We start from the raw sequence: 55,591 nt of genomic DNA, 5'->3' as shown, positions 1-55,591 counted from the left end.
CGAACAGCGTCAGTTCCATCAGCCAGTAGGCGTCATCGCTCGAGAGCGCGAAAGCGTAGGGTTGCGGCGCGTGCCAGAACCAGAGCGTCAGGACGTGAGCCGCCACGGCCGCGCTCAACGATCGGGCGCTGGCGGGCCGCCGCAGCGGAAAGGCGAGGGCCAGCAAGGGTGCCGCCACGGCTACGAGCAGCATGTGATGCACCACGCGCGCGGAAAAGAGCGCTGAGGACAGCGCACAGAGCGGCGAGATCAGCGTGACCGCGAGGACCGCAAGGCAGACGATCAGCCATCGCCGACGGCTGGCGACGTCGCCTCCGTGCCTCCGGATCGCAGCGAGCCCGACCATGAAGCCAAGCGAGAGGGCGGCAATCAAAACCGGATCGAGGTTCCAGGCCCGAAGAAGGTCGCCCGGAACGGGCGCGCTGCCGCAATAGGGATCGTATGCTCGCTCAAGCATGGCCCGGGGCACCGCCTCGTCTCGTGTTGCGTCATCCAGCCTCTCGGACCGACCACCAGCAAGACTAAGGCGTGGAAGCCGTTCGCCAATGGCCGTCTCGGCTCACGGTGGGAGATGACGCGTTCGTGACGCCCTGTCAGGTGCCGCAGAAGGTGCGATAGGGGGCGACCGGACCCGGGTCGGCCCAGCGCGCGGCTGCCGGCTGATCGTCGAAGGGCCTCATCAGAACGGAAAGAAAGGCTTCGAACGGGGCGAAATCGCCGTTCTCCACCGCCGCCGCGATCACCTCCTCGACGCGCTGGTTGCGCGGGATGAAGGCCGGATTCACCCGTCGGATCGATCCCGCGACCTGCTTGGGGTCAAGGTTCCGGGCCGCCAGCCTGTTGCGCCAGGCTTCCTCCCACTCACGGACGGAGGATGGGTCTGCGAACCCCACCTCAGACATGGCACCAGTCGTCCCCTCGGCGAGCGGCGCGAGGGCGCGGAAGGTCGCCGTAAAGTCGGCACCGCCGATCTTCATGCGATCAAGGAGATCCTCGGCGAGCGCCGTGTCGGCCTCGTCGCCGTCCGGAAGGCCGATCTTTTCGATGAGCCCCTGCCGATAGGTCTCGTTGAAGGCATCGGCATAGAGCGAAAGCGCGCCGGTGGCCTGCTCCATCGCCTCCGCCTCGACCGACGACAGCAGGGGCAGGAGGCATTCGGCGAGCCGTGCCAGGTTCCATTGCCCGATCGCCGGCTGGTTGCCGTATGCGTATCGCCCGCCGCGATCGATCGAGCTGAAGACCGTGGCCGGATCGTATCGATCGAGAAAGGCGCAAGGGCCGTAGTCGATCGTCTCGCCGGACACGGCCATGTTGTCGGTGTTCATGACGCCATGCACGAAGCCAAGCAGCATCCATCGCGCGATCAACGCGCCCTGTCGACGGGCAACCCCTTCCAGGAACCGGCGATAGCGATCCGGCGCATCGACGGCGTCCGGCTGGTGGCGGGCGATCGCGTGATCTGCGAGGGCGCGTAGGTTCTCGTCCTCGCCGCGTGCGGCGAAATACTGGAACGTGCCAACGCGGATATGGCTAGCGGCGACCCGCGTGAGCACGGCACCGGGAAATTCCGTTTTGCGGTAGACTGTCTCGCCGGTCGTCACGATCGCCAGCGAGCGCGTGGTCGGGACGCCGAGCGCATGCATCGCCTCGCTGACGAGATATTCACGCAGCACAGGACCCAGCGCGGCCAGCCCGTCGCCCTGCCGCGAATAGGGCGTGATGCCCGAGCCCTTCAGCTGCAGGTCACGACGCCGTCCGTTGCGATCGACGACCTCACCAAGCAGCAGCGCGCGCCCGTCGCCGAGGCGAGGCACGAACTGGCCGAACTGATGGCCGGCATAGACGAGGGCGATCGGCTCCGAGCCCGGCGCCGCGCCGGCGCCCGACAAAATGGCCGCGCCTTCCTCCGTTTCGAGGGATGCGGGATCGATCCCGAGTTCGGTGGCCAGTGCGTAATTCACCTTCACGATCTCTGGCCGTGCGAGAGGTTTGGGTGCGATCGAGGCGTGGAAGCCCTTGGGCAGGCGCGCATAGCTGTTGTCGAACGGTATCGCGATGCCCATCGGTTGGGATCTCCGGGTCGTGTTTCCGAACCCGAGATGGGGCCGGACGGCCGAACTTTCCACCGTTCGAGCATGGTCGCGGGCAAGCTTCCGCTGGCGTCTGGTATCATGAGCATTTATGACGTTCGTTGCGCGGGAATGGGCGCGGACGGGCGATCCTGTGGGAGGGTGTGTCAATGCTGATTGGGATCGACTGGGGCGGTACCAAGATCGAGGGCGTCGCGCTATCGCTAGAAGGCCAAGAGCTCGCGCGCTTTCGCGAGGACACGCCGCGCCACGACTACGACGGCTGCATCACCAAGATCCGCGACATCATCGACCGGCTGGAGGCGACCACGGGTCAGCGAGGCTCGGTCGGCATCGGCATTCCCGGTTCGATGGAGCCGAAGTCGCGCCTCGGAAAGGGCGCGAGTTCCACCTGGCTGCTCAATCGGCCTGTCGAGGCCGATCTACATGCGCGCCTCGGCCGTCCGCTCCGGGTCGAGAATGACGCAGACTGCCTCGCCGCCTCCGAGGCGGTGGACGGCGCGGGCGCCGGCTACAACGTTGTCTTTGCGGTCATCCTCGGCAGCGGTGCCGGCGCAGGCATCGCGGTCGGAGGCAAGGCCCATCACGGCCCCAACAACTCGGCCGGCGAATGGGGTCACAATCCGCTTCCGATGCCGCATGCGTCCGAACTGCCGGGCCAGCCTTGCTACTGCGGCAAGCACGGATGCCTCGAGACATGGGTGTCGGGTCGGGCGTTCGAGGCGGAATACACCCGCCACACCGGCACCGAACTGAAGGCGCGGGAGGTGATGGAGAAGGTGCGGGCCGGCGACCGGCTGGCCGGCCTCATCTGGGACCGCTACTGCGACCGGACGGCGCGGGGTCTTTCGGTGGTGGTCAACACGCTGGACCCGGACGTCTTCGTCATGGGCGGCGGCATGTCGAACATTCCGGAGCTTTACGACGAACTGCCGGGGCGTATCGCGAGGTACACGTTCTCGACCGTCTTCCACACGCCGATCGTCCCATCCCGCCACGGCGATTCCAGCGGCGTGCGTGGTGCCGCCTGGCTGTGGAAGGACGCCTGACGGCAGCGCGCCCCGCATTTCTTCTCCGATTCTCGAAAGGCCTATCATGCAGTCCAGCGAACTCGACCGCCGCTTCGACTTTGCGCTCGTGCTGATCCGGGAGGCCGGAGCGCTGGCGCTCGACTATTTCGCCCGTGTCGAGACCCTGACGATCGCGTCCAAGGGCCTGCAGGACGTCGTCAGCGAGGCCGACGTCGCCGTGGAGAAGCTGATCCGCGGTCGGTTGGCCGAGAGCTTCCCGGACGATGCATTCTTCGGTGAGGAAAGCGGACGCAGCGAGTTCGCGCCCGGCCAGGGCATTTGGGTGGTCGATCCGATCGACGGCACGCAGCCCTTCGTCTGCGGCATGTCGAGCTGGTGCATCTCGATCGCCTTCGTCGAGGGCGGCGTCAACCGCTTCGGTCTGGTCTTCGCACCGGTGCGCCAAGAACTCTTCGCCGGCGGCGCCGGGCGGGGCGCGACCCTGAACGGCAGGCCGATCCGAGTCCGGACGGCCGCCAGCGTGCGCGAGGGGCTGGTCGCAACGGGATACTCGACCCGGCGCCCGCCCTCCGACCTCCTGCCGGTCTTCCAGCGCCTTCTGGAATCCGGCGGCATGTTCTATCGCGACGGATCGGGGGCGCTTTCGCTCGCCTATGTCGCGGCGGGCCGACTGATCGGCTACGTCGAGTCCCACATCAACGCCTACGACTGCCTCGGCGCGATGGCGGTGATCGAAGGGGCCGGCGGTCAGGTCAGCGATTTCCTGTCCGGCGACAGCCTGTTTTCGGGCAATGCGCTGGTGGCCGCCTCACCGGAACTCTTCCCATCCTTGAGCGATCTCGCCCGCTACGGCTGAGCTTGCTTCGGCGCGGCAACTCGGCAACCTTCGGGGCCGAGGCGGCGCATTCAACGACGTTGCCCGATCGAGGAAACGAACTGCGATGAGCGCCTACGACTACGTCATCGCCGGGGGCGGCACGGCGGCCTGCGTCTCCGCGATGCGACTCGTGAAGGAGCACGGGGCCCGCGTCCTGATCCTGGAGCGCGGCCCGGCGAAGACGGCGCGGCTGATGCGAATGCCGGCCGGGTACATGAAGTACCTCGCCCGCGACGACTTTCTCGAAATGCACCAGACCGCCGCGCAGCCGCGTCTCGGCGGGCGGGCGCCGATCGTGCCGCAGGCGAAGGCGCTCGGCGGCGGCAGCGCAGTCAACGCCATGGTCTACATGCGCGGCCAGCGCGAGGACTACGATGGCTGGGACGCCCATCTCGAGGGCGGTTCCGGCTGGGCCTACGAGGACCTGCTGCCGCACTTCCGCGCGCTGGAGCGAAACACCAAGTTCAACGATCGCTATCACGGGATCGACGGCGGGCTTCTCGTCTCCGATCCCGGCGCGCTCTGCGACACGACGCAGGATTATCTCCTGACGGCGCAGGGAATGGGTATCCCGCTCAATCCGGACTTCAACGGCGCGCGCCAGGCGGGCGTCGGCGTGATGCAGCATACGATGGGCGTGCGGAACGGGCGGATGGAGCGTTGCGACGCCGTCACCGCCTTCATCGCCGACCTCCTGAACGACCGTCGCCTGACGATCGTCACGGGGGCGCAGGTGGACCGCGTCCTGTTCGAGGGCGAGCGCGCGGTCGGATTGTCCTACCGCGTGGGCGGACAGGCGAAGACGGTTCATGCAACGCGCGAGGTGCTCCTCGCCGCGGGCACCTACAACACCGCAAAACTCATGATGCTGTCGGGTCTCGGACCGGCAGATCATCTGCGCGAGCACGGGATCGATGTCCGCGCTGATCTACCGGGTCTCGGATCCAGCCTTCAGGACCATCACGAGGTCCCCGTGATCGCGACGACCAAGGGGCCGAGCGGCTATTTCGGTCAGGACAAGGGCTGGCCGATGGTGCGCAACGGCCTGCAATACCTGCTCTTCGCCTCCGGTCCGGTGACGACGACGGGCATCGAGTCCTGCCTGTTCTACGATCCGGACGGGGGCGAGCGGCCGACGATCCAGCTCTATTGCGCGCCCATCGTCTATCTCGACCGCGACGTGTCGAGCGCCAAGCCGAGCCACGGCGTCACGCTGACGTCCTGTCTCCTGCGACCCAAGGCACGAGGGAGCGTGCGACTGCGCTCGGGCGACCCCGACGCGATGCCGCTCGTCGACTCGAACTTCTTCGGCCATCCCGACGACCTGCGCCTGACGGTCGCCTCGCTGCGCTTCGCACGGCAGGTGCTGGCGTCGCGCCCGCTGTCGGACAGGATCCGGGACGAGCTTCTCCCCGGGCGCGACGTGACGGACGATGCTGGCCTCGAGGCCTTCTGCGGCAAGACGGTGAAGACGAATTACCACCCGGTGGGATCGGCTCCGATGGGTCCGGACGGCGATCCGAGGGCCGTACTCGACGCATCCCTGCGCGTGCGCGGCGTCGAGGGCTTGAGGGTGATCGACTGTTCGGCAATGCCGATGATCCCGTCCGGCAACACCAACGCGCCGGTCATGGCGCTGGCGAGCCGTGCTGTGGACCTCATCGCGGGGGACACGCAGGCGAGGGGCGCGGCGGCCTGACCGCCGCACCCAGCTCCGTCAGGCGGCGTTCGAGACCTTGAGGCTGCCGTTCTTGTAGCGCTTGGCCATGTCGGCGAGGTCGATCGCCTTGATGTTGCCGGCATGGCCGGCGGTGCCGAACTCCTCAAAGCGCTGGGCGGCGAGCTTGGTGATCGCCGCCATGCCGGGGCCTAGATACTTGCGCGGGTCGAACTCTTCCGGGTTCTCCGCGAAGACCTTGCGGATCGCGCCGGTCAGCGCGAGGCGGCAATCGGTGTCGATGTTGATCTTGCGCACGCCGTGGCGGATGCCGCGCTGGATCTCCTCGACCGGCACGCCCCAGGTCGGCTTGATCTGGCCACCGTACTTGTTGACGATCTCCTGAAGGTCCTCCGGCACCGACGACGAGCCGTGCATCACGAGATGCGTGTTCGGCAGCTTCTGGTGAATCGCCTCGATGACGTTCATCGCCAGCACGTCGCCGTCCGGCTTGCGCGAGAACTTGTAGGCGCCGTGCGATGTGCCCATGGCCACCGCCAGCGCGTCGACATGCGTGTCCTCGACGAAGCGGGCGGCTTCCTCGGGGTCGGTGAGCAACTGGTCGTGGTCGAGCGTTCCCTCGAAGCCGTGGCCGTCCTCCTGCTCGCCGCCGCCCGTCTCGAGGCTGCCGAGGACGCCGATCTCGCCTTCCACCGACGCGCCGCACCAGTGGGCCATGTCGGACACGCGGCGGGTGATTGCCGCGTTGTAGGCATAGTCGGCGAGCGACTTGCCGTCTTCCTTCAGCGAGCCGTCCATCATCACCGAGGTGAAACCGTGTTGGATGGCGGTGATGCAGGTCGCTTCGTTGTTGCCGTGGTCGAGATGCATGCAGATCGGGATGTCCGGGTGCATCTCCGACAGACCCTCGATCAGCCGCGCGAGGATGAGGTCGTTCGCATATGCGCGCGCGCCGCGGCTCGCCTGGAGGATCACCGGCGAGTCCGTCTTGGCGGCCGCGGCCAGGATCGCGAGGCCCTGCTCCATGTTGTTGATGTTGAACGCGGGCACGCCGTAGCTGTGCTCGGCGGCGTGGTCGAGAAGCTGGCGAAGCGTGATCAGGGCCAAGGGGGTTCTCCGGGCGGGGTCAGGACAGGGACGAGGCGACGTCGGACACGATGGAGAGATAGCCCTCCGCATTCCAGGCGGAACGGCCGATGAACAGGCCGTCGATATGCTCTTGGTTCGCCAGCTCGACGCAGTTGCCGGGATTGACGCTGCCGCCGTAGAGGACGGGCAGGGCGAAGCCCAGTTTCTCGCGGGTCAGCTCCTTGATGCGGGCATGCTGCTCGTTCGCAAAACTCGGTTCGGCCGGCGTCCCGCCTTCGCCGATCGACCAGACCGGCTCGTAGGCGATGATGACCTTGGCGGGCTGACTCCACTCGACGCGCGAGATCAAGGCCTCGGTCTGGCGACGCAGCGCCTCGGCCGTTCGGCCGGCGTCGTATTCCTCGCGCGTGTCACCGATGCAGACGAGGGCGACGAGGCCATGGCGCACGGCGGCTTCCGTCTTAAGCGAGACCGTCTCGTCGGTCTCGCCAAAATGCTCGCGCCGCTCGGAATGCCCGATCTCGACGAGGCGGCCGCCGCAGTCCTTGACCTGAACCGGAGACACCTCGCCGGTCCAGGCGCCGGCGTCCTTCCAGTGCACGTTCTGCGCGCCGACGATGATGTCGGTCTTGTCGAGTGCTTGGGCAACACGATGAAGAACCGTGAAGGGCGGGATCACGAAAAGCTGGGCGCGATCGTCGCTCGCCCACGGGGATCTTGCGACGGTCTCGCAGAAGGCGTCAGCCTCCGCGATCGTCTTGTTCATCTTCCAGCTGGTGCCGATCCAGGGACGCTTGGTCATGCGGGTCGCCTTCTCTCCCGTAAGCGACTGAAAAAACGAACGGGGCCGGTCGATGCTGCTCGGCCGGCCCCGTTCGGGTGTGTTCTGAGCTGTCAGGCGCCGACCTTGGCGCGGGCCTTCTCGGCGACCTTCTCGGGCGTCAGCCCGAAATGCTTGTAGAGATCGCCGCCGGGGGCCGAGGCGCCGAAGCCGGGCAGGCCGACGACGTCGTCCTCCTCCTCGACGAAGCGCGTCCAGCCGAACGGCGAAGCGGCCTCGACCGCGATGCGCGGCGCCGAGCCCAGCACCTCCTCGCGATAGGATTTCGGCTGCTTGGCGAAGAGCTCCCAGCAGGGGAGGGACACCACCGCCGCGCGAACGCCGCTCTCGGTGAGCAGCTTCTGCGCCGCGACCGCGATCTCGACTTCGGAGCCGGTGGCAAGGATCGTCACCTGACGCGCGCCGCCCTCGGCCTCGACAAGCACGTAGCCGCCCTTCGCCGACAGATTCTCACCCACCGATCCGGTGCGCAGCGCCTTCAGGTTCTGGCGCGACAGGACCAGCGTCGTCGGCGACTTCGTGTTGACCAGCGCGGCTTCCCAGCACTCCGCCGTCTCGACGCCGTCGGCCGGGCGCATGACCAGCATGTTCGGCATGGCGCGCAGCGAGGCGAGGTGCTCGATCGGCTGGTGCGTCGGGCCGTCTTCGCCCTGGCCGATCGAGTCATGCGTCATCACGTAGACGACCGGCTGGTGCATCAGTGCCGACAGGCGCATGGCCGGGCGGGCGTAATCGGAGAAGCAGAGGAAGGTGCCGCCGAAGGGCGTGAAGCCACCGTGCAGCGACAGGCCGTTCATGACGGCGGCCATGCCGTGCTCGCGCACGCCATAGTAGATGTAGTTGCCGGACGCGTCCGTCGCCGTCACCGGCTTCATCGCGCCGGCCTTGGTGAGGTTCGAGCCGGTAAGGTCGGCCGAGCCGCCGATGAGCTTGGCGGACTTCGCGACCAGGGCCTCGATCACCGTCTGGCTGGCCTTACGGGTGGCGACCGACGCTGCGTCGGAGGCGAACTTCGCCTTCACGTCGGCGAGGATCGCGGCGGCGTCGCCGTCGAAGCCGTCCGCCATGATGGTCTTCCACGCATCGGCATGGGCGGAAGCGGCGAGGCGCTTCTCCCAGGCATCGGCTTCCGCCGCGCCGCGCGTGCCGACGGCCTTCCAGAAGTCGGTGACGACGTCGGGCAGCACGAAGGGCTCGTGCGCCCACTCGAAATGCTCGCGGGCGAACGCGATGCCCTCGGCGCCGATCGGCGAACCGTGGACGCCGGACGTGCCGGCCTTCTTGCCGGCGCCGTAGCCGATCGTGGTGCGGCAGGCGATGAGCGTCGGCTTGTCCGAGCGGCGCGCGGCCTCGATCGCGGCGGCGACCGCCTCAGGGTCATGTCCGTCCACGGCCGACGTCGCCCAGCCCGACGCCTGCACGCGGGCGGCGAGATCGTCCGACGTCGTGATGTCGGTCGCGCCGTCGATCGTGATGCGGTTGTCGTCCCACAGGACGATGAGCTTGTTCAGCTTCAGGTGGCCGGCGAGCGAGATCGCCTCCTGGCTCACGCCCTCCATGAAGCAGCCGTCGCCGGCGATCGTGTAGGTGTAGTGCGAGACGAGTTCTTCACCGAAGCGCTCGCGCAGGATCTTCTCGCCCAGCGCCATGCCGACGGCTGTGGCGAGACCCTGGCCGAGCGGGCCGGTGGTGGTCTCGATGCCGGCGCCCTCGCCGAATTCGGGGTGACCGGCGGCCTTCGAGCCGAGCTGGCGGAAGCGCTTCAGCTCGTCGATCGTGAAGTCCTCGTAGCCCGTGAGGTGCAGCAGGCTGTAGAGCAGCATCGAGCCGTGGCCGGCCGACAGCACGAAGCGGTCGCGGTCGGGCCAGTGCGGACGCTTGGCGTCGAACTTCATGAACTGGCTGAACAAGACGGTCGCCGCGTCCGACATGCCGAGCGGCATGCCCGGGTGGCCGGAATTGGCCTTTTCCACCGCGTCCATCGACAGGAAGCGGATGCCGCTGGCCATCGCGCGGATCTGCTTGGCATCCAGGCTGGGGGCTTGTGTCGTGTCCACGGTGGTCGTCTCCCTCGATCTTGGTCGCGGCGCTTCAGTGGGCCCTGCGCGAAGCGACCCGGCCTGCCGGACTCGCGCGGTGCTGCGCCAGCAGAACCACGCCACGGCGCTTGAATCAATCCGCGCGACATGAAAAACGTTCATATGAACGCATGCCTGCCATATGAACAGCCATGGCTCATCGCCGTCGATACGTGAAGTCTGACCTGCGGAAGCGAACATGGAAACCTTAGCACCCGCCGATGTCGATGCGATGATGCAGGTCGCCCGCCGCTACTATGAGGGGCAGGCCACGCAGGCCGAGATTGCGGCCGAACTCGGCCTGTCTCGCATGAAAGTGAACCGCCTGCTGCGCCAGGCGCGCGATGCGGGGATCGTGGACGTTCGGATCCGCGTCCACCGTGCCGTGGAAGCCGATCTCGAGCGACGGCTGAGGGAGCGGTTCGGCGTCAAGGCGGCGCTGATCGCGGTCGACCGGCGGGAAGCCGACGCGCAGCGCGCCGAGGTGGCGCTGCTGGTCGCGGACTATCTCGAGCGCGAACTCTTCGAGGGTGCGGTCGTCGCCGTCGGCATGGGCCGCAACATCGCAGCCGTCGCCGAGACGCGCGGTCGCCCGTTCCTGGAGCATGCGACCTTCGTCTCCGCCACCGGCGGCGCGCATCAGGCGGGGGAGCCCTCCAACGCCGACCACATCTGCCGCAAGCTCGCACGTCGGTTCGGCGGCGTGCCCGAAACGCTCTACGCGCCGGCCTACGTGCCGGACGCGACGCTGCGCGCCGGCCTGATGGCGAACCCGACCGTGAAGCAGACGCTGGATCTCGGGCGGAGCGCCGCGTTCGCGCTCGTCGGCATCGGCGACCTCGGCGAGGAAAGCCACATGGCCCGGATGGGTTGGTTTCGCCGGGAGGAACTTCTCGGCGCGCGGGCGGCCGGGGTCGTCGGCGATCTGATGGGCTACGACTTCTACGACATCGACGGGCGCGAGCGGAACGAGATCCTCGGCGGACGGGTCGTCGGCCTGCGCCTCGCCGACATCCGGGCGATCCCGACGACGATCGCGGTGGCCGCGGAGCCGACCAAGGCCATGCCGATCCTCGCCGCCCTGCGGACTGGGGCCATCGACGTCATCGCGACCTCGCTCGCCAACGCACACGGCATTCTCGCCCTCGATCAGGCGACCAAGGGTGGTTGAAGGACCTTGATCGTTTGAACAAGGCTGCGATATTATGAACGAGAGGGCGCCCCGGCGTCGTCGGTCCGGATCCGCGGACCCGCTCCTCAACCATCAGGTGAGACCCATGAAGATCATTCTCGGCGGCGACAGCGCCGGCCAGCCCCTCGTCCAGGCTATCAAGGACCACCTTGCCGGCCGCTCCGGCCTGACGGTCGTCGACGCCAGCCAGGCGCCGGACGGGTCGGCGGAGAAGTATGCGACGACTTCCGAGCGCATCGCCCGGGCCGTCGTGGACGGCGAGTACGACCGCGCGATCCTGTGCTGCGGCACCGGCATCGGCGTCAACATCTCGGCCAACAAGGTGCCCGGCATCCGCGCCGCGCTGACGCACGACACCTATTCCGCCGAGCGTGCCGCCAAGAGCAACAACGCGCAGGTGATCACGATGGGCGCCCGCGTGATCGGCCCCGAGCTCGCCAAGGCGATCGTCGACAAGTACCTGGAATCCGAGTTCGATCCGGCTGGCTCGTCGGCCGCCAATGTCGATGCCATCGATGCGCTCGACCGGAAGTACAACGCGTCCTGAGCGCCCCGGACGGCGCCATGAAAAAGCCCGCCGCGTCCTTCGACGCGGCGGGCTTTTCTGTGCCGGAAGGCTCGATCAATTGAAGCGGTAGGACAGCTTCGCCGTGATCGTGTGGAAGTCGAAGTCGCCGCTCGAGCGGAAGTCGGTGAACTGGCCCGGAATGACCGCCGCGCCCGAACCGTCGAACGGTCCGCCGTTCAGGATGGTCGAGGAGCCGCCATCACCGAGGTTGGTGTAGAGGTACTCGGCGCCGAACGAGATGTTCTGCGTGACCTTCACTTCCATGCCACCGCCGACCGAGTAGCCCCAGTCGTCCTCGTCCGAGTTGATGACGGCCGGGAAGGCGGCCGTGACGGCCGGGCTGTTGGTCGAGAAGCCGTAGTCGATCTCGCCGTACGCGACACCGCCCGTGGCGTAGAGGAGCGCCATGTCGGTGACGAGGTAGCCGGCGCGCAGGCGACCGGTCGCGAGATAGTCGAGGCTGCGCTCGGCGGTGTAGAAGGCCGGCGTGTTCGAGAAGGCGCTGGAGCGCTGCGCGATGTCGAGGGCGTTGATGTCCACGAGGGCGCCGACCACGAAGCGGTCGATCTGGTAGTCGTAGCCGATGTGCGCGCCGCCGATGAAGCTCGACTCGAACTCCGACGAGAAGTTGTTGCCGAAGGCGTTGGTCAGAAAGGCAGCGCCGGCACCGCCGAAGTTCGGGACGATGGCGAGGTTGTCGCCGTTGTCCGGGTTGAAGGCGCCGCCGCCCTGGATACCGAGGTACAGGCCGGTCCAGTTGGAGACCGGGGCCATCACCGCCATCGGCGCTGCCGGCTCTTCGTAGACGACGTCGGCAGCGAAAGCCGGGGAGGCGAGGGCGGCCGAGGCGAGCAGCAGGGCAAGGCGCTTCATGGTTGATCTCCAGGGTGCCGCCGTCCGTCGATGCGGGGCGGCTGTTACTTTGGAATCGGAAGGTCGGTATCGCTCCGCCTCTCGTGTGAACAAGATAATGTCGAGCGAGCGAACGCAAGTCGACCTTGCCGGCTTGGCTCCGCGAGTGTTGCCTTCAGAGCACGCGCGGCGCGAGCCTGAAAGCGAGGGGTGGGAGCGTTTCGCGAGCGTTTTCAACGCCCTAATTTGCTCTTCTTCAGACCCTGATGGACGGCTCACCGCTGTGTGATGCCCGCTTTCGCCCTTCGGTAGGCTCCACGCAAGAAAACGGACGACGCCGCTGTTTCAGAGCTGTGCCAACTCTTTCAAATGCCCGCGTTTCCTGCGGCATCCTCTTAAGCATGTTCGGCAATATCCGGACGATTTTCCTTTGTTTTACCGTGGGGAAACCTCGCCACGAAGATAGTCCCCCGCAGCTGACAAAGCCTCGGGAAGGATAATGTCATGGATACCTACGTCACTCGAACGGGACGACCCTTGTTCGTCGACCTCGACGGAACGTTGATCCGTGGAGACCTACTGTGGGAAAGCCTGTTTCACTTCGCGCGCCAGCAGCCGCTCGGCTTTTGGCGCCTGTTCGGCTGGGCCTTTCAGGGCAAGGCTGTCCTGAAGGACGAGCTGGCGGCGCGCACCGAGATCGACGCGGCGACACTTCCCTATCGCGAGGAGGTGGTCGCCACGCTGCAGGCCGAGCGCGAGGCCGGCCGGCCGATTATTCTGGCCACCGCTTCCAATGAGCGTCTCGCCCACGCCGTGTCCGCCCATCTCGGTCTCTTCGACGAGGTGATGGCGAGCGACCGGACGACCAACCTTTCGGCTTCCCGCAAGCTTGAGCGTATCCGCGCTCGCTGCGACGGCGAAGCCTTCGACTATGTCGGCAATTCGCACGACGACGTCTGCCTGTTCGAAGCGGCCGAAAGCGCGACCGTGGTCCAGCCCGACCGCTCGGCCCGCCGCTGGCATGGTGCGGCGACGCGCCCCTCGCGTCTCATCACCGATACCGGTTCGCTCGCGCGCGGCATGCTGAAGGCCATGCGCCCGCACCAGTGGACGAAGAACGTCCTCGTGTTCGTGCCGATGGCGCTGAACCACGAATTCCTCGACGTGCCGATGGCGCTGAAGGCGCTTCTGGCCTTCATCTGCTTCTCGCTCGCGGCGTCCTCGGTCTACATCCTGAACGATCTTCTGGATCTGGCCGCCGACCGTCGCCACAAGACCAAGCGCAAGCGTCCTTTCGCGAGCGGCCTCGTGCCGATCCCGGTCGGGCTGGCCCTGGCGGCGGGCCTGTTCCTGTCGTCCTTCGCGATTGCGGCTGTCCTGCCATGGGAGTTCATGGCGACGCTCGCCTTCTACATGGTCGCGACCACCGCCTATTCCTTCGCGCTGAAGCGCATGCTCCTGATCGACGTCCTGACGCTCGCCGGACTCTATACGACGCGCATCATCGCCGGTGCCATGGCGATCGACTCCAACGAGTCCTTCTGGCTCCTCGCCTTCTCGATCTTCTTCTTCCTGTCGCTGGCGCTGGTGAAGCGCTTCGTCGAGATCATGGATTTCGGCGGCGGCGCGAACCGCTCCTCGACCGGTCGCGGCTATGTCGACGTCGACCTCGACACGGTGGGGCAGGCGGGCATGGCCTCCGGCTTTGCGGCGGTGATGGTTCTCGCTCTTTACATCGACAGCGCCGAGGTCCGCGAACTTTACTCGCACCCCTATCTTCTCTGGCCGCTCTGCCCGCTCGTCCTCTACATCATCGTGCGCATCTGGGTTCTCGCTCGCCGCAACCACATGCACGAGGATCCGGTCGTCTTCATCATGCACGACTGGCGCTCGCAGATCATGATGGTGCTCGGCGCCTGCATGTTCCTGGTGGCGGCCTATGCCTGAGCTCTACGAGAACTGGGGGCGGATGCCACCCCCGCCGGAGGGGCGACGGGCGATCGAGGCGCCGCAGGCGGCCGTGTTCCCGGTCGCGCCCAATGAAGCCGGGCTTCTGCCGCGCGGCAACGGCCGATCCTACGGCGATACGTGCCTCAACGAGACGGGCGTCCTCGTCGACATGCGCGTGCGCAACCGCATCCTCTCCCTCGACCTGCAGGAAGGGGTGATCGAGGCGGAAGCCGGTGTCCTCCTCCACGAGATCACCGAGCGGATCGCCCCGCACGGCTGGTTCCTTCCGGTGACGCCGGGCACCCAGTTCGTCACGCTCGGCGGGGCTCTCGCCAACGACGTCCACGGCAAGAACCATCACCGTCGCGGCAGCTTCGGGGCCTGGGTCGAAGCCTTCACGCTGATGCGCTCCGACCTTGGCACGCTCGTCTGCTCTCGCACGCAGAACGCCGACGTCTTCGCCGCCACGATCGGAGGGCTCGGGCTGACGGGCATCGTGACGCGGGTCCGCCTTCGGCTGCTCGCCGTGCCGTCCCTGACCATCTGTGAGACGACGCATCGACTGTCCTGCCTCGACGATTACTTCGCGCGGGCCGCGGAGGCCGACGAGCGTCACGAATACGCCGTCGCCTGGATCGACCAGCTGGCGCGGGGGGCCCGCTTCGGCCGCGGCCACCTGATCTGCGGCGACCATGCCGGCAAGGGCGATCACACGGGCCGGGCCCGGCGGCCGCTGTTTTCGGTGCCGTTCACGCCGCCGGTCAGTCCCCTGCGGGGAGTGGCGCTGAAGGCGTTCAACGAGCTGAACTTCCGCAAGCTTCGCCGGGCGGAGGTCACGCGCAACGTGCCCTTCGATGGGTTCTTCTATCCGCTCGACCGCATCGGCGGCTGGAACCGGCTCTACGGGCCGCAGGGCCTTCGCCAGCACCAGAGCGTCGTGCCGGAGGAAATGGGTCGGCAGGCGGTGCGGGCGCTGATGGAATGCGCGGTGGCCCACGGTCAGGGCTCGTTCCTCACCGTGCTCAAGCGGTTCGGCGACCTGCCGAGCCCGGGGCTCCTGAGCTTCCCGCGCCGCGGCTACACGCTGACGCTCGACTTCCCCAATCGCGGCGCCCCGACGCTCGCCCTGATGGACGAGCTCGACCGGATCACGATCGAGGCGGGCGGTGCGGTAAACCCCTACAAGGACGCCCGCATGTCACCGGAGGTCTTCGCCGCCTCCTTCCCGCGATGGCGCCGGCTGGAGGCGATGCGCGACCCCGCGATCGTCTCGGACTTCTGGCGCCGCACGGCGCTGCGGCTCGATGCAGGACGGCAGCACTTCGGCGCGGCCGCGTAGGCAAGGATTGATTGACGCTGGCGGGGGAAATGCCGGTTCACAACCGCGCGAGCCCGCCTCGTCTTTACCGCATGGCATACCGGCTCCGCCAAGGATCCGGCCCGAGATCCAACAGCCGGGAGGCAAGGCGTGAGCCGGTACATCCCCTTCATCCTCTTCACAGTGTTCACCAACGCGGCCGCGCAGATGCTCCTGAAATACGGGATGATGCAGCTCGGCCCCTTGAGCTTCGCGGGCGTCAACCCGATCCTCAAGATCCTCTCGATCGTCTTCAGCCCCTTCATCTTCCTGGGGCTCCTGACCTTCGTGATCTCGATGGCCTCGCACCTCTTCGTGCTGTCGAAGGTCGAGCTGACATACGCCTACCCCTTCCTCAGCCTCGCCTACGTCGTCGTCGCCTTCGCGGCCTGGTTCCTCTTCGGCGAGGAACTGAACGCGGCTCGCATCGGCGGCATCGCTCTCATCTGCGTCGGCACGATCCTGATCGCCCGCACGGGCTCTACGATCGCCGACGACGTGCCGGTGACCATCACCGCCAAGACCCATTCCACCGAAGGAGCCATTCGATGAAGCACGTGATCTTCGGCGGCGACGGTTTCGTCGGCCGCCATCTCGCCCAGCGCCTCGTCTCAGACGGCGAAGAGGTCGTGGTCGCCGACATCGCCAAGGCCGACCTGCCGCACTACGCCCGCGCCACGCATCTCGACGTCGACGTCACCGATGCGGCCGCCGTGAACCGGGTGCCGATCGCAGCGGCCGACATGGTCTACAACCTGTCGGCCAAGATGCTGTCGCCGCTTCAGGTGCGTGCCAAGCGCCACGAGTTCTTCTACCCCGTCAACTACGACGGCACGAAGCACATCATCGAGGCGATGGACCGCGCGGGCGCCGGCCGGCTCGTCCATTTCACCACCGACATGATCTACGGCCACACCGTCACGACGCCGATGACCGAGGATCATCCGGTCGCGCCGCTCGGCGAGTACGGCCAGTCGAAGCTCGACACCGAGGTCCTGGCGGCCGACTGGCGCCGGCGCGGCATGAACATCTCGCTGTTCCGCCCGCGTCTCATCATCGGGCCGGGGCGTCTCGGCATCCTCGAGAAGCTGTTCAAGCTGATCGACGCGAACCTGCCGGTGCCGATGATCGGCTCGGGTCGCAACCCCTATCAGTTCATCTCGGTCTTCGACTGCGCCGAGGCGGCGCGTCTCGCCTGGAAGGCGGGCGTTCCGAACGAGGCCTACAATCTCGGCTCGCTCAACCCGCCGCCGGTGAAGAAGCTTCTCGGCGACCTCGTGCGCCATGCCGGCTCGAAGTCGATCCTGATCCCGACGCCAGGCTTTGCGGTGAAGCGCACGCTCGATTTCCTCGACTGGCTGAACATGCCGCTGATGGACCCCGAGCAGTACCTCATCGCCGACGAGGAATGCGTGCTCGACGTCTCGAAGGGCAAGCGCGACCTCGGCTGGGTGCCGCAGTACCGCGACGAGGACATGCTAATCGCCGCCTATACAGAGTATCGCGCGAAGAAGGAGGGCCGCTCGGCCGCCCGCTCCGCCTATCCCCAGCCGGCCGAGTGAGGAGCCCGCGCCATGCTTGATCGTCCGACGACCACCGCCCCCGCGCTCGACGACGCCCCGCGCCTCGGGCCGCCCAAGCCCGACATGCTGACCCTCGACCAGGCGAAGGCCATGGACGTCGGCACCATGGCCGACGTGTTCAAGGAGCACATCAACCCCGGCCAGTTCCACTTCATGAAGCTGCTCGGCTTCCACAAGGTGAAGGTCGAGCGCGCCGAGGGCATGTTCTACATCGACCAGAACGGCCGGAAGATCCTCGACTTCTTCGGCGGCTTCGGCTCGCTCGCCTTCGGCCACAACCACCCGCGGATCGTGGGCGCACGCAAGCAGTTCCAGGACGAGAAGCGCCACGAGATCGCCATCGCCTTCCTGTCGCAGTACGCGGCGGCGCTGGCCAAGAACGTCGCGGCGTGCTCGCCCGGCGACCTCGACATGGTGTTCCTCGGCTCGTCCGGCTCGGAAGCCATGGAAGCGGCGATCAAGGTCGCCGAGCGCGCTAGCGGTCGCAAGAACTGCAAGATCGTCCATGCCGAGAACTCGTTCCATGGCAAGACCAAAGGCGTCCTCTCGATCACCGACTCGCCGCTCTACAAGGGCGAGTTCAAGCTGGTCGAGAACACCTATCGCGTGCCCTTCGGCGACCTCGCGGCGCTGACCGCCGTCGTTCGCTCCGACCCGGACGTTGGCGTCGTGGTGCTGGAGACGGTGCAGGGCGGCGGCGGCATCGTCGAGGCGCCGACCGAATACTGGCAGGGCGTTCGCGCGCTGTGCGACCAGCATAAGGTCATTTGGGTCGCCGACGAGGTGCAGTGCGGCTACGGGCGCACCGGTCGCTTCTACGCCTTCGAGCACCACGGCGTCGTGCCGGACGTGACCGCGCTCGCCAAGAGCTTCGGCGGCGGCAAGGCGGCGATGGCCGCGATGATCGCCAAGCGCGACGTCTACATGAAGGCCTACGGCACGCCGAAGACGGCGATGATCCATGCCCATGCCACGTTCGGCGGTATCGGCGAGGGCTGCGCCACTTCGATCGAGGCTCTGAACACGCTCTACGACGAAGATCTCATCGGCAATGCCGAGGTGGTCGGCGCGTACCTGAAGGAGCGCCTCCAGGCGATTCAGCAGAAGTACCCGTCGATCATCAAGGAGGTCCGCGGCAGGGGGCTGATGGTCGGCCTCGAGTTCCACGACTTCTCGCAGACGCTGCCCTTCGCGCTGCGTCCCGTGGTGGCGCTCCTCGACGACAAGCTGAAGGGCTCGCTGTCGGGCTTCATCGGGGCGCTGCTCCTCAAGGACTACGACTGCCTCGTCGCCTTCACCGAGTACAATCGCAACGTCATCCGCCTGGAGCCGCCGCTGATCTGCTCCCACGAGAACGTCGACCAGTTCTGCGACGCGCTGGACGAGCTTCTCGGCCGCGGCATCGTCTCGATCGTCAAGGACTTCGTGAAGACGCAGATGGGCTGAGCCGGAGGCTCATACCCGTCACGAAAAAGGCCGGGTCGATCGACCCGGCCTTTTTGTTGTCGCCTCAATTGCCCCGGATCAGTCCGGGGCGAATATACGCCGTCCAGCACCGCGACAGCGGCACGGCGACGTGGTCGCGCAGGCCTTCCGCATAGATCTTCTGGATCGTCTGGTTCGCCACCGTCACCGGGCAGAGCGGCAGGAGCGCGAGGTCCGTGTTGCGGACGGCCTCGATCGTCCGGGCGTTCGGCGGCGGGATGGCACGGAACGGATCGGCGCCGATCGCGATGAACGGCGTGCCCTGACGGCCCAGGGCGTACGGGAAGGGGTTCACGAAATTGAGGTTCATGATCGTCTCGAACCGCACCCCATGGGCCGTCTCGTAGGCGCGGATCGCGTCCACCGCCTCGTTGGCCGTCATCAGCCAGGCCGCCTGGAAATCGAGCTCGGAATAGAGGCTGAAGATCGGCAGCTGCCCGTCGGCGGCCAGCGCCTCGTAGGTCCGGGGATAGGCGACGTAGTTGTCGATCATGTGCGCCGCCCGGTCGATCACCTCGGGCCGCTGGGTCACGCTGTCGAGGGCCTTCAGGTTCTGTGCCGGCACCTTCACGTACATCAGCTGCCCGACGACGGCCCGAGCCGAGCGGTGCAGGACGTTGACGAACGGAGGCATCGCGACGGCTGCGACGAGGACGAGAACGGCAACCGTCGCGCGCTGGGAATGGCGCGAGGCGTCGCAGGCGATGCGCACCAGCACCGGCCAAATGAAGATGAAGGCCTGACCGCCCGTGTTCTGCGTCTCGAAAAACAGGCCTGCGAGGAGCGCGACGCCCAGCCAGACGGCGTTCCGATCGAGAAGCGCGACCCAGGTCGCGGCGCGCAGGGGATGACGCGCGGCGGCGCCGATCGTCGAGGCGATGGGGCGGCTGTCGAGGAACAGGAGGGCGGCAAAGAGGAGGCAACCCGAGGCGAAGATGCCGAAATGGATCGAAGCCGCCTGGACGAAGCGGCTGATGAGAACACCCTCGTTCATGCCGACGAGCGAAGCGATATCGCCGAGATAGGCGCTGACGACGCCGGTCGTCGCCTCCAGTCCAGCCAGCACCGCCGCGAAGGCCGCGAGCGCACCGACCGCTGTCGACAGGCGCACCCGTCCGGCCGCGAACGCGAAGGCGCAAAGCCCGCCCGCCGCGATGAAACCGGTGATCTTCGACAGGAACAGCGCCGCGCAGATCCAAGCGATGACGAACAGGAGCACGCGCTGACGGCGCTCGAACACGAGCGCGACCATCAGCACGTAGAGAAGCTGCGTTCCATGGCGGTTGTAGATCCCGAAGCCGTCGAACCCGGGATAGGACGAGAACTGCTCGAGATTGGTCGGCAGAAGCTGAAACAGGAGGAACGGCAGCAGAAGTGCTAAAGCCAGCGTGCGCGAGCTCCTGTCGATGCGCACGAGCACGGGAAGGAGGCCGGCGAGCGTCACCGGCAGCAGCATCCACTGCGCCAGCAGGAGCGGCTGCGGCTTGGCGAAGATCTCGAGACCTGCCGCAAAGAGCCAGTAACCGAGCGGGCCGACGGGCGCGAAGAAGTCGACCGACGGCGTCTGCCCGTTGAGCACGCGCCAGCCCCCGTCGATGAAGACGACGACGTCCCAGTACATTGCACCGATTGGCAGCGAGATCGGCAGGCTGAGCAGGAGCGCCGCCACCAGCACCGTCGCCAGTCCGATCGCGAGCGGCGACAGGATCGCGGACGAGGGCGATACGTGTGGCACGCGATGGGCGCCGATGCGGGTTTCGAGGGGGAGGGACATCGACGGCTTCCGGCAGTTGCGGGTCGTCCACACTCTGACAAAACGGCCTTAAGCCGCCATTAAGTACCGTCTCGACGGCATCCGTCGTCGCAGCCTTTCGTTCGGGACTTGCATCCGAATCGGAATGGGCGGACGTTGATGCGATGCTGAAGCTCGTCGCCCTCGCGATCTGCGGATCGCTCCTGAACTCGATCCCCGCCAAGGCCGCGGGCGAGGAGCCGGTCGACGTCGAGCTGGTGATTGCAGTCGACGTTTCGTGGTCGATGGACTACGGCGAGCTCGACATCCAGCGGGACGGCTACGTCGCCGCCTTCCGCTCCGCCGAACTGCAGCAGGCGATCACCGACGGCATGCACGGCCGCGTAGCGGTCACCTATGTCGAATGGGCCGGCGACACGTCGCAGCAGGTGGTGCTGCCCTGGACGCTGATCGACGGCAAGGAAGCCGCCGAAGCCTTCGCCTATCGCCTGTCCGAGGCGCGGCCGGACCGGATGCGGCGGACCTCCATCTCCTCGGCGATCGATTTCGCGGCCGGTCTGTTCGACCGCAACGGCTTCGAGGGTATGCGCCGCGTCATCGACGTCTCGGGCGACGGGCCGAACAATCAGGGGCGCCCGGTCACCGACGCGCGCGATGCGGCGGTGGCGCGTGGCATCACGATCAACGGCCTGCCGCTGATGACGCAGGGTGAAGATCTTCGCGGCGGTTGGGGATCGATCCGGGATCTTGACCGCTACTACACCGATTGCGTGATCGGCGGTCCGGGCTCGTTCATGATCCCCGTGAACGACTGGGCGCAGTTCCCGCAGGCGGTTAGGCGCAAGCTGGTCCTCGAACTGGCCGGGCTCTGGCCGATCCGCGCGAGGCAGGACCGCATCGTCCCCGCGGCAATGGAAGGGGCACCCGCGAACTGTCTCATCGGCGAAGCCCAATGGCAGGAACGCTGGCAGCGCTGAGCGTTACGGCCGTTTGCGCGTTCAGGCCCGCGGCGCGGGGACGCCGGCCGACGACCGGCGACGCTGGCGCATCGCATTCTGCTCGAAGCTCAGGACCATTACGATCGCGACCGCGAACGGGATCAGGAGATAGAGGATCCGGAACACGAAGAGGGCCGCGAGAACGTCGGTCTCCGGCACGTCGGACAGTCCGGTGAGGAACGTGACCTCCAGGACACCGAGGCCGCCCGGCGCGTGCGACACCAGCGCTAGGGAGAACGACACGACGAAGATCGCGAGCACGATCACGAAACCCGGATTGGTCTCCGGCGGCAGCGCGAAGTAGATGATGCCCGCGGCGGCCACGATCTCCAGCGGGGCGGCGATAAGCTGACGCAGAACGACGTCGCGCCTCGGGTATTGCAGCAGAAAACCTCCGATCTTGCGCGGCCGGAAGCCGCGGAAGCTGCCGAAGACATAGAGCCCCACCAGAAGCAGGATCAGGACGGCCAACCCGATCGGCACCCAGGGATCGACGTCAACATAGCGACGGATCATGCCGGGGTCGGCGAGTTGCGTCAGGGCGGTGAGGACAAGGATGCCGAGCGCGAAGGTGAACGAGCAGAAGGCGATGAGCAACGCGATCTCGGACGGTGTCAGCCCGCGCGAGCTGTAGGCGCGATAGCGCACGACGGCCCCGGAAAAGACCGATGCACCGATGTTGTGCGACAGGGCGTAGGTCGTGAACGAGGTCGCCGCCACGAAAGGGAGAGACACGCTGCGGCCAAGATGCCGAAGCGCCAGCCGGTCGTAATAGGCAAGTACGGCATAGGCGAGCAGGGCACAGAGGATCGACAGCGCCCACTGCCCGAAGCTCACGTTCTGAAAGCTCACCCAGATGTCGTCGAGCGAGAGGCCTCGCACTTCCTTGTAGAGGATCCAGCAGGAGAGGACCACGGCCGCGAGACCCACGATGGGCCAGATGGCGTCCTTCCACTTCATGCCTGCTCCTTCCCTGTCGCGGCAGTTGCCCGAGCGCTGCCGACGAACGGCCTGCCCCAACAGACATAAGCCTGAGGCGGTACGGTGGAAAGCGATACGCCTTCAACTGTCAGACAGGTCGCGCCGCTGCCGATGATGACCCGCAAATTCCGGTCGCGTCAAAATATGTTCGCTTCAGGGAACCGAATGTCGCAGTTGCCGTTTCTTCGCCGCAATCGGGACCCTGAGGAGTTTGGTCATGATCCGTCGCATTTCCGTCGTCGCCGCAACGCTCGCTGCCGTCATGGTGGTTTCCGGTTGCGCCAATACCGTGCGCGGCGTGGGCCGTGACGTCGGCAACACGGTCGATGCGACCGGCGCTGCGGTCAAGGACGTGGCTCGCTAAGGAGGGCGTTCGCCTCCAAGCCGTGCTAACGAGAAAGGCCGGTTCGCCGGCCTTTTTTCATGCCCGCTGGAACGGGATGAGAGCCGTTAGTCGCTTGGTAAGCATAAAGGGCGATGATCTGGGTGTCGCCGCGCTGGCGCGCTCCGGATCAGGTCTCGCGTACCGGAGCCAGCGCGGAGGCAGAGGTCCTTTCGGCCCGAGCGCAGATTTCAGGCCGCCGTCAACGCCCGCACGATATCCGCAGGACGATAGGGCTTGGCGATCTTCGGGATCCGGCTGAACCGGCTGGGAACGTCGGAGAGGCTTCCGGACACGAAGCAGAAGGGCACCTTGAGGTCCTCAAGCGTCCGGGCGATCGACGTCGAATTGTGACCACCCAGATCGAAGTCCAGAAGTGCGAAGTCGACGCCTTCTTGGATACGCCGAAGACCATCCGTCAGGCTGCTGGCCCAGACGCAGTCCGCCTGCAGCGTCTCGACCACGATGTCCTCGAGGTCCATTGCGATCAGCGGTTCATCTTCCAGGATCAGTACGCGCATCGAAGAAGCCCTCGTTTCCCGTACAACGACCTGCTTCGCACAAGGTTCGCCTTAACAAGAAATAAATTTCCAGCGACTTCTTGACTTTTCATTTACCATGCCAGCGGCGAGCCCTTTAGCCGCCGGTTGTGGCGTCAGGTCTCAAGCCAGCGAGGCGATCGGTTCGCCGACGGGGATCGACGTCGTCGAGGCATCCGAAACCACCGCGCGCTTGGACAGCGAGGTGAGGAGTTCGGCCGCCACGCGTTCAGCGGGAGCCGGCTTTCCGAACAGGTAGCCCTGCAACTGATCGCAACCGATTTCCATCAGCATCTTCGCCTGCGCAGGCGTCTCGATGCCTTCGGTTACCACTTTCAGGTTCATGTGGTGTCCGAGACTGACGATCGTCCCGATGATGTGGCGTATGTTCGGCTCGCCCTGCTCGAAGGCGATCATGAAGGACTGGTCGATCTTCAGCTTGTCGAAGGGGAAGCGCCAGAGATAGCCGAGCGACGAGTAGCCCGTGCCGAAGTCGTCCATCGCGATCGACACACCGAGTGTCTTCAGTTGTTGCAACTGCTCGAGGATCGTGTCGGACCGATCGAGAAGCAGGCTTTCGACGACCTCGATCTCCAGCCGGCGGCCTGCGATGCCGGCAGCTTCCAGCGCGTTGCGGACGATGGAGACGAGATCCCCGTCGCGGAACTGCACGGCCGAGAGATTGACGGAAATGAACAGCTCTTCCGGCCACAGCGCGATCTGGCGCGTCGCTTCGCGAAGAACCCAGTCGCCGATCGCCTTGATGTAGCCTCGCGCCTCGGCGATCGGGATGAAGACCGAGGGCGGGATATAGCCGCCCTTGCCATCGGGCAGTCGGATCAGACTCTCGAAGCCGAGGATCGTCTGGTCGCTGGCGCGCACGATCGGCTGGTAGAAAAGCTCGAATTGCTCGTGCTCCAGAGCTTCGCGCATGCGCCGTTCAATCATCCGGCGACGCGTCGCCTCCTCGTCCATCGATGGCTCGAACAGGACGAAGTCGCCTTGCTTCGTGCTCTTGTGGACGAGCACGGCGAGTTCTGCGTTCTGGAACAGCTCGCCAATGGTGCGCCCGTGCTCGGGCACCAGCGCCACGCCCATGCACAGCTGCGGCGTCAGTTCGATCCCCTCGATCGTGACCGGCGCCTCGATCTCCTGTTGGATCCGCCGCGCCAACGCCTCGACATCGTTCATGCCGCGCAGGTTGCGCTGGACGATCATGAAGTCGTCGGCGCCCGTGCGGGCGACGAGATCGTTGCGATCGTTGATGCGCATCAGGCGATCGGCGACGGTCCGCAGAAGCTCGTCGCCGCCGGCCTGGCTGACCGTTTGGTTGATATCCCCAAGGCCCTTGATGTCGACGGCCCAGACCGCGAGGCGCTCGCGCGTGGCGCGGCAAGTCGCGAGGATCCGCCCCGCTTCCTCCTCGATCCGCTTTCGATTGAGGAGCTTGGTCAATGTATCGTGATTGGCGAGGAACTGGATGCGCTCGTCGGCCTGTTCGATGCGCCACTTGCGCCGAATATAGATGAGGCCCGGGACACCGGCGCCCGTCACGAGAACGCCGATCAGGCCAGCCACCGCTAGTCCGACGGTCTTGGCGAGATTTTCCTCCACCCCGGACATGTCGGGCGCGACCGATACGAAGGCCTGACGCGTTCCGGCGCGTTCGAGCGGTGAGATTACAAGGCTTTCACCCGAAGCTGATCGAACCACCTCGCTCCACTGGCCGGGACGCTCGACGGCACTGACCGCGAGCTTTTCCAGACCGTTGATGCCGCCGGGGCGCTCGCGCAGCAGCCAGGCATGGTCCTCGGATTTCAGCGAGAACTGGGGTTCGCCGGCAAGGTTGAAGATCGTGAAGTTGGTCAGGCCCGATGCCAGGGCGACGGACCGGATTTCGCTTTCGAGTTCGGGATCGCGGGAGATGCCGGTCAGGAGCGCTTCGACGGCCCCCTTCGTCTCTTCGAGATAGGTCACGAAGCCCCCGACGCGCTGCTGCGCGGTCGAGGCAAGCAGGCTGGAGACCGTCTCCTTGCTGATATACACGCCCGCGACCGATACCGCCGCAAGCACCGCGCCCGCGCCAATCGCCGTTGCCGAATACCGTTTGAGGAATGTGATCATCGCACCCGGATTCCTTCGCCAAGGGACCCTAGGCGACGAAGGTTAAGGAAGCGGATCGCTTGTGTGCGATCTTGACGTGCGCGTCACACCTGCCAGCGTCGGTGAAACCACATCCATTGGTCCGGATTCTCGCGCACCCAGCGCTCCACGACGTCGTTCAGCTGCTGACAGCTCCCCGCGACGTCGATCTCGCCGTTGGCGGAGCGCTTGAGTTCCAGCCGGGGCTCGAGCGACAGCCGGTAGCGCCCGCCCGGAAGACGCACGCAACGGGCAGGGTGGATGTCGCAATCGAACTTGCGGGCGAGTTTGGGAACGAGGGGATTGGTGCGGCAGGGGCGCCCGAAGAAGGTCGTCGGCTCGCCGCGCTTGAACTTCTGGTCCACCAGCATGCCGACATTGCCGCCGGCCTCCAGCGTGCCGGCTAGCGCCCAGGCCGCCCCGGCCTTGGAGGGAACGAGATGTCCGCCGCGCGTGCGCCGAGCCGACAGAACCTTACGCGCGATGTAGCGATTGTTCGGTTGACGGAAGAGCGCCGTCAGATTGAGCCCGAAGGTTGCGGCGCAGATCGGCAGAAGTTCGAACGAGCCGAGGTGAGCGGTGAAGAAGATGATCGGCTTCGGGTTGTCGCGCAGCCGGAGGAACAGGTCGATCCCCTCGACCTCGACCATTCCCGTGCCCGGCTCGCGCGCGGGGTCGAAGTCGAAGATCTCGTCGAGAAAGACGTATTCCGCCGCAATGCGACCCATCTGGCCCCAGTTGCGCCGGGCGATGTCCTCGATCTCGGCAGCGCTCTTCTCGGGGTAGGCGAGCGTCAGGTTCTCGATGGCGATCCGATGCCGCGAGGTCTTCGGGCCGATCCATCGGGCAAGCCGGTCGGCGAACGCCAGACCCTTGCGCGCCGGAAACTGCCTGAGCACGGCGAGCATCGCGAACAGGGCCTGAGCAACGAGCCAGTCGCGCGACTGCCGCTGCCGCTTCCAGACACGTTCCAGCAACCGTCCGCTCATGCGGCGATGTCGCGATCCACGCGCAGCACGATCTTGCCGAATACCTGCCGGCCTTCCATGCGCTTCAGCGCGACGTCGATGTCGTCGAAGCCGACCTCGGTGTCGATCACGGGCTTCACCCAGCCGCGCGCCATCTTCTCCATCGCGTCGGCCATGTTCTCCATTCGGCAGCCGAACGAGCCGAGGAGCTTGAGCTGCTGCTGGAACAGCATCATCAGATTGACCTCGGTCGAGACGCCCGAGGTCGAACCGCAAGTGACCAGCCGGCCCCCACGCTTCAGGCAGAGCATCGAGCCCGCGAACGTGTCCTTGCCGACATGCTCGAAGACGACGTCGACGCCCTTCTTTCGAGTCAGCTTGCGCACGACGCCCTCGAAGCGGTCGGTGCGGTAGTTGATGACGTGATCGGCGCCGAGCGCCTTGGCCGGCTCGATCTTCTCGTCGGAGCCGACTGTCGTGATCACCGTCGCGCCATGGCGCTTGGCGAGTTGGATGGCCGCCGTGCCGATGCCGGAGCCGCCGGCATGGACGAGGATGGTCTCGCCGGGCTGGAGCTTGGCGTTGTCGAAGAGCATGTGCTCGACCGTGCCGAAGGTGACGGGCGCCAGCGCTGCGCCGACGGCATCGCAGCCCGGAGGAGCCGGCACGAGCAGGCGCGCGGGCAGGTTGATGCGCTCCTGCGCGAAGCCGTCGAGATGGAAGCCGTGCACACCGCCGACATGCTCGCAGAGATTGTCGCGGCCTTCGCGGCAGGCATGGCAGAGCCCGCAGGTGCGCGCGCCGTAGATCGAGACGAGCTGACCGGGCACCAGCCCGGAGGTGCCCGCGCCCAGCGTCTCGACGACGCCCGACGCCTCCGCGCCGATCGTCAGCGGCAGCTTGCGCTTGGCGAAGGCCATGCCACGCCAACCCCAGACGTCGATATGGTTCAGCGCGACGACCTGGATGCGGACCGTCACCTCGCCGGGACCGGGGGCGCCCGGCGCGTCGACCTCGACGGTCCGCAGGTCTCGGTCGGCGACGAGTTGCAAGGCTCGCATGGAAGCTCCTGGAAGAACGGTCAGCGCGGCTCGCGGCCGAGAACGAGCGAAACGTTCTGGCCGCCGAAACCGAAGGAATTGGACAGGACAGCCGATACATCGGCCGAGCGCGCCGTGTTCGGCACCACGTCGAGCGGGATGGCCGGATCGGGCTGCTGGTAGTTGATCGTCGGCGGAAGCGTGCCGTTGCGCATCGACAGGATCGAAACCACGGCCTCGATCGCCCCGGCGGCCGTCAGCGTGTGGCCGATCATCGACTTGTTGGACGAGATCGGCACCGAGGCGATCGCATCGCCGAATACGGCCGCAAGACCGGTGTATTCCATCCGGTCGTTTTCCGGTGTCGACGTGCCGTGGGCGTTGATGTAGCCGATGTCGGCTGGCGTCAGGCCGGCATCGTCGAGGCCGGCGCGGATGGTCGAGATGATTGGCGAGCCGTCCGGCTTGGAGCGGGTGCGGTGGAAGTCGTCCGCTTGCTCGCCGATGCCGTGGACGACGCCGAGGATTTCGACGCCGCGGGCACGGGCAGACGCCAGGGACTCGAGCACCAGCGCCCCTGCGCCCTCGGCCATCACGAAGCCGTCGCGGTCCTTCGAGAACGGCTTCGAGGCGCGCTCGGGATTCTCGTTCTGCGTCGACAGGGCGGACAGGAGCGAGAAGCGGATCAGGGCTTCGGCGCCGACCGAGCCGTCGGTACCGATGGCGATGCAGCGTTCGGCGTCGCCGCGCCGGATGGCTTCCAGCCCGAGCTGGATTGCGCTCGCGCCGGACGCGCAGGCGGTCGACAGCGTTATCGGCAGGCCGCGCGTGCCGAGCGTATCGGCCAGGCGCTCCGAGATGCCGCCGAACAGCGTCAGGTCGTAGATCGCGGCGGAACGGTTGGTGCGCGCGAGTTCGAGAAGCCGGTCGTAGCCCGCTTCTTCGCGCGCCTCGCCCGAGAGCTTGTCCAGCACAAGCCGCTGCGACCATTCGAGCTCGATCGGCGGCGCGGCCAGAAACAGCGGGGCGCCGAAAGCCGTGGGGTCGAGGCCCGCCATAGCGATGGCCTCCGTCCCCGCGGCCTCCGCCAGCGCATAGGACAGTGCAATGCCGCTCCACGGCTCGACGGCCATGAAATCGACGGTGCCGGCGATCGTAGTGCGCAGGTTGTCGGTCGGAAACCGCGTGATTCGATGAATGCCGGATCGGCCGGCGGTCAGGGCCGCCCAATTGTCGGCAACGCCGCGACCGAGCGACGACACAACGCCGACGCCGGTGACCGCGACCATCGGCCGACCCTGAAAATCGAGATCGCGAGACGTCATCCGTTCCATCCGTCCTTGCGCCGGAGCGCCCGGCTCAACAGTCATGCTTCAGCGGGGCTCGATCGCCTCGACCAGCGCAACGCCCTCGCCCCGGACGTGGCCAACGCTGGTCACGAGAGCGCAGGACGGGGCGAAGTCGGCGGGGCGTTCCTCACCGCCGGCAGCAGGTGCGGGGAGGCGACCGGCCGACAGGTGAATGGCGGCCAGTGCGACGCCGGTTGGAAAATGTGCCTCCATCGCGTGGCCGACGGCGCTTCCGAAGGTGCGAACGGCCGCCTGCGGGAACCGGCGGTTGAGAAGCGTCAGTTCCTCGCTCGTGGCCTCGTCCTGTCCGCTTGCGCCGGACAGGACGAGAAGCTCCTCGTCGCTGACGCCGCTCTCGTCGAACAGACGCCCGAGGCGCTCTGCAAGTCGTCCATCGCTACGCGGTCCGCGATCGCCGGCGACGAAACTGAGACGCCCATAGGCCGTCGCGCCGCGTGCCCGAGCGTGCTCGGCCTCTTCGAGCACCAGAAAGGCTCCGACGCTTCCCGGGACAAAGCCGGCGTCCGCGCTCGTGCGGGCGGGCACGGGCCGCCAGTCGCCGCCAAGAAGGTATCCGCCGAGCTCGTAGTTCACGAGAAGGTCCTTGCGAGCGGCCGAGAAGGCGCCGCCGACGAGGCAGATGCGGCTCTGGCCGGCAAGGATGCGCGCTGCGGCGACCTGCACGGCGGAGATGCCGGCGCTTTCCTCACCCATGAAGGTGCGCGAGGAGCCCGTCACCTTGTGGACGATCGAGATATTGCCGGCCATGAGGTTGGATAATTGCGCGAGAAACAGCGTCGGGCGCAGTTCGCTCGACAGAAGCTCGTTCATCATCGGAAGCGGATCGTCCTGGCCGCGCGCGCGCGCCATCACGAGGGCGTCGACGTCTGGATCGCGCTCACCGCCGCCGGCCGCGACGATCATGTCCACCTTCGCACGCGTCGCCTCGTCGGCTGCGACATCCGCATCCGTCAGGGCAAGACCGGCCGCATAGACGCCGAGCTTCTGCCAGGTTTCCATCTGGCGCTGGTCGCTTTTCTTCGGGATCTGCAGCGACCAGTCGATCGGGGGGAGGGGATGGACGAAATGCCCGGTCGGCTCGACGCTCTCGATCGCCGGCTGGATGTTGCCGTGCGGGGCCAGCCGAGCCAGATGCGTCTCGACGCCCTCGCCGAGCGAGGAAACCAGGCCGACCCCGGTGATCAAGACGTCTCGCGCGGGCTGATCCATGGTCGGTTCCGTCAAGGGTAGGCGCGGGCGCGCCGGGCGCCCGCGGAAGATAGGTGCTCGATCGTGCGGTCGGCCGGGTCAGACCGCCTTGGCGGCCCGCAGCTCGTCGATCTTGGCGCAGAGGTTCTTCATGACGAAGTACTCCTCGGTGGAAGCTGCGCCTTCGTTGACCTGCTGCGTCCACTTCTCGAGCGGAATCTTGATGCCGAATTCCTTGTCGATCGCGAAGACGATGTCGAGGAAGTCGAGCGAATCGATGCCGAGGTCGTCGATCGTATGGCTCTCGGGGGTGATCTGGTCGCGGTCGATCTCGCTGGTCTCGGCGATGATGTCGGCGACCCGGTCGAAGGTTGAAGACAAGGGATCTTCCTCGTAAATCTGTCGGATCGTTCGTGCGGCGAACCTATATGCAATCCTCCAGCGTTTGCAAAGCGAACCCGCCGGCTCCTCTTTTATCCCGTCGCTCGCGAAAACGGCCCGGACCCCATGCGCCCCTATCTCCCCGTCCGGTTCGCCGTCGCGCCGATGATCGACTGGACCGATCGTCATTGTCGCTACCTGCACCGGCAGCTGGCGCCCCGCGCGCTTCTCTACACCGAGATGGTGGTCGCCGATGCGATCCTGCACGGTGACCGGGACCGGCTTCTCGGCTTCGATGCCGCCGAACACCCGCTCGCGCTCCAGATCGGCGGGTCCGATCCGGCCAAGCTCGCGGAAGCCGCACGGATCGGTGAAGCCTTTGGCTACGATGAGATTAACCTGAATGTCGGCTGCCCATCGGACCGGGTTCAGTCAGGTGCCTTCGGTGCCTGCCTGATGCGCGATCCCGACCTCGTCGGACGCTGCCTCGCCGCGATGCGCGAGGCGGTCGCAATCCCGGTCACGGTGAAATGTCGGATCGGCGTCGACGAGCAGGACCCGGAGCCCGCGCTCGATGTGTTGGCCGACCGGGCCGTGGAAGCCGGCGTCTCGGCGATCTGGGTTCACGCGCGCAAGGCGTGGCTGCAGGGGCTGAGCCCCAAAGAGAACCGCGAGATACCGCCGCTCGACTACGAGCGCGTCTATCGGCTGAAGCAGCGACTGCCCGAGATGTTCGTCGGCCTCAACGGGGGGCTCGCGACGACCGAGGCCGCGGCATCGCATCTGAACCGCGTCGATGGCGTGATGATGGGGCGGGGCGCTTACCAGACACCGTCCGAACTCGCACGCGTCGGCGAGCTTTGCCATGGCGAGCCGCCGGTCCCGGTCGACTACCCCGCCTTGATCGACGCGATGGCGGCCTATGCCGAGCGGCACATGGCCGCCGGCGGCCGCCTGTCGAACGTCACGCGCCACATGATCGGGCTGTTCACCGGCCTGCCGGGCGCTCGTCGTTGGCGTCAGATCCTGTCGGAACGAGCGGTCCGTCCGGGAGCGACGCCGGAACTTCTTCGCGACGCCTTTGCCGAGGTGCAGCTCGATCCTGCAAACGCGGCTGCGGCCTGACGGCGAGGACCTTCTGCAATGGATTGGGCGGAAATCGGGACGCTTGCGGCCCTGCTCGCTGCGGGCGCCCTCCTGTCCGGCTTCCTCGCGGGCCTTTTAGGGATCGGCGGCGGCGCCGTCACGGTCCCGGTCCTTTATCAGGTGCTGACGACGCTCGATGTCGCGTCCGGCGTGCGGATGCAGGTCGCGGTGGGCACGTCGCTCGCGCTGATCATCCCGACGTCGATCCGCTCGCTTCGTGCCCATATGGCACGCGGCGCCGTCGACCTGGTGTTGCTGAAGCAGTGGCTGATCACGGTGCCGCTGGGTGCAATTCTTGGCGGCGCCATCGCCAACCTTCTGCCGTCCGACGTGCTGGCCGCAATCTTTGCCGCCATCGCTCTCGTGCTCGGGCTGCGCATGCTGATCGGCAAGCTGCCCTTCGTGCTCGGCAGCGACCTGCCGGGCCGTGTCGGACGCACGGTGGCGGGACTGCTGATCGGTGGCCTGTCGGCGATCATGGGGATCGGCGGCGGGGTGCTGAACAACACGTTCATGACGCTCTACGGCCGTCCAATGCATCAGGCGGTCGCGACATCCGCGGGTGTCGGCGTCCTGATCGCGATCCCCGGCATCGTGCCCTTCATCGTCGGCGGCTGGGGGCACCCGGACCTCCCCCCGCTCAGCCTCGGCAATGTCAGTCTTGCCGCCCTTGCGATCCTGATCCCGATGTCGATGCCGACCGTGAAGCTTGGTGCGACGCTGGCGCACCGCCTGACCAGGCGTCAGTTGGAGGTGGGGTTCGGTCTCTTCCTGCTGACGGTGGCGCTTCGCTTCATGGTCAGCGCGTTCTGATCGCCGTCAGTCCGAAAGCACCAGCCGGTCGCCGCGGAAGTCGAGCGACGACAGCGTGCCGAGAAAGCTCATGCCGAGGAGATTGACGCCGATCCCGTCGCCCTGGGTCACGACGGCCGGGACGCGCCGCCGCTCGATGTTGCCGACGCGAACACTGTCGAGCGTGACGGGCGCGGCCACGGTGTCTCCGTTCGCGGTCCGGATGCGTGCCGTGTATCGAAGGCTCGCCGGATCGATGCCGATCGCCGCCGCCGTGTCCGGGTCGAGGGCGATGACGCTCGCTCCCGTATCGACGAGGAACGGAACGCGCCGGCCGTTCACCTCGGCGTCGAGTGCGAAATGGCTACCGTCTCCGCGCGCCACCATCACCTGACCGTCGGCGCCACTGAGGGTCGCCGTGCGACCGGGCACGAGCACCGCCATCATCCGATCACCGACCGTGCGAAGCTCGGGACCGAACGCATACGCCGCGATCAGCACCGCGAATGCGGCGATCCAGATCGCCGCGCTGCGAGCAGCTTCACCCCACCGTCCGCGAAAGGCCACGAGGAGACCGGAGCCGAGAAGCGTGATCCAGAGGCCCATGTAGACCAACGAGGCAAACGCATCGTCCCGAAGGCCGAGCACCTCGCCGCCGCCGAAGGTCAGCGCCGAGAGTGCTAGGCCGACGACCGCCAACAGGACCACGAGTAGGGTGCCGGACCGCATCTCAAAGCGCCTCTACCTGACGCAGGCGCTCGTCGAGTTCGCCCATGACGGCCAAGCGCCCTTCCTCGGACATGCCGGACCAGCCGGCGATCTCCTCGATCGTGCGCCCGCAGCCGATGCATAGAGCGCCGGCGGCATCGAGGGCGCAGACGCGAACGCAAGGGGAGGCGAGAGGCGCGGACATCGATGTCATGGGGAAGGAGATATGGCGGCGCCAGACGCACCGCAACGTCGCCTCGCTGCGACGTGTTCGCTCCGCGCCGCTAGGACAGATCGCTCAGCGCCGGCATGACTTCGAGAACGCGCGCATGGGGGAACGTGGCGAGCGCTTCGGTTCCCTGACCGGGTGCGGAACTCAACTCGAACGAGCCGTTGTGCAGGCTGACCAGCGCCTGAACGATGGGCAGGCCGAGGCCCGTGCCCTGCTCGGCGCTCTTGATGGCGTTGGTTCCCTGGCCGAACGAGGACAGGACGAGCGGCATCTCCTCCTTCGGAATCCCCGGGCCGTTGTCACGCACGGACACGTATTGCCCGCCGCCTGCCGTCCAGCCGACCCGCACGAGAATGTGCCCCTTCGGCGGCGTGAACTTCACGGCGTTCGACAGGAGATTGAGAATCACCTGCCGAAGCGAGCGCGGGTCGCCCCAGAGCTGCGGCAGGTCCGGCTCGAACTCGGCGCGAATCTCGATCCGCTTGGTGTCGGCCTTCATCTGCACGAAGCCGATGGCGGCCTTGGCGATCGCGACGAGACTCACGGCCTCCTCGTTCAGCGTGTAGCGACCGGCCTCGACGCGCGAAAGGTCGAGGATTTCGTTGATGAGGTCGAGAAGGTGCTGTCCCGAATTATGGATGTCGCGTGCATAGTCGCGATACGTGTCGTTGCCGACGGGGCCGAGAATCTCTTCACTGATCACTTCGGAAAACCCGAGGATCGCATTGAGCGGCGTACGCAATTCGTGGCTCATCGTTGCCAGGAATTGCGATTTGGCAAGGTTCGCTTCCTCCGCGCGTTGGCGGGCCTGATCGGACGCGATCCGCGCCGCCTCGATCTCGAAGGTGAACTGGTCGCGCTCCGTGCGGTGGCGGATGCGATCCACCTTCGACGCACGCAACCGGCTGGACACCACCGCGAAGAACGGAACGGCGGCCAGCAGGACGCCATGGAGAGCCATGCGCGACGGGTCGTCGGTGGTCGAGGTGAGATAGGCGGCGGCGAGGGCCAGCGGCCCGAAGCTCCAGAGTACGACGCCCTTGAGACTCGCGCCGATCAGCGCGAGGGTCGCGATCGCCGCGACCGCCACCGCGAGGCGGACCGCATCGAGCGCCTCGAAGCCGCAGGCCTTGCAGGTCGGCCACAGCATCAGGATCGCCCAGGGCACGCCGAGAACGACGTGACAGGCCTGGAAGCGCCGACGCCACGAGAAGGCCGCGACCATCGACGGGGCTGTCTTCTCGAAGGCGCGCAGCATCACGAGCAGCGGCAGGGCCGTCAGGAGATTGAGGCAGACCCAGGCGATCATCACCGGCAGATCGGCGAGCGCGAAGAGGGCGCCGGCGGCACCGACGATGATCGCCAGAATCGGCAGGCCGGCCGAGAACTGGGGAACGTGCTGGCGCAAAAGCTCCAGTTCGATTCGCGGCGGCATGCCATCGGCCGAGATCAGCTGGTCGCGCGTCCGGCGTAGCGTGCGCGCCAGTTCCACGCGCTGGCCGCCCGCTCCGCCTCGGGGCATGCTTGACTTGTCCAGGGATGGCGGGGCGGCAAGCGACATCGAAACGGTTCGGGCAAGGGTTGCATGCAGTCGTTCGGCATCATCCTGTTGCGGAAAACTTAAAGAATTGGCTTAAGAAACCTCGAAAGATCGTGGATCGACGGCAAGATGGCGGCGAGGGGTCGCCGGACGCCTCGGTCTGCCCGGAAGGGGAAACGGCTTGGACAGGCTCGACAAGAAGATTCTTCGGCTCCTGCAGGAAGATGCGACGCTGGCGGTCGCCGACGTCGCAAAGCGCGTCGGGCTGTCCACGACGCCGTGCTGGCGCCGCATCCAGAAGCTGGAGGAGGAAGGCGTCATCGTCCGGCGCGTCGCGGTCCTCGATCCGGTCAAGGTCAACGCGCGGGTGACGGTCTTTGTGTCGGTGCGGACCGGTTCTCACTCGGTGGAATGGCTGAAGCGCTTTTCCGAGGTGGTTCAGGAGTTTCCTGAGGTCATCGAGTTCTACCGCATGAGCGGCGACGTCGATTATCTCCTGCGTGTCGTCGTGCCCGACATCGCGGCCTACGATTCGTTCTACAAGCGGCTGATCGCCAGGATCGAGATCCGCGACGTCTCCTCGGCGTTCGCGATGGAGCAGATTAAGTACACGACCGAGCTTCCGCTCGATTATCTCGTGCTGGACAAGGACCAGCGGGAGAGCTGACCCCTCCCGCCGGCCGGACGTTTCAGCGGTTGAGGCGCGCGAGCAGCGAGGACGTGTCCCAGCGCTTGCCGCCCATGGCTTCGACCTCGGCGTAGAACTGGTCGATCAGCGCAGTCGCAGGGAGTGAGGCGCCGTTGCGCTTGGCCTCGGCGAGGCAGATGCCGAGGTCCTTGCGCATCCATTCGACCGCGAAGCCGAAGTCGTAGCGGCCTTCGTCCATCGTCTTGTGGCGGTTCTCCATCTGCCAGGAGCCCGCCGCGCCCTTGGAGATCACCTCGACGACCTTGGAGATGTCGAGACCGGCCCGCTGGCCGAAATGCACGGCTTCCGACAGCCCCTGCACGAGGCCCGCGATGCAGATCTGGTTCATCATCTTGGTCAGCTGGCCGGAGCCCGCCGGCCCCATCAGGCCGATCATTCGCGAGTAGGCCTCGATGACCGGGCGCGCCGCCTCGAACGTGTCGGCCTCGCCACCGACCATCACGGTGAGGACGCCGTTTTCCGCGCCTGCCTGTCCGCCGGATACCGGCGCGTCGAGGAAGCGGAGGCCCTTGTCGCGCAGGCCCGTCTCCAGTTCGCGGGCGAGTTCGGCGGACGCCGTCGTGTGGTCGACGAGGATCGCTCCGGCCTTCATGCCGGCCATGGCCCCGTCCTCGCCGTAGATGACGGAGCGCACGTCGTCGTCGTTGCCGACGCAGACGAAGACGATGTCGGCCTCATGTGCCGCTTCGCGCGGTGTCGATGCGCTCCGGCCGCCGTGCTTCCCGACCCACGCATCGGCCTTGCCGGCGCTACGGTTGTACACGGTGACGTCGTGACCCTTCGCCGCCAGATGGCCGGCCATAGGGAAGCCCATGACACCCATGCCGATGAAGCTGGTTGCAACCATTCGAACGTCCCTCCGTTTGCCGAACACTGCGAAAAGTTTAGCTGTACAACAGTGTTCAGCTGCCTGATCGCAGACGGGTAGAGAATGATCACGGAGAGGACGCAAGGCCTCGTATCCGAAATTCGGGAACGGGCGTGGCGAGAAGTTGATCGGCGTTTCAATTCGAGCGGGAAAGGCAGCTTGGTGGACGGGGGAGAAACGACGCATCACAGTGTCGGCGACGGGCCGAACCAGACCGTGGGAGCCGAGCGGCGGCGCGGACGCCCGACCAAAACTGCCGCGGCCGGTCTATCGCATACGATCCTCGAAATTGCCTTCCGCCAGTTCCTCGAAGCCGGTTACAGTGCGACGAGCATGGATTCGGTCGCAGCCGAGGCCCGCACGTCGAAGCGGACGCTCTACGATCGGTTTCCGTCCAAGCAGCGTCTGTTCGAGGCGGCGCTGCACCACCAGATTCTGTTCAACTACGACGCCTTGCGGGTTCTGGAGACACAGACAGGCCCGATTGCGGAGGTCCTTCCCCAGATCGCCGTCTGGCTGCGAACCAACACGTTCGCCCCGCGGACGATCTCGCTCTTTCGGCTTCTCGCTGCCGAGGGGCATCGGCATCCCGAACTGGCGGACTACTCGGAGAGCCGTGTCCTGCGACCGATCATCGTCGCTTTGACGAACGTCTTCGCCCGGGCTTGCGAACGTGGAGAAGTTCGCGACATGCCACCGGAGTTCCTTGCCAACCAGTTCGTCCAGGCGATCTGCGGCGGCGATATCCGTGCCAGCATCTACGGCGTCCCCAAGACGGATGGGGCGGATGCCATTGCGCTCCGCACCCAGTATGCCGTGGATCTCTTTCTGAGAGGAGCCGCACCAGCCACTTAGGCCAAGGGGCCGCAGCGCTTCTCCAGTGTCAGCGCTGGAGGTGCCTCGTCAGCCGCGACTCGGCAAGGTTGGTAAGGCGACGGACGATCTCGACGAGCGCGAGATAGAAGATCGCGGCCCAGACATAGGTCTGGATATCGAAGCTGCGCGAGAACGCGCGGCGCGTTTCGCCGAACAGATCGAACACGCTGATGATCGCGACGATCGCCGACGCCTTGACCATGAGGATGAACTCGTTCGCGTAGGGTCGCAGGGCGACGATCATCGCCTGCGGTGCGATCACGCGTCGGATCGTGACGCTGCGGGGTAGGGCGAGCGCCCGGGCGCCCTCCCACTGTCCTTGCGCCACGCTCTGGATCGCGCCGCGCAGGATTTCAGCTTGGTAGGCGGCCGTGTTGAGAGAGAGCGCGAAGATCGCGCAATACCAGGCGTCTCGGAAGAACCACCAGAGGCCAACCATCTCGAAAGCTGACCGGAACGTGCCGAAGCCGTAGTAGATCAAAAAGACCTGCGCGATCAGCGGCGTGCCGCGGAAGAACGAGACGTATGAGAACGCGGCGCCGCGCGCGAGCCCGTTCCGAGCCATGCGGCCCGCCGCGATCGGCACGGATAGGACTGCCCCGAGCACGTAGGACAGGGTGACGATCGTCAGCGTCGTCCAGAGGCCCCTAAGGTACACCGGACCGTAGGTCGCGATGAGGTCTGGGTTCCAGGCCCGGACGAGATAGACCAGAAGGGCGACGCCGCCGACTGCCCAGAGCCCCAGCGTCAGAAGGCCGGTCACTCCGGGACGAGGGCGGCGGACAGGAGGAGGTGCCAGGCTCATCGCGCCACCTCGCCGCGCTTGGTCCAAAGTTCGAGCCGCCGCAGACCGACGGCCGACACGAGGGTCAGGACGAGATAGAGGACGCAAGCGAATCCGAAGAAGAAGAACGGCTCGCGCGTCACCCGCGCCGCAACGCCGGTCTCGCGCATGATGTCCGCAAGGCCGATCACCGACACGAGCGCCGTATCCTTCAGGAGGTTCAGCCAGACGTTGGAGAGGCCGGGAAGGCTGATGCGCAGAAGCTGCGGCAGGATCACCAGCCACAGGATCCGCCGGTGCGGCAGACCGAGCGCCTTGGCGCCCTCCCACTGACCATCGGGGATGGCGCGGAAGGCCGACAGGAAGACTTCGGACGAGTAGGCCGCGAACACGAGGCCGAGCGCGACCATTCCGGATACGAAGCTCGACAGTGTCCACTGGCCGAGGCCGAGCGCACCAGTGGCCGCATTCAGGAGGTTCTGGCCGCCGTAGTAGACCAGGAAGAGTGTCAGGAGCTCGGGAAGGCCACGAAACAGGGTGGTGTAGATGTCGGCGGAGAGCCGCAGTCCAGGGTCCTCGCCGCGCTTGGCGAGAGCGAGCCCGAGCCCGAGCAGGAGGCCGAAGGGAAGGGTCGCCAGAGCCAGCGATACGGTGACGATCACGCCGCGAGCGATCTCGTCACCCCAGCCGGTGTCGCCGTAGGCGAGTAGCGAAAGATAGTCCATCTGCCGATCGCAACCCGCCGACGCTGAAAGACAAGAGCGCCGGGCCCGGCACGATGGCGCGGGTCCGGCGCGAACTCGGACGACCTCGATCAGCCGCCGTAGACGTCGAACTTGAAGTACTTGTCGTTGATCGTCTTGTAGGTGCCGTTCTCGCGGATGGCCACGATGGCGTCGTCGAACATCTTCTTGAGCTTCTCGTCGCCCTTGCGAAGCGCGATGCCGGCTCCCGGCCCGTAGATAGACTCATCGACGGGGAGCGTACCGAGAAGCTTGCAGCAGGCGCCCGCCGGGCTCTCGAGCCACTGCGTCAACACCACCACGTCGTCGCTGACGGCATCCAAGCGACCGTTCTCGATGTCGAGCTTGTACTCCTCCGCGGTCGGATAGACGCGCACGTCGGCATCGGGGAAGAACTTCTGGACGGCCTGCGCGTGGGTCGTCGAACCCTGTGCGCCGATCGCTTTGCCGGCGAGCGAAGCGGCACTCGTGTCGGCAATGTCGGAGTCCTTCGGCACGGCCAGCGCGCCCGGAGAATTATAGTACTTGTTGGTGAAGAGCACCTGCTGCGAGCGCTCCGGCGTGATCGACATCGAAGCGATGATCGCGTCGAAGCGGTTGTTCTGGAGGGCGGGGATCATGCCGTCCCAGTCCTGCGTCACGAAGGTGCACGTCACCTTCATCTGGTCGCAGAGCGCATTGGCGATGTCTATGTCGAAGCCGAGCAGCTTGCCCGAGGCGTCGAGGTAATTGAACGGAGGATAAGCGCCCTCCGAGCCGATGCGGACCTCGGTCCAGGTCTTGTTCGCATCGCTCTCCTGCGCCGCGGCGGGGACGACGGCGAGGGCGGTCAGCGCGACGGCTGCCAGGAGGTTCTGGATCTTTGTCATGGGCCTTGGGTGTCCTGCCGAGCCGAAATAGACCGTGCCTGCCTTATGAGCATGCTTCTCGAAGGGGCGATGTTGCCGTTTCCGTCAATTTTGGCAACCCGTCCGACAGCAACGGCGGCGCCTCATCCCCGAGAAAGCGCAAATTCCCGCGCCAGGCCAAGGTCGTCTGGGGTGTTGACGTTGAAGAACGGATCGCCGCCCGGCGCCGCGGGCGACGAAGGGAATGGGACTTCCTCGACGTCAAAGCGTTCCATCACGGATCGAAGCGATGGCGCGGCTTGAGCATCGAGGTGCTGGTCGGCGAGAAATTCGAGCGCGACCGCCGGCCACAGGGCGCAGACGGGATGCAAGCGTCCGCTCGAGGATGCGACCCGTAACCTCTCGCTGCGCGTTCCCCCGAGAAGGCGGGGCACGAAGTCCTCAGGAAGGAAGGGCGTATCCGATGGCGCACTGAGGAGGCGCGCGTCGCGAGATTGGGTGGCCAAGGCGTGGCGCGCGCCGGTCTGGAGTCCGGCCAGCGGGCCGGCGTAGCCCGGCACATGATCCCGAAGGCAGCCCGCATCGAGACCGGCGTAGAGGTCCGGCCGATCGGTCGCGACCAGAAGCTCGGCGACATGCGGCCGCAGACGGTCGGCCACCCGACCGATCATGCTGCGTTCGCCTATGCAAAGGAGAGGCTTTGGCTGGCCCGGCCCCATCCGCGACGACCGGCCTCCTGCAAAAATCAGGCCGATGACGATCGGTGCGGTCCGACTCACGCGGCGCTGCTGGCGGGTCGTCGGCGCGCCTCCCGATGGAGGGTATAGAGGCCACTGCCGACGACGATCAGCGAGCCCAGCGTCTCGCGCGCCGTCGGGCGCTCGCCGAAGGCCAACATGCCGAGGATGATGGAAAACAGGAGGATCGTGTAGCGGAACGGCGCGACGAAACTCATTTCGCCAAGGCGCACCGCCGCGACGATCAAGGCGTAGCCACAGGCCAACGTCATCGAAGCGAACACGAGAATGATCCAGACCGATCCCGACATCGGTCGCCAGCCGACGACGGGCAAAAACGCGAAGCCGGTGAGGGTCACGGCGATCGAGGTCACGAGCGCGATCTGTGGCGACGACAGATTCGGAGGCATCCGACGGGTCGCCAAGTCGCGCATGGCTGCGAAGACGACGGAAGCCAGCACCCACAGCCCGTAGACGTTGAACCCGTCCACTCCCGGCGCGAGGATGACGAGGACGCCCGCGAAGCCGACCGCGATTGCGGTCCACCGACGCCAACCCACGCTTTCGCCGAGGAACAGAAAGGCGCCAAGGGTGATCGTCAGAGGCAGCGCCTGGAAGATCGCGGCCGTGTTGGCGAGCGGCAGATGCCGCAGGGCGTTCAGGTAGGTCAGCGTGGTGCAGATGTCGGCGAAGGCGCGAACCAGAACCGCAGGTTCGCGCAGGACTGAAAAGGACAGGGCAGCCTTTCGCCAGCGGGCGAAGAGGAACAGCAGGAGCGACGCCATCACACCGCGCACGGCCATGATCTGGACCGGCTCGATCGATTGCGTGGCGAACTTGGTCAGCATGTCGTTTGTGGCGAAGGTCGCCATCGACAGCGTCATCAGGATGCTCGCCTGCAGGTTGGCGCCGAGCGATGCGAAGCGGACAGAAGCAGAGGACACGGAACGGAACCGGACGAATCGTCAGTCAGGCGTAACGTGTCCGTAGCGGCTTGGCGAGGTGCTCACCACGAAAGCCGTCCAATAAACAAATCACCCCGCAACTCGTGTTGCGGGGTGATTTCAGACGAGCGTGAAACTCGATCAGTAGCGGGAATATCCGCGGTCGCGGCGACCCATATCGCGGCCGACGAGCGCACCGGTCGTACCGCCGGCCAGACCGCCGATCACAGCGCCGCCCGAGCCACCGATCGCGTTACCGATCACGGCGCCACCCGTACCGCCGATCACGGCACCGCCCACGGTGCGCTCGGTCGTGGTGCAGCCGGCCATGGTCAGGGTCGCAGCGCCGAGCACCAGCGCGGTTTTCCAGGTGGACGTCATGTCTCTCTCCAGTCCTAACAAGGTTCTACTGCGGCGAAAATGCGCAGCGCCCCGTTCGGTTCCGACGAATGAATTCAGCCGCCGGTCACGCTCATGTGCCGCGAGACGCTGGGTCGGCTGGTCGTGCGATCGATCACGAAATCGTGGCCCTTCGGCTTGCGCGCGATCGCGGCGTCGATGGCGCGGTGCAGAGCCTCGTCGCTTTCGCTGGAACGCATCACCGAACGCAGATCGGCCGCGTCCTCCTGCCCGAGGCACATGAAGAGCGTGCCGGTGCAGGTAAGGCGGACGCGGTTGCAGCCTTCGCAGAAGTTGTGGGTCATCGGGGTGATGAAACCGAGCTTGCCGCCGGTTTCCGTGACCGAGACGTAGCGGGCCGGTCCCCCGGTCCGCTCCGGCAGGTCGGAGAGCGTGAACTCCCGCGACAGTCGCTCGCGCACCACGCTCAGCGGCAGGTAGCGGTCGGTACGGTCCTCGTCGATCTCGCCGAGCGGCATGGTTTCGATCAGCGTCAGGTCCATGCCCTGTCCGTGCGACCAGCGCACCATCTCGGACAGTTCGTCCTCATTTACGCCCTTTAGCGCCACGGCGTTCAGCTTGATGCGGATGCCCGCCGCCTGGGCCGCGCGGATGCCGTCCATGACCGTGGCGAAGTCGCCGCGCCGGGTGATGCGGCGGAAGCGCTCGGGGTCCATCGTATCCAGCGAGACGTTGATGCGGCGGACGCCGCAGTCCGCGAGTTCGTCGGCGAACTTCGCCAGTTGCGACCCGTTGGTGGTGAGCGTCAGCTCCTGCAGCGCGCCGCTCTCAAGGTGACGCGACAGCCGGCGGACCAGCTGCATCAGGTTGCGGCGGACAAGCGGCTCGCCGCCCGTCAGGCGAAGGCGCTTTACGCCCCGTTCCACGAAGGCGGACGAGATCCGGTCGAGCTCCTCGAGTGTCAGAAGATCGCGCTTGGGCAGGAACTGCATGTCTTCGGCCATGCAGTAGACGCAGCGGAAATCACAGCGGTCGGTGACCGAGACGCGGAGATAGGTGACATGCCGACCGAAGGGATCGACCAGCCCCGCCTTGGACGGCGCTGCACGTTGGACGGTTGGGATGTCGAGCATGTCGCCGGGCGGAAAACCGCCCCCTTCTCGTTGCCTTGCCTTGTGAATGTGGCTTCGGGGGTGCATGGGGTCAACCCGAACGAGGACGAGAACGGACGCAGACCATGACTGGCGTGACCGCACCCGAACAGTTGGCCGTCTCGCGCGACCGCCGCCTCCTGACGCTTCGCTACGCCGACGGGCGGCGCCATGAACTCACCGCGGAGATGCTGCGCGTCCTCTCGCCCTCCGCCGAAGTGCAGGGGCATTCGCCCGAGCAGCGGGTCACGGTCGCCGGCAAGAGCGAGGTCGCGATCAGCGACATCCGTCCGATCGGCCACTATGCGGTGCGCATCGTCTTCGACGACGGGCACGACTCCGGGCTCTTCACCTGGTCCTATCTCGACCGACTCGGCACCGAGAAGGATGCGCTCTGGCAGGCGCACCTCGCCGACCTCGCGGCGAAGGGGCTTCTTCGTTAGGCTGCGTTCAAGCGTCGCGACGTGTCGGCACGAACGGCGGCAGGCTCTCGAAGGCCGACTTCAGGGCATCGGACCAGCCGTCCGAAATCGTCCGGTAGTAGGGATCGCGGTCGTCGAACCGCTGCCGAAAACCGGCCTGCAGGCTGTCGGTCTCGTAGACCTGCACATCGATCGGCAGCCCGACCGAGAGGTTCGACTTGATGGTCGAATCGAACGACACGAGGAGGAGCTTCACCGCGTCCTCCAGCGGCATGTCGGGATCGTAGGTCCGCACCAGGATCGGCCGGCCGTACTTGTGCTCGCCGATCTGGAAGAACGGGTTGTCCGGGCCGGCCTCGATGAAGTTGCCTTCCGGGTAGATCATGAACAGGCGCGGCTGGCCGCCCGCGATCTGCCCGCCCAGAATGAAGCTGCCGGAGAAACGGCCGCTCGCCTCCTGTCCGCTGTCGGAGGTGTAGGAGATGACCTCGCGCAAGGTCTCGCCGATCAGCTTGGCCGTCTGGAACATGGAAGGCTGACTGAGAAGGGCCGACTTGCGCTGGGCGGGCGCAAGGCCGCGCTCCTCCAGAAGCGAGATCGTCGATTGCGTCGTCGCCAGGTTTCCCGCGCTCAGCAGGGTCAGGAACCGCTCGCCCGGCACGTTCCAGGACCGGAGCTTGGTCACGACGGAAATGTTGTCGATGCCCGCGTTGGTGCGCGTGTCGGACATGAAGACGAGGCCACGCTTCAGGAGAAGCCCGACGCAATAGGTCACGTTGCAGTCTCCGCTTTCACGCCGCGTCCGGCGTTCTCCAACTATCGGACAAGCGGTATCCCCGGTGTCAGTCGCGCGGGCAAGTGGGCTCCGACGAACATATTCCGGGTGCGGCTTTCGGGCCGCACGGGACGCCTCAGGAGTAGAAGCTGTAGGAGCGTGCGATCTCGTTGGAGAGGCGATTGTTCTCGACGATCAGCGTCTCCAGGAACTCGTGCAGTCCCCCATCGATGATCTCCATCACCGACCGGTCCTCCAGCCGCGCGGCAATCGCGCGGGCCGTGGCGTGGCAGTCGTGCTCGACACCGTAGGCGCGCGCGAGGAAGTCCAGGCTGTCGTTGATGCAGCGGTAGGAATAGGCGAGCGAGCGCGGCATGCGCTTGTTCAGAAGGAGGAAGTCGATGATGTCCATCGCCCGGAAGTCGGCGTCGTATTCCCAGGCATAGGAGCGCAGCGCCGAGACCGAACGGAGGATCGAGCCCCACTGGTAGTTGTCGAGCGACGAGCCGATTGAGGAGTGCTCCGGCAGGAGCACCCAGTATTTCACGTCGAGGATGCGCGCGGTGTTGTCAGCCCGCTCGATGAAGGTGCCGAGGTTGCAGAAGTCGAAGATCGTGTTGCGCAGCATCGTGCCGTAGAACGTGCCGCGGATCAGCGCCGTGCGCGCCTTCACGAAATCGAGGAGGGCGGGCAGGTCCTCGACGGGGCGGGACAGGCGCTGGCGCAGCATCATCCAGCTTTCGTTCAGCGCCTCCCACGTCTCGCGCGTCAGGGCGGTGCGGACCATGCGACCGTTGGTACGCGCCACGCCGATCGACGACAGGACGCTCGACGGATTGTCGAGGTCGCGCAGCATGTAGTCGATGATGTGCTCGGGATCGTATTCCGGATACTTGGCGAGGTAGCCGCTTTCGACGCCCGCCGACACCAGGACGGACTGCCACTCGTCGGGCTCCGCCGACAGGTTGGTGAGCGACAGTCGCAGGCCGGCATCGAGAAGACGCGCCATGTTCTCGGCGCGCTCGATGTAGCGCTGCATCCAGAAGAGGCCGTTGGCGGTACGTCCGAGAAGAGGCATGGGCGGTCGACGATCCTTGGTGAGCGGTTCGATGGGGGAGGAGGGGCGTCGTTTCCGTCAGTCCTCCAGAACCCAAGTGTCCTTTGTGCCCCCGCCCTGGCTCGAATTGACCACCAGCGAGCCCTCGGTGAGGGCGACGCGCGTGAGCCCGCCCGGGATGATCTTCACGGTGTCCGACACCAGCACGAAGGGTCGCAGGTCGACATGGCGCGGCGCCAGGCCCTTTTCGGTCAGGATCGGCACCGTCGAAAGGGCCAGCGTCGGCTGGGCGATGTAGTTGCCGGGCCGCTCGCGCAGCTTTGCGGCAAAGGCCTCGCGCTCGGGCTTCGAGGCGGCCGGGCCGACCAGCATCCCGTAGCCGCCGGAACCGTGCACCTCCTTCACCACCAGTTCGGCGAGGTGCTCGAGCACGTAGGCGAGGCTGTCCGCTTCGGCGCAGCGCCAGGTCGGGACGTTCTCGAGGATTGCCTTGCGGCCGGTGTAGAACTCCACGATCGCCGGCATGTAGGAGTAGATCGCCTTGTCGTCGGAGATGCCGGTGCCGGGCGCGTTGGCGATGGTGATGCCGCCGTTCTTGTAGACCTCCATGATGCCGGGGACGCCGAGAAGCGAGTCCGGCTTGAAGGAGAGGGGATCGAGATAGGCGTCGTCGACCCGGCGGTAGAGGACGTCGATCGGCAGATAGCCCTCGGTCGTGCGCATCGCGATACGCCCGTCGATGAGCTTGAGGTCCGATCCTTCGACGAGTTCCACGCCCATCTGGTCGGCGAGGAAGGCATGCTCGTAATAGGCGGAGTTGTGGATGCCGGGCGTCAGGATCGCGACGCGGGGAACGCCGGTCGTCGCGGACGGGGCCGTCGCCTGGAGCGAGCGGCGAAGGTGCCGCGGATAGGTCTCGACCGGCCGCACGCGGTTCTGCGCGAAAAGCTCGGGAAACATCTGCATCATCGTTTCCCGGTTCTCGATCATGTAGGACACGCCGGACGGGGTCCGCGCGTTGTCCTCCAGGACGTAGAACTGGTTCTCGGCGGTGCGCACGATGTCGACGCCGATGATGTGGGTGTAGACCCCGCCGGGCGGCCGGAAGCCGACCATCTGCGGGATGAAGGCTTCGTTGCCCTCGATCAGGCGCTCGGGCACGATGCCGGCCTTCACGATCTCCTGATTGTGGTAGATGTCGTCGAGGAAGGCGTTGAGGCCGCGAACGCGCTGCTCGATGCCTTCGGCGAGGACCGACCATTCCGAGCCCGAGATGATGCGCGGCACGAGATCGAACGGGATCAGCCGTTCGGCGGCCTCCTCCTTTCCGTAGACGTTGAAAGTGATGCCGGTGCGACGAAAAAAGCTTTCGGCCTCGCCGGCCTTGGCGGCAAGCGTCGCCGGCACCTGCTTCTCGTACCAGGATTGGAAACGGCGATAGGGAGCACGTACGCCGTCGCTTCCGTTCAGCATCTCGTCGAATCCAGCCACGCCCCGTCTCCTCGCTGCTGTGCAGCATCAGAATGCGCGAAATGCGCGAGATTCCAAGATGCCAGAGGCCGTCGATGCGATATTCTGCCCACGAACGCGGCCGGGCGATGGGATGCGGGACCTGCATCTCCGGCGACGGAGGACGGTCGGCGTAGCGCCCGGCATCATGACGAGGGAGCAGGCGGGGATGAGCAAGGCGACGGAGGAGGCTTCGGCCCGTCTCGACGACGCGGCGCGCGCCGGCTGGCTCTACTACATCGCGGGCAACACGCAGGAGGAGATCGCCGTCAAGCTCGGCATTTCGCGGCAGGGCGCCCAGCGCCTCGTGTCGCTGTCGGTGTCGGCCGGGCTCGTCAAGGTTCGCATCGACCATCCCATCGCCGCCTGCCTTGAACTCGGCGCCCGACTGGTGGAGCGCTTCGGCCTGCGCTCCGCCGAAGTGGTGCCGTCGGACCCCGAATCGCCCTCGACGACCCTTGGCATCGCGGAAGCCTGCGCGGCCCGGCTGGAGCGCACGCTCCTGCGCCCCGATCCGCTGGTGATCGGCGTCGGAACCGGGCGGACGCTCCGCGCGGCTGTGGAAAGCCTGCCGCGGATGAAGTGTCCGCAACATCGACTGGTCTCGCTTACGGGCAACATCGCGCCGGATGGCTCGGCCGCGATCTACAACGTGATCTTCTCGCTCGCCGACAAGATCGATGCAGCCCACTACCCGATGCCACTGCCGGTGGTCGCGACCTCGCCGCAGGAGCGCGCGCTTCTACATCAGCAGAAGGTCGTCCAGGCATCGCTGCAACTGGCCCGCCAGGCCGATATCGCCTTCGTCGGCATCGGCGAGGTCGGCCCGCAGGCACAACTCCTGATGGATCGCTTCATCTCCGAATCGGAGCGGGACGAACTCGTCGCGACCGGGGGCATCGGCGAGGTCGTCGGCTGGGTCTACGATGCCGACGGACGGATTCTCGACTGCGCCTTCAACAAGCGCGTGGTCAGCCCGCCGTTCCCTCTTGCCGTCGGAACCGAAGTGATCGGCGTCGCGATGGGTGCGTCGAAACGCGACAGTATCCTCGCGGCCCTGAAAGGGGGTCTGATCGGCGGGCTCATCACCGACGAGATCACTGCATCCGCCCTGGTCGGGAATTGAAGGCGGCGCAGGGGAGGGCGCCGGGCGGGAAAGTCCGTGGGATACGCTGCATTGCAGCGTGTGAATCATTTGACACCTGCGCATACGGGTGAGAATTTGCTCGCAGAGTGGGTATTTGCCCATGTGGGGCTGGGAGGCTTCTGACGATGAATCAACGGTTTTGGATTGCCGGCGCCATGGCGCTTGCGGCTTCGGTCGCGCTGCCGGCGCAGGCGCAGACGACGCTGACGATCGGCACGGTCAATAACAGCGACATGATCCGCATGCAGGGTCTGACGGGTGAGTTCACGAAGGCTCACCCAGATATTCAGGTGAACTGGGTCACCCTGGAAGAGAACATCCTGCGTCAGCGCGTGACGACCGACATCGCCACCAAGGGCGGGCAGTTCGACATCATGACGATCGGCACCTACGAGGTTCCGATCTGGTCGAAGCAGCAGTGGCTGGCGCCGCTCGACAATCTCGGCGCCGAGTACGATGCCGACGATCTCCTGCCGCCGATCCGCACGGCGCTGTCGACAGACGGCAAGCTCTACGCCGCGCCGTTCTACGCCGAGAGCGTGATGACGCTCTATCGCAAGGATCTTCTTGAGAAGGCCGGGCTGACGATGCCCGAGAAGCCGACCTGGGACTTCATCTCGCAGGCCGCCGAGAAGATGACCGACAAGAATGCCGGCGTCTACGGCATCTGCCTGCGCGGCAAACCGGGCTGGGGCGAGAACATGGCCTTCCTCGGCAACATGGCGCGCGAGTTCGGGGCGAACTACTTCGATGCGTCCTGGAAGCCGCAGTTCGAGAGCGAAGGCTGGAAGAAGGCCGTCACCCTCTACGTCGACCTGATGACGAAGTACGGACCTCCGGGCGCCGCTGCCAACGGCTTCAACGAGAACCTCTCGCTGTTCGGCCAAGGCAAGTGCGGCATGTGGATGGACGCCACCGTCGCCGCCTCGTTCGTGACCGATCCGAAGCAGAGCCAGGTGGCCGACAAGGTGGGCTTCGCGCCGGCGCCCTGCGGCACCAACAATTGCCCGAACGAGGGCGCGAACTGGCTCTGGGCCTGGTCGCTCGGCATCCCGGCTTCGTCGCAGAAGAAGGAAGCCGCAGAGACCTTCATCTCCTGGGCGACCTCGAAGGCCTACGCCGAGCTCGTGGCGTCGAAGGAAGGCTGGGCGAACGTCCCTCCGGGCACGCGCTCCTCGCTCTACGCGAACGAGAACTACACGAAGGCCGCGCCCTTCGCCGCGCAGACGCTGGCCGCGATCAACAAGGCCGATCCGTCTATGGGCCCGGACAAGCCCTATGTCGGCCTGCAGTTCGCCGCGATCCCCGAGTTCCAGGGTCTCGGCACCGCGGTCGGTCAGGTGATGGCCGCGGCGCTGTCAGGCCAGCAGAGCGTCGACCAGGCGCTGGCTGCCGCACAGGCGCAGGCCACCCGCGAAATGACGCGCGCCGGCTACATCAAGTAAGCCGCCTCGGGCTCCCCGGCTCTCAAGCCGAGGAGCCTTCCGACTTTCGGACGGCAGGCGCGGCCCGAACGGCCGCGCCGCATCCGCTTCCCCGTGAGAATTTCCCGTCGCCGCGCTGGACGCCGACCGCAAGGGTTCGGTTCGTCGCGCCGCATCGGCCTTTTTCGGAGCGATCCCATGGCGACAACGCATACGCGGTCCGCAGCGCGCCTGATGATGGCGCCGTCCGTCATCGCGCTCTTCATCTGGATGATCGTCCCGCTGGCGCTGACGCTCTGGTTCTCGACGCTCCGCTATACGTTCTACGACCCGCTGACGCCTTTCATCGGGATCGAGAACTACACCTACTTCCTGACCGACCCGCGCTTCATCAGCGCCTTCCAGAACACGCTGATCCTCGTCGCGGGAGTGCTGTGCATCACCGTCATCGGCGGCACCTTGATCGCGCTCCTTCTCGACCAGCAGTTCTTCGGCCAGTCGCCGGTGCGCCTTCTTGTCCTCGCACCGTTCTTCGTCATGCCGACGGTGGCGGCGCTCGTCTGGAAGAACATGATGATGAACCCGGTCTACGGCGTCATCGCGCAAGGGCTCACCGCGATCGGCCTGCCGCCGATCGACTGGCTGACCAACTACCCGCTCCTGTCGATCATCATCATCGTCGCCTGGCAGTGGCTGCCGTTCGCGACGCTGATCCTCCTCACCTCGCTGCAGTCGCTCTCCGAGGATCAGAAGGAGGCGGCCGAGATGGACGGCGCGAAGGCGCTCTCGATCTTCTGGTACATCACGCTGCCGCACATGAAGCGGGCGATCACCGTGGTGATCCTGATCCAGACGATCTTTCTCCTGTCGGTCTATGCCGAGATCTTCGTGACGACGGGCGGCGGCGTCTCTTCGTCCAATCTACCGTTCCTGATTGCCTCGATCATCTCGCTGGAAGGGGATGTCGGTACGGCGTCGGCCGGCGGCATCGTCGCCGTCGTGCTCGCCAACATCGTCTCGATCTTCCTCGTGCGCCTCGTCGGCAAGAATCTGGAGGCCTGATATGGCGCGCCGCGTTTCCACCCAGCGCAAGATCGGCATGACGGTGCTTGCCTGGGCCGTCGGTCTCCTGATCTTCTTTCCGATTCTCTGGACGGTCCTGACCTCGTTCAAGACCGAGCTCGACGCGATCTCGATCCCGCCGAAGTTCCTGTTCTTCGACTGGACGACCGAGAACTACGTGGCGATCCAGGAGCAGCGGAACTACTTCGCCTTCCTCCTGAACTCGGTCTACCTGTCGCTCGGCTCGACGGCGCTCGGCCTGATCTTCGCGATCCCCGCCGCCTGGGCGATGGCCTTCTCGCCGACGCCGAAGACTCGCGGCGTGCTCCTGTGGATGCTGTCGACGAAGATGATGCCGGCCGTCGGCGCGCTAGTGCCGGTGACGATCCTGTTCCGCAACTTCGGCCTTCTCGACAGCCGCTTCGGCCTGATCGTGATCCTCTTCCTGATCAACCTGCCGATCATCGTCTGGATGCTCTACACCTACTTCAAGGAGATCCCCGGCGAAATCCTGGAAGCTGCGCGCATGGACGGCGCGAACCTGCGGCAGGAGCTCTTCCGGGTGCTGGCGCCGATGGCGCTGCCGGGCATCGCATCGACGGTGCTCCTCAACGTGATCCTCGCCTGGAACGAGGCGTTCTGGACGCTGCTGCTGACGACCACGAACGCGGCGCCGCTGACGGCCTTCATCGCGTCGTTCTCGAGCCCGCAAGGCAACTTCTACGCCAAGCTTTCGGCGGCCTCGACGCTCGCCATCGCGCCCATCCTCATCATCGGCTGGTTCTCCCAGAAGCAGCTCGTCCGCGGCCTGACCTTTGGCGCCGTGAAGTAAGAAGCCGTTTCGGGAGATCCAGACATGAGTGCCATCACCCTCAAGAACGTCCAGAAGCGCTTCGGCGACGCCGTGATCATTCCGGGGATCGACCTCGAGATCCGCGACGGCGAGTTCGTCGTCTTCGTCGGCCCGTCCGGCTGCGGCAAGTCCACGCTGCTCCGCCTGATCGCGGGTCTCGAGGACGTGTCCGGCGGATCGATCGTGATCGACGGCAAGGACGTCACCGAGGCGCCGCCTGCCAAGCGCGGCCTCGCCATGGTGTTCCAGTCCTACGCGCTCTATCCGCACATGAGCGTTGCGGCCAACATCGGCTTCCCGCTGAAGATGGCGGGCATGGACAAGGCGGCGATCGACAAGAAGGTCCAGGCCGCGGCCTCCACGCTCAACCTCACCGATTACCTCAACCGTCGTCCGCGCGAGCTGTCGGGCGGCCAGCGCCAGCGCGTGGCGATCGGGCGCGCCATCGTGCGCGAGCCGAAGGGCTTCCTGTTCGACGAGCCCCTGTCGAACCTCGACGCGGCGCTGCGCGTCAACATGCGGCTCGAAATCTCCGAGCTGCATGCGCAGCTGAGGACCACGATGATCTACGTCACGCACGACCAGGTCGAAGCGATGACGATGGCCGACAAGATCGTGGTGCTCAACCGCGGCAACATCGAGCAGGTCGGCTCGCCGCTGGAGCTCTACGCCCACCCGCGCAACCTCTTCGTCGCCGGCTTCATCGGCTCACCGAAGATGAACTTCCTTGCCGGCGCCTATGCGGCCCAGCATGGCGCGGCGACCGTCGGCGTGCGGCCCGAGCACTTCACGCTCTCGACGACAGGCGGCGCCCTTCGCGGGACCGCGGGCGTCTCCGAGCATCTCGGCTCCGACACCTTCGTCCACGTGAAGATGGACACGGGCGAGATGGTCACCGCCCGCTCGCCGGGCGATTTCCGCGTCAGCCACGGCGACACGGTGTGGCTGACGCCGGAGGAGGGGCGGATGCACCGCTTCGACGCGCAAGGGATGGCGATCCGCTGAGTCCATCGCCTCTGGAGGTGAGGGGGAGGCCGGTTCCGACCTTCGGTCAGCGTCGTTTCTGGCAACCATGGTTGGACGTTCGCGGCGCCCACCGGGGCGTCGCGATTTCAATTTTGCCCGAAACGTGAGAAACGCTGCGGTCAGTTGAGTATTTGGCGAGACAGTTCGTTTGACCGTGACCTCCGAGGCTGCTGGCGAATCCCCGTATTCCGTCGTTGCCATCATCGCGCTGTATAACGGCGCGGAATTCATCGAACGTTCGATCCGGACGGTCCTGTCGCAGACCCGCAAGCCGGACGAATTCATCGTCGTGGACGACGGATCGACCGATGGCGGCGCGGCGATCGTCGAGCGCCTCGCCGAGGAACACTCGTCAATCCGCCTCCTGAAGAAGGAGAATGGCGGCCAGTCTTCGGCACGCAATTTTGCGGTCGCCCATTCCACGAGCCGTCTCATTGCGCTTCTGGACCAGGACGACGGCTGGTATCCCAACCACATCGAGGAACTGATCAAGCCGTTCGAGGCGGGAGATCGCTTCAAGCTCGGATGGGTCTACAGCGATCTCGACGAATGCGACCGCTTCGGTCGCGTCCGCAATCGCTGCATGCTCCAGATGCTGCCGCAAGAGCATCCGAAGACCCAACTGGCGCGCTGCCTTTCCGAGGACATGTTCATCCTTCCGTCGGCCTCGCTGATCGCGCGCGAGGCGTTCGAGGACGTCGGCCGCTTCGACGAACGCCTCAGCGGCTACGAGGACGACGACCTTTTCATCCGGCTGTTCTACGCGGGATGGGACAACGTGTTCCTGCCGAAGTCGCTATCCTACTGGTGCATCTACACCGGTTCGACGTCGTATTCGCCGCGGATGGCCCGCTCGCGGATGATCTATTTCGAGAAGCTCTACAACGACTTCGACAATTCCGACATGCCACTAATGCCGCAGTGGAAGACGATCATCGCACAGCGCTTCTACATGACGGTCTTCGGGGAGCTTCAGCGGGCTGCGATGCTCCGTGACCGAGCGCTCTACGATCGGTCGGTTGCCGATCTGCAGCACATCATTCCGTTCCTGCCGCAGGGGATGCAGCGCCGCGCCCGGATCCGGCTGCGGGCCCTGCGATCCTTCGAGCGGTCCCAGTTCCTCGAGCGAATTGGGGTATTCCGCATCATGCGGGCCGGCTGGCGCATGGTGCTGCGTTTGCGCTGATTGCGGTCGCGTCGCGCGGGTCGGTATCGCCGCGGGAACCCGACCATGTGGCGAATTCCAACGGAACCGGGGGCGTGTTCTCGGCGTCGAACAGTGTCCGCGCGACGGAGGTCAGCCGTGCAGCGACGCCTGGTAGGCGGCTAGCACCTCCTCGATCGGCCCGTGCATGCGCATCCGGCCGTGCTCCATCCAGAGCGCGGTCGTGCACCATTGGCGCAGGAGGTCGTCGGAGTGCGAGGCGAGCACGAGGAGGCCAGCTTCGCCGATGAACGAGCGCATGCGCTCCTTCGCCTGCTGGATGAAGGCCGCATCGCCCGCGCCGATGCCCTCGTCGATCAGGAGGATGTCGGGCCGGATCGAGGTCGATACCGCGAAGGCGAGGCGGGTCGCCATGCCGGTGGAGTAGGTGCGCATCGGCATGTCGAGGAAGCCGCCGAGGTCGCTGACCGCGCCGATCTCATCCATGCGCTTGCGGATTTCGGACTTGGAAAAGCCGAGGAGCCGACCGCGCAGGATGATGTTGTCCCAGCCGGTGGCGTCGGGATCCATGCCGAAGGCGAGGTCGAACATCGGGGCGACGTCGCCCTCGACGACGACGCGCCCGCCTGTCGGCGCGTAGATGCCGGCCATGACGCGCAGCATGGTCGACTTGCCCGCGCCGTTGTGGCCGACGAGACCGACCCGCGTGCCGTGGTCGAGGCGCAGGTTCAGGCCGTCGATCGCCCGCACGCTCATCCGCTTGGTGTCGCGCGGACTGATCTGACCGCCGGTGGCCACCGAGATGATGTTGTTCTTCAGCGACCGGTTGGTCGCGTTGAAGACCGGAATGTCGACGCTGACGTTCTCGAAGGTGATCGACGCCATGACGGTCAGGCCCAGTAGGCGATGCGGGCGCGGAAGCGCGCGAAGAAGAGGACGGCGATCGTACCCATGAGGATCGTCAGGCCGATGCAGGCCAACCAGTTCTGCAGCAGCGCCGGCTGGCCGAGCAGCGGATCGCGCAGGATCTCGATGAGGTGATAGAACGGGTTGATCGCCAGCAGCACCGCCCGGTCGGGCAGCATGTGCGAGCTCCACAGGATCGGCGTCATGAAGAACACGACCTGGACGACGCTCGCGATGATCAGCGGGATGTCGCGGAAACGGGCGCAGAGCGGTCCGAGGATCATGCCGGCGAAGACGCCGTTCAGGATCAGGATCAGCAGCGCCGGGAAGAACAGGAGGCCCGTCATGCCGGGCCAGATGCCGAAGATGATCGCGACGAGGATGTAGATGACGAAGTTGTGGCCGAAGGTCAGCAGCTGGCGCCAGACGAACTGGAAGACGTAAACGCTGAGCGGCATCCGCACCTGCCGCACGGAGGCGGCTGCCGACGAGTAGATGTCGCAGGCGCCTGTGATGAGGCCGGAGATCAGGCCCCACATGATGAAGCCGATCGCTAGGAATGGCAGGTAGGAGCTGATGTCCTGCCGGAAGATCTGCGAGTAGAGAACGCCGAGGCCTGCCACCATGACGCCCATCGAGAGCGTCAGCCAGAGGGGGCCAAGCACCGAACGGCTGTAGTGCTTCTGGACGTCTCGCCAGCCGAGGAAGAGCCACAGCTCGTGCATGCGCAGCCCGGCGAGGAAATCTGCGCCGGCCGCGCGAAGCATGGCCGCGCGGTCCTGATGGCCGTCGGTGACCCAGGTCCGGGCGCTGGTGGCTGCTTTCACGCGTCTTGTCCTTCACGACACCCCTTGGCGGCGGCGTCGGCCATCGTCGTTCGAACGGGTCAGACCCGGCCCTGTCTTGCGGCGGGTCCTGATACCTTGCGGGTGTGCCGGCGCACAAGCCGGGTGGTGTCGGTCAGTCGCGGGACTGGCGGGCGATCTTCTGGAGGTAGATGCCGTAGGTGCTCTTGCCGAGTTCCCGGCCGAGGCGCTCCAGCTGGTCGGCGTCGATGAAGCCGAGGTTGAAGGCGATCTCCTCGGGGCAGGCGATCTTGAAGCCCTGGCGGTGCTCCAGCGTGCGCACGAACTCGGCCGCCTCCAGAAGCGAGTCCGGCGTGCCGGTGTCGAGCCAGGCAAAGCCCCGCCCCATGCACTGGACGCTGAGCGAGCCCTCTTCGAGATAGATCCGGTTGAGGTCGGTGATCTCGAGCTCGCCGCGCGGCGAGGGCTTGAGGCCGCGCGCCAGCTCCGACGCCCGCCCGTCGTAGAAGTAGAGGCCGGTGACGGCCCAGTTCGAGGCGGGGTTGGCGGGCTTCTCCTCGATCGTGGTGGCGCGGCCCGCCTTGTCGA

At 66.1% G+C, this 55,591-nt stretch carries 55 protein-coding genes (1 of these 55 cut by a window edge); 23 read left to right on the top strand and 32 right to left on the bottom strand.

Annotated features, from left to right (window positions below; all coding sequences use genetic code 11):
- On the bottom strand, window positions 1–457 hold the 5' portion of the coding sequence (locus tag BM175_RS05385; protein WP_090960374.1) for a cytochrome c oxidase assembly protein. Its footprint begins 308 nt before the window's first position; the window shows 457 of its 765 coding nt (coding positions 1–457); its start codon is at window positions 455–457; its stop codon lies off the left edge, out of view.
- Window positions 458–593: 136 nt separating this feature from the next.
- Complete coding sequence (locus BM175_RS05380; protein ID WP_090960371.1) at window positions 594–2,063, bottom strand: protein adenylyltransferase SelO; 1,470 nt, start codon at window positions 2,061–2,063, stop codon at window positions 594–596.
- Window positions 2,064–2,239: 176 nt separating this feature from the next.
- On the opposite strand from BM175_RS05380, the gene BM175_RS05375 reads away from it, so the two are divergent.
- The 3 genes from BM175_RS05375 to BM175_RS05365 all read left to right on the top strand — a co-directional run bounded on the left by BM175_RS05375 (window position 2,240) and on the right by BM175_RS05365 (window position 5,697).
- Entirely contained in the window at window positions 2,240–3,139 is a 900-nt protein-coding gene (locus BM175_RS05375) for an ROK family protein (RefSeq protein WP_090960369.1), read from the top strand.
- A 46-nt stretch (window positions 3,140–3,185) separates the two neighbouring features.
- Window positions 3,186–3,977 carry an inositol monophosphatase family protein gene (locus tag BM175_RS05370; protein WP_244545886.1) on the top strand — a complete coding sequence of 264 codons (792 nt, stop codon included), beginning with the start codon at window positions 3,186–3,188 and terminating at the stop codon, window positions 3,975–3,977.
- Between the two features lie 85 nt (window positions 3,978–4,062).
- Window positions 4,063–5,697 (top strand): GMC family oxidoreductase, encoded by a 1,635-nt coding sequence (locus tag BM175_RS05365; RefSeq protein ID WP_090960366.1) that lies wholly within the window; start codon window positions 4,063–4,065, stop codon window positions 5,695–5,697.
- An 18-nt stretch (window positions 5,698–5,715) separates the two neighbouring features.
- On the opposite strand, the gene fba is transcribed toward BM175_RS05365, so the two are convergent.
- The 3 genes from fba to tkt all read right to left on the bottom strand — a co-directional run bounded on the left by fba (window position 5,716) and on the right by tkt (window position 9,807).
- Window positions 5,716–6,783 (bottom strand): class II fructose-bisphosphate aldolase, encoded by a 1,068-nt coding sequence (fba, locus tag BM175_RS05360; RefSeq protein WP_090960363.1) that lies wholly within the window; start codon window positions 6,781–6,783, stop codon window positions 5,716–5,718.
- 19 nt (window positions 6,784–6,802) lie between these two features.
- Window positions 6,803–7,567, bottom strand: coding sequence for a triose-phosphate isomerase (locus tag BM175_RS05355; protein WP_090960360.1), 765 nt, complete (start codon window positions 7,565–7,567; stop codon window positions 6,803–6,805).
- A 92-nt stretch (window positions 7,568–7,659) separates the two neighbouring features.
- Complete coding sequence (gene tkt / locus BM175_RS05350; RefSeq protein WP_090960357.1) at window positions 7,660–9,807, bottom strand: transketolase; 2,148 nt, start codon at window positions 9,805–9,807, stop codon at window positions 7,660–7,662.
- A 76-nt stretch (window positions 9,808–9,883) separates the two neighbouring features.
- On the opposite strand from tkt, the gene BM175_RS05345 reads away from it, so the two are divergent.
- The gene (locus tag BM175_RS05345) at window positions 9,884–10,855 is read left to right on the top strand and encodes a sugar-binding transcriptional regulator (RefSeq protein WP_090960354.1); all 972 of its coding nucleotides are present in this window, start codon (window positions 9,884–9,886) and stop codon (window positions 10,853–10,855) included.
- 106 nt (window positions 10,856–10,961) lie between these two features.
- Window positions 10,962–11,423 carry a D-erythrulose-4-phosphate isomerase gene (derI, locus tag BM175_RS05340; protein WP_090960352.1) on the top strand — a complete coding sequence of 154 codons (462 nt, stop codon included), beginning with the start codon at window positions 10,962–10,964 and terminating at the stop codon, window positions 11,421–11,423.
- 75 nt (window positions 11,424–11,498) lie between these two features.
- Here the strand turns inward: derI and BM175_RS05335 are convergent, their stop codons facing one another.
- A complete protein-coding gene (locus tag BM175_RS05335; protein ID WP_090960349.1) occupies window positions 11,499–12,317 on the bottom strand; it encodes an outer membrane protein in 819 nt (272 codons plus the stop codon).
- A 483-nt stretch (window positions 12,318–12,800) separates the two neighbouring features.
- On the opposite strand from BM175_RS05335, the gene BM175_RS05330 reads away from it, so the two are divergent.
- The 5 genes from BM175_RS05330 (at window position 12,801) to BM175_RS05310 (ending at window position 18,632) form a co-directional block, all read left to right on the top strand.
- Window positions 12,801–14,243, top strand: coding sequence for a UbiA family prenyltransferase (locus tag BM175_RS05330; RefSeq protein WP_090960346.1), 1,443 nt, complete (start codon window positions 12,801–12,803; stop codon window positions 14,241–14,243).
- Window positions 14,236–15,585 (top strand): FAD-binding oxidoreductase, encoded by a 1,350-nt coding sequence (locus BM175_RS05325; RefSeq protein WP_090960343.1) that lies wholly within the window; start codon window positions 14,236–14,238, stop codon window positions 15,583–15,585. Before BM175_RS05330 ends, BM175_RS05325 begins: the two co-directional genes overlap by 8 nt.
- A gap of 186 nt (window positions 15,586–15,771) precedes the next feature.
- Window positions 15,772–16,155 (top strand): EamA family transporter, encoded by a 384-nt coding sequence (locus BM175_RS05320; RefSeq protein WP_090961235.1) that lies wholly within the window; start codon window positions 15,772–15,774, stop codon window positions 16,153–16,155.
- On the top strand, window positions 16,152–17,165 hold the full coding sequence (locus tag BM175_RS05315) for an NAD-dependent epimerase/dehydratase family protein (RefSeq protein WP_090960340.1): 1,014 nt from the start codon (window positions 16,152–16,154) through the stop codon (window positions 17,163–17,165). Before BM175_RS05320 ends, BM175_RS05315 begins: the two co-directional genes overlap by 4 nt.
- Before the next feature lie 12 nt (window positions 17,166–17,177).
- Complete coding sequence (locus BM175_RS05310; RefSeq protein WP_175526769.1) at window positions 17,178–18,632, top strand: aspartate aminotransferase family protein; 1,455 nt, start codon at window positions 17,178–17,180, stop codon at window positions 18,630–18,632.
- 64 nt (window positions 18,633–18,696) lie between these two features.
- On the opposite strand, the gene BM175_RS05305 is transcribed toward BM175_RS05310, so the two are convergent.
- Window positions 18,697–20,445, bottom strand: a complete 1,749-nt coding sequence (locus BM175_RS05305; protein ID WP_090960337.1) for a hypothetical protein — start codon at window positions 20,443–20,445, stop codon at window positions 18,697–18,699.
- Window positions 20,446–20,588: 143 nt separating this feature from the next.
- Between BM175_RS05305 and BM175_RS05300 the strand changes: the two genes are divergently transcribed.
- Complete coding sequence (locus BM175_RS05300) at window positions 20,589–21,401, top strand: DUF1194 domain-containing protein (protein WP_090960335.1); 813 nt, start codon at window positions 20,589–20,591, stop codon at window positions 21,399–21,401.
- A 21-nt stretch (window positions 21,402–21,422) separates the two neighbouring features.
- Here the strand turns inward: BM175_RS05300 and BM175_RS05295 are convergent, their stop codons facing one another.
- Window positions 21,423–22,382: a lysylphosphatidylglycerol synthase transmembrane domain-containing protein gene (locus BM175_RS05295; RefSeq protein WP_090960332.1), complete on the bottom strand. Its 960-nt coding sequence runs from the start codon at window positions 22,380–22,382 to the stop codon at window positions 21,423–21,425.
- Window positions 22,383–22,620: 238 nt separating this feature from the next.
- On the opposite strand from BM175_RS05295, the gene BM175_RS22625 reads away from it, so the two are divergent.
- The gene (locus tag BM175_RS22625) at window positions 22,621–22,767 is read left to right on the top strand and encodes an entericidin domain-containing protein (RefSeq protein ID WP_175526768.1); all 147 of its coding nucleotides are present in this window, start codon (window positions 22,621–22,623) and stop codon (window positions 22,765–22,767) included.
- A gap of 209 nt (window positions 22,768–22,976) precedes the next feature.
- On the opposite strand, the gene BM175_RS05290 is transcribed toward BM175_RS22625, so the two are convergent.
- The 7 genes from BM175_RS05290 to BM175_RS05260 form a co-directional block, all read right to left on the bottom strand.
- Complete coding sequence (locus tag BM175_RS05290; protein ID WP_090960329.1) at window positions 22,977–23,306, bottom strand: response regulator; 330 nt, start codon at window positions 23,304–23,306, stop codon at window positions 22,977–22,979.
- A gap of 141 nt (window positions 23,307–23,447) precedes the next feature.
- Window positions 23,448–25,448 (bottom strand): putative bifunctional diguanylate cyclase/phosphodiesterase, encoded by a 2,001-nt coding sequence (locus BM175_RS05285; RefSeq protein WP_090960327.1) that lies wholly within the window; start codon window positions 25,446–25,448, stop codon window positions 23,448–23,450.
- 83 nt (window positions 25,449–25,531) lie between these two features.
- Entirely contained in the window at window positions 25,532–26,455 is a 924-nt protein-coding gene (locus BM175_RS05280) for a lipid A biosynthesis lauroyl acyltransferase (RefSeq protein WP_090960324.1), read from the bottom strand.
- A complete protein-coding gene (locus BM175_RS05275) occupies window positions 26,452–27,495 on the bottom strand; it encodes a zinc-binding dehydrogenase (RefSeq protein WP_090960322.1) in 1,044 nt (347 codons plus the stop codon). The genes BM175_RS05280 and BM175_RS05275 overlap by 4 nt, the downstream gene beginning before the upstream one ends.
- Before the next feature lie 20 nt (window positions 27,496–27,515).
- A complete protein-coding gene (locus tag BM175_RS05270) occupies window positions 27,516–28,799 on the bottom strand; it encodes a beta-ketoacyl-ACP synthase (RefSeq protein ID WP_090960319.1) in 1,284 nt (427 codons plus the stop codon).
- Between the two features lie 48 nt (window positions 28,800–28,847).
- Window positions 28,848–30,053: a beta-ketoacyl-ACP synthase gene (locus BM175_RS05265; protein ID WP_090960316.1), complete on the bottom strand. Its 1,206-nt coding sequence runs from the start codon at window positions 30,051–30,053 to the stop codon at window positions 28,848–28,850.
- A gap of 78 nt (window positions 30,054–30,131) precedes the next feature.
- Window positions 30,132–30,413, bottom strand: a complete 282-nt coding sequence (locus BM175_RS05260; protein WP_090960313.1) for an acyl carrier protein — start codon at window positions 30,411–30,413, stop codon at window positions 30,132–30,134.
- 126 nt (window positions 30,414–30,539) lie between these two features.
- On the opposite strand from BM175_RS05260, the gene dusA reads away from it, so the two are divergent.
- A complete protein-coding gene (dusA, locus tag BM175_RS05255; protein ID WP_090960310.1) occupies window positions 30,540–31,538 on the top strand; it encodes a tRNA dihydrouridine(20/20a) synthase DusA in 999 nt (332 codons plus the stop codon).
- Window positions 31,539–31,556: 18 nt separating this feature from the next.
- Complete coding sequence (locus BM175_RS05250; protein WP_090960306.1) at window positions 31,557–32,372, top strand: sulfite exporter TauE/SafE family protein; 816 nt, start codon at window positions 31,557–31,559, stop codon at window positions 32,370–32,372.
- A gap of 6 nt (window positions 32,373–32,378) precedes the next feature.
- Here BM175_RS05250 and BM175_RS05245 read toward each other — a convergent pair whose 3' ends face one another.
- From BM175_RS05245 to BM175_RS23210, 3 genes are all read right to left on the bottom strand, one after another.
- Window positions 32,379–33,080 (bottom strand): retropepsin-like aspartic protease family protein, encoded by a 702-nt coding sequence (locus BM175_RS05245; protein ID WP_090960303.1) that lies wholly within the window; start codon window positions 33,078–33,080, stop codon window positions 32,379–32,381.
- Between the two features lies 1 nt (window position 33,081).
- Entirely contained in the window at window positions 33,082–33,264 is a 183-nt protein-coding gene (locus BM175_RS05240) for a DUF1289 domain-containing protein (RefSeq protein WP_090961230.1), read from the bottom strand.
- Window positions 33,265–33,343: 79 nt separating this feature from the next.
- The gene (locus BM175_RS23210) at window positions 33,344–34,813 is read right to left on the bottom strand and encodes a sensor histidine kinase (protein WP_280141080.1); all 1,470 of its coding nucleotides are present in this window, start codon (window positions 34,811–34,813) and stop codon (window positions 33,344–33,346) included.
- A gap of 199 nt (window positions 34,814–35,012) precedes the next feature.
- Between BM175_RS23210 and BM175_RS05230 the strand changes: the two genes are divergently transcribed.
- Window positions 35,013–35,498, top strand: a complete 486-nt coding sequence (locus BM175_RS05230; RefSeq protein ID WP_090960301.1) for an Lrp/AsnC family transcriptional regulator — start codon at window positions 35,013–35,015, stop codon at window positions 35,496–35,498.
- 22 nt (window positions 35,499–35,520) lie between these two features.
- On the opposite strand, the gene BM175_RS05225 is transcribed toward BM175_RS05230, so the two are convergent.
- Window positions 35,521–36,387, bottom strand: a complete 867-nt coding sequence (locus BM175_RS05225; RefSeq protein WP_090960298.1) for an NAD(P)-dependent oxidoreductase — start codon at window positions 36,385–36,387, stop codon at window positions 35,521–35,523.
- Between the two features lie 183 nt (window positions 36,388–36,570).
- On the opposite strand from BM175_RS05225, the gene BM175_RS05220 reads away from it, so the two are divergent.
- A complete protein-coding gene (locus tag BM175_RS05220; RefSeq protein ID WP_175526766.1) occupies window positions 36,571–37,263 on the top strand; it encodes a TetR/AcrR family transcriptional regulator in 693 nt (230 codons plus the stop codon).
- 28 nt (window positions 37,264–37,291) lie between these two features.
- On the opposite strand, the gene BM175_RS05215 is transcribed toward BM175_RS05220, so the two are convergent.
- The 7 genes from BM175_RS05215 to moaA form a co-directional block, all read right to left on the bottom strand.
- Window positions 37,292–38,089, bottom strand: a complete 798-nt coding sequence (locus tag BM175_RS05215; RefSeq protein ID WP_090960292.1) for an ABC transporter permease — start codon at window positions 38,087–38,089, stop codon at window positions 37,292–37,294.
- On the bottom strand, window positions 38,086–38,793 hold the full coding sequence (locus BM175_RS05210; protein ID WP_090960288.1) for an ABC transporter permease: 708 nt from the start codon (window positions 38,791–38,793) through the stop codon (window positions 38,086–38,088). Before BM175_RS05210 ends, BM175_RS05215 begins: the two co-directional genes overlap by 4 nt.
- Window positions 38,794–38,882: 89 nt before the next feature.
- Window positions 38,883–39,680, bottom strand: a complete 798-nt coding sequence (locus tag BM175_RS05205; protein ID WP_090960285.1) for an ABC transporter substrate-binding protein — start codon at window positions 39,678–39,680, stop codon at window positions 38,883–38,885.
- Between the two features lie 122 nt (window positions 39,681–39,802).
- Complete coding sequence (mobA, locus tag BM175_RS05200) at window positions 39,803–40,438, bottom strand: molybdenum cofactor guanylyltransferase (RefSeq protein ID WP_139224566.1); 636 nt, start codon at window positions 40,436–40,438, stop codon at window positions 39,803–39,805.
- Complete coding sequence (locus tag BM175_RS05195; RefSeq protein ID WP_244545885.1) at window positions 40,435–41,340, bottom strand: DMT family transporter; 906 nt, start codon at window positions 41,338–41,340, stop codon at window positions 40,435–40,437. The genes mobA and BM175_RS05195 overlap by 4 nt, the downstream gene beginning before the upstream one ends.
- A gap of 141 nt (window positions 41,341–41,481) precedes the next feature.
- Window positions 41,482–41,721 carry a YMGG-like glycine zipper-containing protein gene (locus BM175_RS05190; RefSeq protein ID WP_090960276.1) on the bottom strand — a complete coding sequence of 80 codons (240 nt, stop codon included), beginning with the start codon at window positions 41,719–41,721 and terminating at the stop codon, window positions 41,482–41,484.
- 74 nt (window positions 41,722–41,795) lie between these two features.
- Window positions 41,796–42,833: a GTP 3',8-cyclase MoaA gene (gene moaA, locus BM175_RS05185; RefSeq protein ID WP_090960273.1), complete on the bottom strand. Its 1,038-nt coding sequence runs from the start codon at window positions 42,831–42,833 to the stop codon at window positions 41,796–41,798.
- Between the two features lie 104 nt (window positions 42,834–42,937).
- On the opposite strand from moaA, the gene BM175_RS05180 reads away from it, so the two are divergent.
- A complete protein-coding gene (locus tag BM175_RS05180; RefSeq protein WP_090960270.1) occupies window positions 42,938–43,294 on the top strand; it encodes a gamma-butyrobetaine hydroxylase family protein in 357 nt (118 codons plus the stop codon).
- 7 nt (window positions 43,295–43,301) lie between these two features.
- Here BM175_RS05180 and BM175_RS05175 read toward each other — a convergent pair whose 3' ends face one another.
- The 3 genes from BM175_RS05175 to BM175_RS05165 form a co-directional block, all read right to left on the bottom strand.
- Window positions 43,302–44,048, bottom strand: coding sequence for a proteasome-type protease (locus BM175_RS05175; RefSeq protein WP_090960268.1), 747 nt, complete (start codon window positions 44,046–44,048; stop codon window positions 43,302–43,304).
- A gap of 136 nt (window positions 44,049–44,184) precedes the next feature.
- Window positions 44,185–45,126, bottom strand: coding sequence for an alpha-E domain-containing protein (locus BM175_RS05170; protein ID WP_090960265.1), 942 nt, complete (start codon window positions 45,124–45,126; stop codon window positions 44,185–44,187).
- A 57-nt stretch (window positions 45,127–45,183) separates the two neighbouring features.
- A complete protein-coding gene (locus BM175_RS05165) occupies window positions 45,184–46,578 on the bottom strand; it encodes a circularly permuted type 2 ATP-grasp protein (protein ID WP_210185770.1) in 1,395 nt (464 codons plus the stop codon).
- Between the two features lie 205 nt (window positions 46,579–46,783).
- Here BM175_RS05165 and BM175_RS05160 point away from each other — a divergent pair, with 205 nt between their 5' ends.
- From BM175_RS05160 to BM175_RS05135, 6 genes are all read left to right on the top strand, one after another.
- Complete coding sequence (locus BM175_RS05160; protein WP_090960259.1) at window positions 46,784–47,740, top strand: sugar-binding transcriptional regulator; 957 nt, start codon at window positions 46,784–46,786, stop codon at window positions 47,738–47,740.
- Window positions 47,741–47,886: 146 nt separating this feature from the next.
- Entirely contained in the window at window positions 47,887–49,206 is a 1,320-nt protein-coding gene (locus BM175_RS05155; RefSeq protein ID WP_090960257.1) for an ABC transporter substrate-binding protein, read from the top strand.
- A gap of 177 nt (window positions 49,207–49,383) precedes the next feature.
- A complete protein-coding gene (locus tag BM175_RS05150; protein WP_090960254.1) occupies window positions 49,384–50,247 on the top strand; it encodes a carbohydrate ABC transporter permease in 864 nt (287 codons plus the stop codon).
- 1 nt (window position 50,248) lies between these two features.
- On the top strand, window positions 50,249–51,079 hold the full coding sequence (locus BM175_RS05145; protein ID WP_090960252.1) for a carbohydrate ABC transporter permease: 831 nt from the start codon (window positions 50,249–50,251) through the stop codon (window positions 51,077–51,079).
- 24 nt (window positions 51,080–51,103) lie between these two features.
- The gene (locus tag BM175_RS05140; RefSeq protein ID WP_090960249.1) at window positions 51,104–52,105 is read left to right on the top strand and encodes an ABC transporter ATP-binding protein; all 1,002 of its coding nucleotides are present in this window, start codon (window positions 51,104–51,106) and stop codon (window positions 52,103–52,105) included.
- 175 nt (window positions 52,106–52,280) lie between these two features.
- Entirely contained in the window at window positions 52,281–53,312 is a 1,032-nt protein-coding gene (locus BM175_RS05135; protein WP_244545910.1) for a glycosyltransferase family 2 protein, read from the top strand.
- Between the two features lie 111 nt (window positions 53,313–53,423).
- Here the strand turns inward: BM175_RS05135 and BM175_RS05130 are convergent, their stop codons facing one another.
- From BM175_RS05130 to BM175_RS05120, 3 genes are all read right to left on the bottom strand, one after another.
- Window positions 53,424–54,176, bottom strand: a complete 753-nt coding sequence (locus BM175_RS05130) for an ABC transporter ATP-binding protein (protein WP_090960243.1) — start codon at window positions 54,174–54,176, stop codon at window positions 53,424–53,426.
- Window positions 54,177–54,181: 5 nt separating this feature from the next.
- A complete protein-coding gene (locus BM175_RS05125) occupies window positions 54,182–55,024 on the bottom strand; it encodes an ABC transporter permease (RefSeq protein ID WP_244545884.1) in 843 nt (280 codons plus the stop codon).
- A gap of 133 nt (window positions 55,025–55,157) precedes the next feature.
- Window positions 55,158–55,591, bottom strand: a 434-nt coding sequence (locus BM175_RS05120) for a sugar nucleotidyltransferase (protein WP_244545883.1), incomplete at its 5' end; no start/stop codon positions are given.

The sequence above is a fragment of the Aureimonas phyllosphaerae genome (assembly GCF_900113065.1).
GTDB lineage: Bacteria > Pseudomonadota > Alphaproteobacteria > Rhizobiales > Rhizobiaceae > Aureimonas > Aureimonas phyllosphaerae.
Note: the sequence above shows the minus strand (reverse complement) of the source record. Positions and strands in the feature narration are given on the sequence as shown.

Coding starts and splice junctions, on each gene's coding strand:
- BM175_RS05380 (WP_090960371.1), bottom strand. CDS start 2,063: ATGGGCATCGCGATACCGTTCGACAACAGCTATGCGCGCCTGCCCAAG.
- BM175_RS05375 (WP_090960369.1), top strand. CDS start 2,240: ATGCTGATTGGGATCGACTGGGGCGGTACCAAGATCGAGGGCGTCGCG.
- BM175_RS05370 (WP_244545886.1), top strand. CDS start 3,186: ATGCAGTCCAGCGAACTCGACCGCCGCTTCGACTTTGCGCTCGTGCTG.
- BM175_RS05365 (WP_090960366.1), top strand. CDS start 4,063: ATGAGCGCCTACGACTACGTCATCGCCGGGGGCGGCACGGCGGCCTGC.
- BM175_RS05355 (WP_090960360.1), bottom strand. CDS start 7,567: ATGACCAAGCGTCCCTGGATCGGCACCAGCTGGAAGATGAACAAGACG.
- tkt (WP_090960357.1), bottom strand. CDS start 9,807: ATGAACGTTTTTCATGTCGCGCGGATTGATTCAAGCGCCGTGGCGTGG.
- BM175_RS05345 (WP_090960354.1), top strand. CDS start 9,884: ATGGAAACCTTAGCACCCGCCGATGTCGATGCGATGATGCAGGTCGCC.
- derI (WP_090960352.1), top strand. CDS start 10,962: ATGAAGATCATTCTCGGCGGCGACAGCGCCGGCCAGCCCCTCGTCCAG.
- BM175_RS05335 (WP_090960349.1), bottom strand. CDS start 12,317: ATGAAGCGCCTTGCCCTGCTGCTCGCCTCGGCCGCCCTCGCCTCCCCG.
- BM175_RS05330 (WP_090960346.1), top strand. CDS start 12,801: ATGGATACCTACGTCACTCGAACGGGACGACCCTTGTTCGTCGACCTC.
- BM175_RS05325 (WP_090960343.1), top strand. CDS start 14,236: ATGCCTGAGCTCTACGAGAACTGGGGGCGGATGCCACCCCCGCCGGAG.
- BM175_RS05320 (WP_090961235.1), top strand. CDS start 15,772: ATGCTCCTGAAATACGGGATGATGCAGCTCGGCCCCTTGAGCTTCGCG.
- BM175_RS05315 (WP_090960340.1), top strand. CDS start 16,152: ATGAAGCACGTGATCTTCGGCGGCGACGGTTTCGTCGGCCGCCATCTC.
- BM175_RS05310 (WP_175526769.1), top strand. CDS start 17,178: ATGCTTGATCGTCCGACGACCACCGCCCCCGCGCTCGACGACGCCCCG.
- BM175_RS05305 (WP_090960337.1), bottom strand. CDS start 20,445: ATGTCCCTCCCCCTCGAAACCCGCATCGGCGCCCATCGCGTGCCACAC.
- BM175_RS05300 (WP_090960335.1), top strand. CDS start 20,589: ATGCTGAAGCTCGTCGCCCTCGCGATCTGCGGATCGCTCCTGAACTCG.
- BM175_RS05295 (WP_090960332.1), bottom strand. CDS start 22,382: ATGAAGTGGAAGGACGCCATCTGGCCCATCGTGGGTCTCGCGGCCGTG.
- BM175_RS22625 (WP_175526768.1), top strand. CDS start 22,621: ATGATCCGTCGCATTTCCGTCGTCGCCGCAACGCTCGCTGCCGTCATG.
- BM175_RS05290 (WP_090960329.1), bottom strand. CDS start 23,306: ATGCGCGTACTGATCCTGGAAGATGAACCGCTGATCGCAATGGACCTC.
- BM175_RS05285 (WP_090960327.1), bottom strand. CDS start 25,448: ATGATCACATTCCTCAAACGGTATTCGGCAACGGCGATTGGCGCGGGC.
- BM175_RS05280 (WP_090960324.1), bottom strand. CDS start 26,455: ATGAGCGGACGGTTGCTGGAACGTGTCTGGAAGCGGCAGCGGCAGTCG.
- BM175_RS05275 (WP_090960322.1), bottom strand. CDS start 27,495: ATGCGAGCCTTGCAACTCGTCGCCGACCGAGACCTGCGGACCGTCGAG.
- BM175_RS05270 (WP_090960319.1), bottom strand. CDS start 28,799: ATGACGTCTCGCGATCTCGATTTTCAGGGTCGGCCGATGGTCGCGGTC.
- BM175_RS05265 (WP_090960316.1), bottom strand. CDS start 30,053: ATGGATCAGCCCGCGCGAGACGTCTTGATCACCGGGGTCGGCCTGGTT.
- dusA (WP_090960310.1), top strand. CDS start 30,540: ATGCGCCCCTATCTCCCCGTCCGGTTCGCCGTCGCGCCGATGATCGAC.
- BM175_RS05250 (WP_090960306.1), top strand. CDS start 31,557: ATGGATTGGGCGGAAATCGGGACGCTTGCGGCCCTGCTCGCTGCGGGC.
- BM175_RS05245 (WP_090960303.1), bottom strand. CDS start 33,080: ATGCGGTCCGGCACCCTACTCGTGGTCCTGTTGGCGGTCGTCGGCCTA.
- BM175_RS05240 (WP_090961230.1), bottom strand. CDS start 33,264: ATGTCCGCGCCTCTCGCCTCCCCTTGCGTTCGCGTCTGCGCCCTCGAT.
- BM175_RS23210 (WP_280141080.1), bottom strand. CDS start 34,813: ATGCCCCGAGGCGGAGCGGGCGGCCAGCGCGTGGAACTGGCGCGCACG.
- BM175_RS05225 (WP_090960298.1), bottom strand. CDS start 36,387: ATGGTTGCAACCAGCTTCATCGGCATGGGTGTCATGGGCTTCCCTATG.
- BM175_RS05215 (WP_090960292.1), bottom strand. CDS start 38,089: ATGAGCCTGGCACCTCCTCCTGTCCGCCGCCCTCGTCCCGGAGTGACC.
- BM175_RS05210 (WP_090960288.1), bottom strand. CDS start 38,793: ATGGACTATCTTTCGCTACTCGCCTACGGCGACACCGGCTGGGGTGAC.
- BM175_RS05205 (WP_090960285.1), bottom strand. CDS start 39,680: ATGACAAAGATCCAGAACCTCCTGGCAGCCGTCGCGCTGACCGCCCTC.
- BM175_RS05190 (WP_090960276.1), bottom strand. CDS start 41,721: ATGACGTCCACCTGGAAAACCGCGCTGGTGCTCGGCGCTGCGACCCTG.
- moaA (WP_090960273.1), bottom strand. CDS start 42,833: ATGCTCGACATCCCAACCGTCCAACGTGCAGCGCCGTCCAAGGCGGGG.
- BM175_RS05180 (WP_090960270.1), top strand. CDS start 42,938: ATGACTGGCGTGACCGCACCCGAACAGTTGGCCGTCTCGCGCGACCGC.
- BM175_RS05170 (WP_090960265.1), bottom strand. CDS start 45,126: ATGCCTCTTCTCGGACGTACCGCCAACGGCCTCTTCTGGATGCAGCGC.
- BM175_RS05165 (WP_210185770.1), bottom strand. CDS start 46,578: ATGCTGAACGGAAGCGACGGCGTACGTGCTCCCTATCGCCGTTTCCAA.
- BM175_RS05160 (WP_090960259.1), top strand. CDS start 46,784: ATGAGCAAGGCGACGGAGGAGGCTTCGGCCCGTCTCGACGACGCGGCG.
- BM175_RS05155 (WP_090960257.1), top strand. CDS start 47,887: ATGAATCAACGGTTTTGGATTGCCGGCGCCATGGCGCTTGCGGCTTCG.
- BM175_RS05150 (WP_090960254.1), top strand. CDS start 49,384: ATGGCGACAACGCATACGCGGTCCGCAGCGCGCCTGATGATGGCGCCG.
- BM175_RS05145 (WP_090960252.1), top strand. CDS start 50,249: ATGGCGCGCCGCGTTTCCACCCAGCGCAAGATCGGCATGACGGTGCTT.
- BM175_RS05140 (WP_090960249.1), top strand. CDS start 51,104: ATGAGTGCCATCACCCTCAAGAACGTCCAGAAGCGCTTCGGCGACGCC.
- BM175_RS05130 (WP_090960243.1), bottom strand. CDS start 54,176: ATGGCGTCGATCACCTTCGAGAACGTCAGCGTCGACATTCCGGTCTTC.